This window comes from Salmonella sp. 32120201201600049SM (assembly GCF_017572835.1).
In the GTDB taxonomy this organism is placed as follows: domain Bacteria; phylum Pseudomonadota; class Gammaproteobacteria; order Enterobacterales; family Enterobacteriaceae; genus Salmonella; species Salmonella enterica.
On the sequence record NZ_JAGESA010000012.1, the window covers coordinates 57672 to 113411 of the forward strand.

Genomic DNA, 55740 nt, shown 5'->3' on the forward strand with positions numbered 1-55740 from the left:
TCGGGAAAGAAGATGCGGTGCGGAAAACCAATCTTGTCGGCCTGCTGGACGGTTATTTCCATCATGAAGCACAGGTAGAAGGCGGGCAGCATCTGAACGTCAATGTCATGAACCGTGAAATGTTGCTGGATGCGATTGAACATCCGGAAAACTACCCGAACCTGACGATCCGCGTTTCCGGCTATGCCGTGCGCTTCAATGCGCTGACGCGTGAACAGCAACAGGACGTTATTTCGCGCACCTTTACTCAGGCGATGTAACGTGAACGGGGCGATCGTGTGGATCGCCCCGCGACGGATCTTCACTGAACGGTAATCTTAGGGGGAGATATGATTAGCGCATTTGATATTTTTAAGATTGGCATTGGACCTTCAAGCTCCCATACCGTAGGGCCAATGAATGCAGGAAAATGTTTTATCGATCGGCTGATCGACAGCGGCGACCTGCCGCGAACGACGCGCATCACGGTTGATCTTTACGGATCGCTATCGCTGACGGGCAAAGGCCACGCGACCGATACCGCCGTCATTATGGGCCTGGCGGGCAATACGCCGCAGGATGTCAATATTGATAGCATTCCGGCGTTTATCCAGGAGGTTGCCCGCAGCAGCCGTTTATCGGTGGCGGGTGGCGCGCATGTGGTGGATTTTCCCGTCGCCGACAGTATTCTCTTTCACGCTGAAACCCTGGCGCGCCATGAAAACGGTATGCGTATTACCGCCTGGAACGGACAAGCGCCGCTTTTACACAAAACGTATTACTCTATTGGCGGCGGCTTTATTGTCGAAGAGGAGCGTTTTGGTCAGTCGCACGACGTAGAAAAATCGGTGCCGTATGATTTTCATTCCGCCAGCGAACTGTTGACGCTGTGTGAAAGACAGGGGCTCTCGGTTTCCGGCCTGATGATGCAAAATGAACTGGCGTTGCGGAGCAAAGAGCAGATTGACGCTGGCTTTGCCCGCATCTGGCAGGTGATGGCGACCGGAATTGAACGTGGCATGAATACTGAGGGCGTGCTGCCGGGGCCGCTGAACGTTCCACGCCGCGCGGTAGCGTTACGGCGTCTGCTGGTCTCCAGCGATAATCTCTCCCGCGATCCGATGAACGTCATCGACTGGATTAACATGTTCGCCCTGGCCGTGAGCGAAGAGAACGCGGCGGGCGGGCGAGTGGTCACCGCGCCGACCAACGGCGCGTGCGGCATTATTCCCGCGGTGCTGGCCTATTACGACAAATTCCGTCGTCCGGTCAATGCCAACTCTATCGCCCGCTATCTGCTGTCGGCGGGGGCGATTGGCATGCTGTACAAGATGAACGCCTCGATATCCGGCGCGGAAGTGGGGTGTCAGGGTGAGGTTGGCGTCGCGTGTTCGATGGCGGCGGCGGGGCTGACAGAACTGCTGGGCGGCAGCCCGGCGCAGGTCTGTATTGCGGCGGAAATTGCGATGGAGCATAACCTTGGCCTCACCTGTGACCCGGTGGCGGGTCAGGTACAAATCCCTTGTATTGAACGTAATGCGATTAACGCCGTTAAAGCGGTAAATGCGGCGCGAATGGCGCTACGCCGTACCTCTGAGCCGCGGGTTTCGCTCGATAAAGTGATCGAAACCATGTACGAAACGGGTAAAGACATGAACGACAAATATCGCGAGACGTCGCGCGGCGGTCTGGCGATTAAAGTCGTTTGTGGATAGGCCCGACAGGCGCAGAGTGAGCAGGCTATGGGACAACGCAGAAGACAGAAGCTGAGAAAAGGGCGCACCAATGTGCGCCCTTTTTTGTTGTGATGTGCGTCAAATAGAGAAAATAACAACATTAAACCAATAGTAAATAGAAAAGAATTCTTAACCCACAAGAAATGCAGGTGTTTTATTGGTAAGTTTTTCTCTTATCGTGCGCGTATGATTTTCTTATTACAAGAAAGTACCTGCACCTCACGTTCTGCATATCGCCTTGCTGCGGCACGAAAAATAAAAAAACCTCTACCTACACATTGAGCGAGAATTTTATGGAATCGGCTAGTAATACCAGCGTAATCCTCGACGCATCAGCCCCGGCGCGTCGGGCAGGGATGACAGAAAGCGAATGGCGTGAAGCCATCAAATTTGATAGTACCGACACCGGCTGGGTCATTATGAGTATCGGGATGGCGATCGGCGCAGGGATCGTTTTTCTTCCTGTCCAGGTTGGCCTGATGGGACTTTGGGTCTTTTTACTCTCTTCTATTATTGGTTATCCGGCTATGTACCTGTTCCAGCGGCTGTTTATTAATACGCTGGCGGAATCCCCGGAATGTAAAGACTACCCCAGCGTGATCAGCGGCTATCTGGGCAAAAACTGGGGTATTTTATTAGGCGCTCTGTACTTTGTAATGCTCGTCATCTGGATGTTCGTCTATTCTACGGCGATTACTAACGACAGCGCCTCTTATCTGCATACTTTCGGCGTAACGGAAGGATTACTTTCCGATAGTCCATTTTATGGTCTGGTGCTGATCTGCATCCTGGTAGCGATTTCCTCACGCGGTGAAAAATTACTGTTCAAAATCTCCACCGGCATGGTGCTGACCAAGCTACTGGTAGTGGCGGCGCTGGGCGTCTCTATGGTGGGTATGTGGCATCTGTATAACATTGGCGCGCTGCCGCCGATGGCCCTGCTGATTAAAAACGCCATTATTACCCTGCCATTTACGCTGACCTCGATTTTATTTATCCAGACGTTAAGCCCAATGGTGATCTCTTACCGTTCACGCGAAAAATCTATTGAGGTCGCACGCCATAAAGCGCTGCGTGCCATGAATATCGCGTTTGGCATCCTGTTCGTTACCGTATTTTTCTATGCGGTTTCCTTCACCCTGGCGATGGGGCATGACGAAGCGGTGAAAGCCTACGAGCAGAATATTTCCGCCCTGGCGATCGCCGCGCAATTTATTAGCGGCGATGGCGCTGGCTGGGTCAAAGTGGTTAGCGTAATTCTGAACATCTTTGCCGTCATGACCGCCTTCTTTGGCGTTTATTTAGGATTCCGCGAAGCGACGCAAGGCATTGTGATGAATATCCTGCGCCGCAAAATGCCCGCCGAGAAGATTAAGGAAAATCTGGTACAGCGCGGCATTATGATTTTCGCTATTTTGCTGGCCTGGAGCGCCATTGTGCTCAATGCGCCGGTACTGAGCTTCACCTCTATTTGTAGCCCTATCTTCGGTATGGTGGGCTGTTTAATTCCGGCATGGTTGGTCTACAAGGTTCCCGCATTGCACAAATATAAAGGCGCTTCGTTGTACCTGATTATTATTACCGGTCTGCTGCTATGCGTTTCTCCGTTCCTGGCATTCTCTTGATATACCTGAGATTAAGGTTGTTGTTATGTTTGAATCTAAAATAAATCCATTGTGGCAAAGTTTTATCCTGGCCGTACAGGAAGAAGTAAAACCGGCGCTGGGGTGTACTGAGCCAATTTCACTGGCGCTGGCAGCAGCGGCGGCGGCGGCTGAACTTGACGGCACAGTTGAACGCATTGACGCGTGGGTTTCGCCTAATCTGATGAAAAATGGTATGGGCGTTACCGTTCCAGGAACGGGAATGGTAGGGCTACCGATCGCCGCGGCGCTTGGCGCGTTGGGTGGTGATGCGAAAGCCGGGTTGGAGGTGTTAAAAGACGCTTCCGCTAAAGCCGTTGCCGATGCAAAAGCGATGCTGGCCGCCGGACATGTTGCAGTGATGTTGCAGGAGCCATGTAACGATATCCTGTTTTCACGGGCGAAAGTGTATAGCGGCGATAGCTGGGCATGTGTCACGATCGTCGGCGATCATACAAATATTGTGCGGATAGAAACCGACAAGGGCGTGGTATTTACCCAGGCCGATAATGCGCAGGAAGAAGAAAAAACCTCGCCACTGGGAGTGCTGTCTCATACCTCGCTGGAAGAGATCCTGGCGTTTGTGAATGCGGTGCCCTTTGACGCTATCCGCTTTATTCTGGATGCGGCCAGGCTAAACGGCGCGTTGTCGCAGGAGGGACTGCGTGGTTCCTGGGGGCTGCATATTGGTTCGACGCTGGCCAAACAGTGCGATCGCGGTCTGCTGGCGAAAGATCTCTCCACGGCGATTTTGATCCGTACCAGCGCGGCGTCAGACGCCAGAATGGGCGGTGCCACGTTGCCCGCGATGAGCAACTCCGGCTCCGGCAACCAAGGGATTACCGCCACGGTGCCAGTCATGGTGGTTGCTGAACATGTCGGCGCCGATGACGAGCGTCTGGCGCGCGCGCTAATGTTATCGCATTTGAGCGCTATCTATATTCACCATCAGCTTCCGCGTTTGTCGGCGCTGTGCGCGGCAACTACGGCGGCGATGGGCGCGGCAGCGGGTATGGCGTGGCTGATAGATGGTCGTTACGACACTATCGCAATGGCTATCAGCAGTATGATTGGTGATGTCAGCGGGATGATTTGCGATGGCGCGTCGAATAGCTGCGCGATGAAAGTCTCTACCAGCGCGTCGGCGGCGTGGAAAGCCGTACTGATGGCGTTGGATGATACGGCGGTGACCGGAAACGAAGGGATTGTGGCGCACAATGTCGAACAATCTATTGCGAATTTGTGTTCGCTGGCGTGTCGCTCAATGCAGCAGACAGACAAGCAGATCATCGAGATTATGGCCAGTAAAGCGCATTAATAATAACGCCCCGGCATGACGTCGGGGCAGCGTGTTGCCCGATGGCGCTGCGCTTATCGGGTCTATCTGTTATCAGCCGGAGCGGGCGCTTGCGCCGCCATCCGGCATGATTTCAGGCTGCGGCCTCTTCTTCTGCCAGCCGGGCTTCGGCGTCCGCCACGATGGCTTCCAGTTCGGTTAGCATCTCTTCATAGCCCAGCGGCACAGTGGCGCTCATCGCCTCCTGTACGGCAGGTTTTACCACGGGCTGACGTTTCTTCGCCGATTTTTTGCTCATCTTGCGACTCCTTTTCTGGCTGGCTACACCGGTAAATCTACCAGTAATGCGCGCAGCGGCGTATCGGCAACCAGCGTAATGTTAGGTTCATCACGAATAAATGCGCCATCTCCGCAGGTTAACGCCTCGCGTTCTTCGTTGTGCGTCATCGCGTGGAACGTACCGTGAATCGACTGCAAATAGGCGCGTGGCCCGTGAAGCTGGAAATTAAGCGATTCGCCTTTCTCCAGCGTAATATGATGTACCCATACCTGTTGGCGCAGTTGTAAGCTGTTTTGCTCACCGTCGGGCGAGGCAAGAAGCTGTTGTTGCGCCGCCAGGAGTGGGATTTTTTGTACCAGCGCGTTTTCCCGTTCAGGACAGGCGTCAAGCCACAGTTGCATTCGGGTTAACGGCTTAACTTTGCTGAGATTATGTTCGCTGTAGCTAATGCCCGGCTGCGCGGCGAGCAGTAACGCTTCGCCCGCTTTAGCCTGTACATGGTTGCCGTCGCTGTCGCGGTATTCCGCTTCGCCGTCCAGAATCAGGTTTAAAATATCCACCTTTGGATAAGTTCGAGGCTGAAAAGAGGCGCCCGGCGCCAGCACTTCCTGGTTCAGTACGCGCAACGACGCGTAGCCCAGCAGTGTAGGGTCGAAGTAGTGTCCAAAGGAGAAGGTATAGCGGGCCTGTAGCCATCCGTAGTCTGCCTGTCCACATTGTTTGGCGGTTCGGGTCGTAATCATCGTTATTAACCTCTCTTTACTTCCTTTTATGTTAAGGGGCTGGACGCTGCATTGTTAGCCAGATATTCTGCCCGGTATGTTCAAATTTCCTGAATGAGAACGTTATGGCTAAAGAGAGAGCGCTGACGCTTGAAGCATTGCGTGTGATGGACGCCATTGACCGCCGGGGCAGTTTTGCCGCAGCGGCTGATGAGTTGGGGCGGGTGCCCTCCGCGCTGAGTTACACCATGCAGAAGCTGGAAGAAGAGTTGGACGTTGTACTGTTCGATCGCTCCGGCCATCGTACAAAATTCACCAACGTCGGACGTATGCTGCTGGAACGCGGGCGGGTATTGCTGGAAGCGGCAGACAAGTTAACGACGGATGCTGAAGCGTTGGCCCGCGGTTGGGAAACGCATCTGACGCTGGTCACTGAAGCTCTGGTACCGACGCCTGCTTTTTTTCCGCTGATCGACCGGCTGGCCGCTAAAGCCAATACGCAGCTTTCATTGATTACCGAAGTACTGGCTGGCGCATGGGAGCGGCTTGAGCAGGGACGGGCGGATATCGTTATCGCCCCGGATATGCATTTTCGATCGTCGTCGGAAATTAACTCCCGTAAGTTGTATACGTTAATGAATGTGTATGTCGCCGCGCCTGACCACCCTATTCATCAGGAGCCGGAGCCGCTTTCGGAAGTGACGCGGGTTAAATACCGCGGCGTAGCGGTAGCGGATACCGCGCGCGAGCGGCCGGTATTAACGGTGCAACTGCTGGATAAGCAGCCACGTCTGACGGTAAGCACGATTGAAGATAAACGTCAGGCGCTGCTGGCCGGGCTTGGCGTCGCGACCATGCCATATTCGATGGTGGAACAGGATATTGCCGAAGGGCGGCTACGCGTGGTCAGCCCGGAATCGACCAGCGAAATCGATATTATTATGGCCTGGCGGCGCGACAGTATGGGGGAGGCAAAAGCCTGGTGCCTGCGGGAAATACCTAAGCTATTCGCCGGAAAATAAATAGCGCGCGGCGCTTTAAAAGCGGCGCCGCGCCGCCATCAGGAAAAACGTTTCGGATCGGGGCCGAAGCGGTTGTCGCCCGGCGTACCATTCTGGCAGTTGAACGCGATGATGATAAGCCAGCCGATAATGGGGATAAGTAGCAACAGTAGCCACCATGCGGAGCGGTCAGTGTCATGCAGACGACGGAACTGCACGGCCCACCACGGTAAAAAGATCAGAACGCCGTAAATGGTGGTCAGAACGCCTTCACCCCCGGCGCGTTGCCAGCCAAGCATGGCGTCCAGCAGGCCCAACACAAAGGTAAAGATGATATTGACCAGAATAAACATCCAGTACTCTTTGCGTCGCGCGCGGCCGCCAAATCCCAGATAATTTTTTAAAACCTTTAAATACCAATCCATTTTCGCCTCAATAATGGTTCAATCACTTGTTTTTAAAGTAATCAAACTAAGAATAGCCGCGAATGAAATGTTGGTAAATATTTGTGGTATTTATTAATAAGGCGTCCCGAAGGACGCCTGAAATTAGCCAAAGCGTACGTCGCGCCCGTGAGGTTCGAGCAGATCCTGCCACGGTCCGATAGAAATGATACCTGTGGGGTTAATCGTTTTATGGCTACGGAAATAGTGGTGACGAATATGGTCAAGATTAACGGTTTCAGCAATGCCCGGTATTTGATAGATATCGCGCAGGAAACCGTACAGATTCAGGTAGTCGCTGATTCGGTATTTGTCGCATTTGAAATGAGTCACGTAAACCGGATCAAAGCGTACCAGGGTCGTCCATAAGCGGATATCCGCCTCGGTCAACTGGTCGCCCGTCAGATAGCGGTGCTGTCCGAGAATCTGTTCCAGGCGCGCCAGCGCAGTAAATACCTTGTCTACCGCTTCATCATACGCTTGCTGGCTGGTGGCGAAGCCTGCTTTATAAACGCCGTTATTAACGTTGTCATAAATCCAGCCGTTTAACTCGTCAATTTTGCTTTGCAGCGCGGGGGGATAGTAATCCCCGGCTTTAGCGCCCAGCCCATCGAAAGCGGAGTTAAACATACGAATGATTTCGGCGGACTCGTTGCTGACGATAGTATGATTTTTTTTATCCCATAAGACCGGTACGGTGACGCGGCCGCTGTAGTGTGGATCGGCGTGCAGATACAACTGGTAGAGAAATTCATGCTGATAGAGGGTATCGCCGGTGGCCGCCGGAAAAGTATCATCAAACGTCCAGCCGTTTTCCAGCATCAATGGATTCACGACGGAAACCGGAATAAACGGCTCCAGACCTTTCAGTTTACGGAAAATGAGCGTGCGATGCGCCCAGGGGCAGGCAAGGGAAACGTACAGATGGTAACGATCTTTTTCTGCGGCGAATCCGCCTTCGCCGGAAGGTCCGGGCGCGCCGTCAGCGGTAAGCCAGTTGCGGAAAGCCGACGCTGAACGCTGAAATTTCCCCCCGGAAGATTTGGTGTCATACCAGGTGTCGTGCCAGACGCCATCGATCAGTTGTCCCATGTCTCTCTCCTTCAGATGACAAAAGCGAGGCGCTATTCCCTCGCTTTTTTAATTGAGTATAGATTGCTTACCACTTTTTATTCAGCAGACGGTCAAGGCTGAACGCGCCAGGCCCGGTTAACGCCAGTAATAAGAATCCGCCGGCAATGGTCAGGTTTTTCATAAACATCAGCGAGTTTACACCTTCTGCAAAATTGCTATGGAAGATCAATGCCGTCAGCAACGTAAAACCTGCGGTGAAAAGCGCAGTGGTGCGGGTGAGGAACCCCAGCAGAATCGCCAGACCGCCGCCGAACTCAAGCAGTATGGTGAGCGGCAGCAGGAATCCTGGTACGCCCATCGCTTCCATATACTGCTGTGTGCCCGCATAGCCGCTAATTTTTCCCCATCCTGCGGTAATAAACAGAACTGGCATTAAAATACGCGCTATCAGTACACCAACATCTTCTAATTTTTTCATTTTATTCTCCAGGAGGCCGATTCGGCTGCTGCTGCTATTTTCATGAGCAATGACGCGGTTTAGCGCGTCATTGTTATCGCTGGAGAGAATCATAAACGTGGCGTACAGGAATTGTTAGCAAGGAAAATTGCCAAATTTTTTCAAAAAATTTGAGTGATTGCTAAAGAGACGATATGCATAAAAGTATCGCGCTACCAGGTGATAACCTGATGGCGCGATGCTATAAAAGAAAAGATATTAACCGCGGAGCTGTTGTTGACGGAGGGTAGTTTTTACCAGGCGCCAGGCGCTCCAGATACCCAGGCCGCGTTTCGCCCAGCGTACCAACATATTAGGATGACGGATGGTCCAGATGGCCATTACGCTGCTACCGACCAGCGCCCAGGAGCGCAGGCTTAACACCGTATTCCAGCCGCGATCGTATGCGCCGGTGGTCTCCAGCCAGTCGCGACGGCTGGCGGACAGATCCAGCCGTTGCTGCTGGATCTGACTGAGAAGCAGCGCTTTACGTTTTTCGCGTTCGCCTTTGCTGCTCACGACTGATCGTCCTCCAGAATTTGCCGATCGTTAGCCAGTTCGTGCCGCGTATGGCGCAATAGCGTGGACTGACGCGCTTTGCGCAAAGTCCAGATGCCGCCGATTAGCGCAAGCACTAACAGCACAACTGTGGTAGCGATCATCGCGTTCAAACGGTACTGAGGATCGATAGCCCAGATGACCAGAACCATCAGGCTCATTAAGCCAAACGCCGCGAAGAGCATGGTAAGACCTACCATCAGCAAAAGCTGAAAGAGGTTCGCTTTCTCTTCTTCCAGTTCTACTACCGCCAGTCGCAGCCGGGTTTCCACCATCTCAACGATAATGGTGACAATCCGCTGCCCGATACCCAGTACGCTTTTGCCTGGTCCTTGTGCCTGTCGAGAGTCCGCCATAATTAACGACGCGTCAGCAGTACGCCCAACACCAGACCGACAGCGGCGCCAATGCCTACGCCTGTCCAGGGATTTTCGCGCACATAATCATCGGCGCGGGCGGCGGCGACGCGAGTCTGTTTGGCAATCACATCACCCGTTTCTCCCAGGCGGTAACGGCTCTCTTTCAGCGCGCGCTCGGCTTTGCTACGAATCTTACTCAACTCTTCTTTCGACTTTTCGCCCGAAGAGCTCAGCACTTCTTCGAGCGTATCGGTCAGGGATTTCAACTCAGCGCGCAGATGTTCCGTAGTGTTATCTTTCGACATAGTTTTCTCCAGGTGAGTGAGTATTTACATTCGGCGTTAATTTAGTAGTCTCTGGCCTCAAGTTTTTTTAGCTCATCCTGAGCCTCGGCCAGCTTACGTTCACGTTTGTCTATTTTATCCGCATCGCCTTTTGCTTTTGCCTCGGCTAAATCACGTTGGCGTTCGGCTACCTCTTCTTTTTGCTCAGCGATCTTTTTCTGATGCTCGGCGCGCAGCTTGCTGTCAGTACAATTGGCGCGTACTTCGCTGAGCGCCTTGTTCAGACCCTCAATACGGCGCTGATTGTTGTGCTTTTCAGCGTAGCTAATTTCCTTTTGTATATCCTGCTCTTTTTCCTGACAAAGCGAATTAGCGTAGCTGCCGGCGCTAAGCGTAAAAAGCGTGATAGCCAAAGCGATGCGGTATTTCATTCCTGAACTTTCCCTTATGTTCGGACCCGTTGTCCGGGGCGGTGATCCCGATAATAACGCGGTGGGTTAAGCACCGCTTTATTAATCATAGTCATTAAACAATGAAATCACCAAAGTGAGTGATATGATTCGGATTCCTGGAGGTTAGCCAAAGCGGTGTGAGCTTTCCCGTAAGCGGGACAACCACTGTACCGTTTCGTTGTCATCGTCCTGCTGAGCGACGACATAACCGTGTGGTAACGTTTGATCCAGTACCGTTTTTGCTGCGGCGCTTTGCGCAGGGGAATCGAAGGTAATGAGCAACATGTCATTTTTAGGCGTAATGCTTTTAAAATGAATGCCGTTCGCATCCAGATGATGCAGAACTGAGAAGCCGTCTGGCATACTGGCGCCCTGGTTAACCGCGCGAATGGCCAGCGTCGACTCTTGCTGACGCAGCGTTGACCACGCCATCATGAGTATGGTCAGCATCAGCAGAAAAGCGCTGATCCAAATGAGTTGTCGGGCAGTTATGCGTGGTTTAAGCATAAGTTATCCCCGGCTCCCATACTTCTTTTTCCACAGCATGACCAGTGAACCCGCCAGGCCAAAAAAGAGCAGCACCACGGGCAGCAGCATCAGGCATGACATTAGCTGATCTTCATACTTCATAAAGACGGGCGTTTTGCCCAGCAGATAGCCCAGCGACGTCAGGATAAGCACCCACAACAAGCCACTCATCCAGTTGAAAAACTGAAAGCGCGCGTTATTCAGGCCGGATATGCCGGCAATGGTGGGCAGCAGCGTTCTGACAAACGCGATAAAACGGCCTATCAATAATGCCGACAGGCCGTGTTTATGGAAAAGATGATGGGCGCGTTGGTGATAATGTGCGGGGAGATGAGAGAGCCAGTTTTGCACGGTGCGGGTATTCCCCAGCCAGCGGCCCTGAATATAGCTCACCCAGCAACCCAGGCTGGCCGCGACGGTAAGCAGCAAAATGGTTTGTGGAAAACCCATCGCGCCTTTGGCGATCAGCACGCCGACCAGGATCAACAGGCTGTCGCCAGGCAAAAAGGCGGCAGGGAGCAGCCCATTTTCCAGAAACAAAATCATAAATAACACAAAATATAACATGCCAATCATGGAAGGATTGGCCAGTGTTTCAAAGTCCTGAGCCCACAGGGCATTCAGCAATTGAGTCAGTAGTTCCATTCAGTATTCCTGGAGAATCGGTTAACGTCACGCCGGTGATCTGAGGTTTGCACTGCCGCAACAGAGTTGGAGTTTTTATCAGCGTTGCGGAAACGGCAAATTCGCGGCCTGAACTATTCCTTGTTAAGTTGTGAAGTAAGCAAGCACTAACACACAAAAATTCAAAATGCATCTAATTGTAACAAAGGTCAACGAAGTCCGTTATAGAAATTACGCGTCGTTGAGCTTTGATTTTGCTTATCGCAAAGGAGGGTGGCGAGAGGATTTACACAGGCTGACACTTTATACTGTACGCTGACCGAGCGCCGCGGCAGACGCCATCTACATATAACGTTACGCGAGGATGTCGCGCGTGAACATCAATTCGCTTTCCGTCACAGCCTATGGATTGGGAGATTCAGATCTATCGTTACGCCGGATGGCATACGCCATCCGGCATCAATAATCACTTAGCTACGCAAGGCGTTATTCGCCAGACGTTCGTCCTCTGCCTGGCAGGCTGCCGCAGTGAACAGAACATCGGTAGATGAGTTCAGCGCCGTTTCACACGAATCCTGCAATACGCCGATAATAAAGCCGACCGCTACTACCTGCATCGCGATATCGTTCGGGATGCCAAACATGTTGCACGCCAGCGGGATCAGCAGCAATGAACCGCCTGCCACGCCGGAGGCGCCGCAAGCACACAGCGAGGCCACCACGCTCAGCAGCAGCGCTGTAGGCAGATCCACCGGGACGCCTAACGTATGGACTGCCGCCAACGTCAGAACCGTAATGGTAATTGCCGCGCCGGCCATATTGATAGTGGCACCCAGCGGAATGGAAACGGAGTAAGTATCCTTGTCCAGATTCAGCTTTTCGCACAGCGCCATATTCACTGGAATATTGGCGGCAGAGCTGCGGGTAAAGAAGGCATAAACGCCGCTTTCACGCAGGCAGGCGAACACCAGCGGATAAGGGTTGCGACGAATTTTCCAGAATACCAACAGCGGGTTGACCACCAGCGCGACCAGCAGCATACAGCCAATCAAGACGACCAGCAGGTGCGCATAGCCCCACAGGGTGGAGAAGCCGGTGGTTGCAAGCGTTGATGAAACCAGACCAAAAATACCGACTGGCGCGAAACGGATCACCAGTTTCACCATAAAGGTCACGGCGTTAGACATATCGTTCACGAGGTTTTTGGTGGTTTCATTGCCATGACGCAGGGCAAATCCCAGACCGACGGCCCACACCAGAATCCCGATATAGTTAGCGTTCAGCAGCGCGTCGATGGGGTTCGACACCATGCTCATCAGTAGACCGCGCAAGACTTCTACAATGCCGGACGGCGGCACGATATCCTGGGCGCTACTGGACAGATGCAGCGTTGAAGGGAAGGCGAAGCTGAACACAACGGCCGCCAGCGCGGCTGAAAAGGTGCCTAGCAGGTAAAGAAAGAGAATAGGGCGAATATTGGTTTTTTGACCGTGCTGGTGGTTGGCGATCGAGGCCATTACCAGCATCAGCACCAGAACGGGGGCGACCGCTTTTAAGGCGCCGACGAACAGGGTGCCAAGCAAGCCAACCGCTTCCGCCGCAGGCTTAGAAATCCATGCCAGTAAAATCCCCAGTACCAGACCCACTAAAATTTGTTTAACCAGACTGCCTTGCGCTAAACGCTGCAGTAGCCCTGATGCTCGTTGCGTAGCCATTTCATATTCCTTGTATTGTGTTGCTGGTCATCCCCTGCACGCTCTTACGGCGCATCTTTCAGGATGTAACAAAGTGTTTGCCTGGTTGAGTATAAGGAAAGTTGAAGGTTCGGGAAGCGAAATATCCTGGATTTTTTGCTGTGATCATGTTTTATAACTTTATATTAACAGTATTGTGACATGTTAAACAAAAACGCCCGGCAGGTGTGCGCTGCCGGGCGTTTTTGATGGGGCAGGTTTACCCCGATAAAAGATTATTGCGCTCGTAGTTTCTTATCGCGCTGATGGTTAACCCAGGCGTTAATCACCAGCGTAATGGTCAGAATGCCAAACACTACGCCCAGCGAAATCGCGATAGGAATATGGTAGAAGTCGACGATCAGCATCTTAATGCCGATAAAGACCAGAATGACCGCCAGACCATATTTCAGCATCGAGAAGCGTTCCGCCACGCCGGACAGCAGGAAGTACATCGCGCGCAGTCCTAAGATGGCAAACAGGTTAGAGGTCAGTACGATGAACGGGTCGGTAGTGACCGCAAAGATCGCCGGAATACTGTCAACGGCGAAGATCACATCGCTGAACTCAACCATAATCAGCACCAGCAGCAGCGGCGTGGCATACAGCAGGCCGTTTTTACGTACGAAAAAGTGCTCGTTCTCGATCGTATCAGTCATGCGCAGATGCCCGCGCAGCCAACGCACCATCGGTTTTTCGCCAATGCCGGATTCGTCTTCCTTCGCCAGCGCCATTTTTACGCCGGTAAACAGCAGGAAGGCGCCGAACACATACAGCAGCCATTCGAACTGAGTGATAAGCCAGGTACCGGCGAAAATCATGATAGTACGCAACACGATCGCGCCAAGAACCCCATACACCAGCACCCGGCGTTGCAGAGCCGGAGGGACGGAGAAATAGCTAAACAGCATCAGCCAGACAAAGACGTTATCTACGGCCAGCGACTTTTCAATCAGATAGCCGGTAAGGAACGCTAATGCCTGCGGGTCAGCAACTTCGCGCCCTTGCGTTTCAGCCAGATACCACCAGAAAGCGGCGTTAAACAGTAGCGAGAGCGTTACCCACAGGATTGACCATCCTGCTGCTTGTTTCATCGACATAGCATGTGCGCCGCGGCGTCCCTGCAACAACAGGTCGATGGATAGCATTATCACCACAACAACCGCGAATCCACCCCATAATAATGGCGTACCAACAGTATTCATTATTTCTCCCTATGCAAAAAAAAAACGGCTAACGCCGAATGGCATTAGCCGTTGCTTTTATGCATAGACCTTGCCATTCGGCAAGGTCTCACTTACAACAATAAAGGAATACGCTGACGCATTCCTTTATGGCTGCCCGGTGACCGGATGTGGTTTTGCACACATCGTAATGACGATCGACCGGCAATGAAGTTACTCCCCTTTGCGCGTAACAAAGTATGACAGGCCACGCGTAGAGTCAATGACCTGTAACATATGATTTACATAATTTTACGCAGTAAGGGGATGAGTCAGATCGTCCGCCGGGAAGATGACCCCGGTTTGACGGCGTATTTCTGTCAGCCATTTTGCCGTGGCGCGACTTAGCGACAACCCCGGATGTTCCACGGCGTGGTTTTCAATAAGCTGGGCAAACGCCCCGGCTTCATACAGCATGGTATTAATATGCTGAGGCTGGGTCAGATCCTGCATCAGCGCGCCGCGCGGCGCAAAACACACTTTCTGGCATTCCGACAGCTTTTCAATGACCAGCGATCCCCTCTCGCCCTGAATTTCACTGGCCAGTACCGAGTCGCTGACTTTGGAATGCTGTAGCGTGACGCTAAAATCGCCGTAATCCATAACCACGACGCCGTGCGCATCTACTCCGCTTTCCAATAAATTCGCCGACGCCTGAACGCTGCGCGGCTCGCCCCATAGCGCGATCGCCGACGCCAGACAGTAATACCCGATATCCATAATCGAACCATTGGAGAAGGCCGGATTAAACGTATTCGGATTTTCACCGTTCAGATAGCGCTGATAACGTGAAGAGTACTGGCAGTAATTTAGGAATGCTTTGTGCATTCTGCCGATTTTCGGCAACGATTCCCGCAGCAGCAGGAAGTTGGGCAGGCAGGCGGTTTTAAAGGCTTCAAACAGTACCCGCTGATTATCGCGCGCGCAGGCGATAGCGGCATCAACCTCCGCCAGGTTAGAAGCCAGCGGCTTTTCGCACATGACATGTTTTTTATGCTGCAAAAAGCGCTGCGTCTGGGAGAAATGCAGGGAATTCGGGCTGGCGATATAAACCGCCTCAATCGCGTCGCTTTGCGCCATCGCTTCCAGCGAGGTAAACAGATGCTCGACGGGATAATCATTTGCGAAAGACTGCGCCTGTTCAAGACTACGGGAGTAAACGGCGGCGAGCCTGAATTTGCCGGTTTCATGGGCGGCGTCGACAAACTGGCGCGTGATCCAGTTAGTCCCAATTACAGCGAAACGTATCATAAACGTCAGCGGACTCCAGAAAGGGATTTTTCGTCAATGTAGCACGCCTTTCCGCCCTTGCCAGTGCGCTGCGACGCACTCTGGCATTTTACTGGCGAGAAGGGCACCCGTGTGCGCTATCAGCCCCAATAGTGACGCCAGCGCCCAGATATTTAGGCTGACGGTGCAAAATTTTGGCATCCAGCACCGCGCTAACCCGCGCCAGCTTTTCCCGAAGTCGTGTGTAGGTTCCGTGCCTTTTATTCAGATCCGGCGCGTTAACGCCGATAGCGTCTATGCCATATTGTTGCGCCAGCCAGATCGCCCGTTGATTATGGAATGCTTGCGAGATAATCGTAATGCGGCTTTCGCCAAACACTTTCCGGGCGCGAACCACGGAGTCCAGCGTGGAGAATCCGGCATAATCACAAAAAATGGCCGCTTCCGGCACACCTTTCGCTATCAGCGCCTGCTGCATCGCCGAAGGTTCATCGTACTCTTTTTTGCCATTATCGCCGCTGACTAACAGCCACTTCACTTTACCGGCGTGATACAACGCGGCGGCAGTATTAATCCGCCGGGTAAAATACCGATTGCCGGGTTTAGCGCCTAACACCAGCCCGACGTTGCGGGCGGGAACGGTCTGAATGTCATTCCATGTCAGATGCTGTGAGGCGTTGACGATAAGCCAGTTGGAATAGAAAAGCGCGACGCCTGCTGCGACAAGCAGAAAACACGCCACTGTTAACGCCCGGCGTGTAAAACAGAGGCGGCGGATAAAACGGGCACATTGTGAGAGCATGGTTGTTGCGCGGTTCCGTTGGCGGTGGATAAAAAATACCCTCTACAGATCGTCATCCTTGACGTGGCGGCAGGCAATGAGCGAAATGTGAACGCGTCGATTTTATGCCCACGCCGTTAAAAAGATACGGGGGAAGGGGCATTTTCAGAATTTATTGTGCCGACAGCGCCTGATGCGTCAGCCACAGGCGCGTATCAAACTCCAGTTGATGGTACTGCGGCTCCATATGGCAACAGAGCTGATAAAACGCTTTGTTATGATCTTTCTCTTTCAGGTGTGCCAGTTCGTGAACCACAATCATCCGTAAGAATGGCTCCGGGGCGTTGCGAAACACGGTGGCGACGCGGATCTCCGCCTTTGCCTTGAGCTTGCCGCCCTGAACGCGCGAGACAGCGGTATGCAGTCCCAGCGCATTTTTCAGCACATGGATCTTGCTGTCATACATCACTTTATTGATGGGCGGCGCATTGCGCAGAAACTGACTTTTCAGTTCCTGAGTATAGTGATATAGCGCTTTGTCAGTAGCGTAATCATGCGCGCCGGGATAACGTTTTTCCAGCACCGCCCCCAGGCGCTGCTCGGCGATTAAGGCGCGCACCTGGGCAAGGAGATGTTCCGGATACCCCTGAAGGTAAGTTAGTGAGGTCATCAAAGCTCCATGTTGCTGATAAAAAGTGTATACTCACGCACCCTTTTCAGGGATAACGCCGCAATTTTACCATTCAGGAGGCCTAATGAGCCACGTAGACGATGGTTTCCGTTCACTGACGCTGAAACGTTTTCCGCAAACGGATGATGTTAACCCGCTTCTGGCGTGGGAGGCGGCCGATGAGTATCTGCTGCAACAGTTGGATGAGACGGAAATTCGCGGCCCGGTGCTGATCCTGAATGATACGTTTGGCGCGCTAAGCTGTGCGCTGGCGGAGCATTCGCCATACAGTATTGGCGATTCGTATTTAAGCGAACTGGGTACGCGAGAGAATTTACGCCATAACGGCATCGCGGAGTCCAGCGTAACGTTTCTCGACAGTACCGCTGACTACCCGCAGGCGCCGGGCGTGGTATTGATTAAGGTACCGAAAACGCTGGCGTTGCTGGAACAGCAGTTACGCGCTTTGCGTAAGGTCGTTACGGCGCAAACGCGTATTATCGCCGGCGCGAAAGCGCGAGATATTCATACCTCTACGCTGGAACTGTTTGAAAAAGTGCTGGGCCCAACCACGACGACGCTGGCGTGGAAGAAAGCGCGCCTGATTAACTGTACCTTCAGTCATCCGCAACTGGCCGACGCGCCGCAAACGCTAAGCTGGAAACTGGAAGATACAGGCTGGACGATTCACAACCACGCGAATGTGTTTTCTCGTACCGGATTGGATATCGGCGCGCGCTTCTTTATGCAGCATTTGCCGGAAAACCTCGACGGGGAGATTGTCGATCTCGGCTGCGGCAATGGGGTGATTGGCCTGAGCTTACTGGCGAAAAATCCGCAGGCGAACGTGGTATTTGTCGATGAATCGCCGATGGCGGTAGATTCCAGCCGTTTGAATGTAGAAACGAACCTGCCGGAAGCGTTCGAGCGCTGCGAATTTATGATCAACAACGCGCTCTCCGGCGTGGAGCCGTTCCGTTTTAACGCTGTGTTCTGCAACCCGCCGTTCCACCAGAAACATGCGCTGACGGATAATATCGCCTGGGAGATGTTCCATCATGCCCGCCGCTGCCTGAAAATCAACGGCGAACTGTATATTGTGGCGAACCGCCATCTGGACTATTTCCACAAGCTGAAGAAGATTTTCGGTAATTGCGCGACGATAGCAACCAACAATAAATTTGTTATTTTGAAAGCGGTGAAGCAGGGACGCCGTCGATAAGGCGCTCAAGCGTCATACCGGCCTATAAAACCGGTATGACGGCGTAAGCCCGACAAGCGCAGCGCCATCAGGCAAAGTCGTTAAATCTCCAGCGCCAGTCGGGTGCCCTGGGCAATCGCCCGTCGGGCATCCAGCTCCATCGCGACATCGCATCCGCCGATAAGATGTACCGTTTTACCTGCGGCGCGTAACGGGTCCGCCAGTTCACGGCGAGGTTCCTGTCCGGCGCAGATCACCACATGATCCACTTCCAGCAACTGCGGTTCGCCGCCGATCAAGAGATGTAATCCGTCGTCGTCGATCTTCTGGTAACTGACCGCCGGGATCATCTTCACGCCGCGCGCCAGTAACGTCGCGCGATGGATCCAGCCGGTGGTTTTTCCTAATCCTTCGCCCGGCTTGCTGGCTTTGCGTTGCAGCATGACGATTTGCCGTGGACTACGTGCCAGGCGTGGGCCTTCCGGGCGCAGACCTCCTGCCTGTTGCAGGCTGGTATCAATTCCCCATTCCGTACAAAATTCAGCAATATTTTGGCTGGTGGATTCGCCGTGCTGGCTCAGATACATGGCCGTGTCAAAACCGATCCCGCCGCAGCCGATGATCGCCACTCGCTTACCAACCGGCGCTTTATCGCGCAATACCTCCAGGTAGGTCAATACTTTTGGATGATCGATACCGTCTATCGGCGGGCGGCGCGGTACTATTCCACAGGCGAGGATCGCTTCGTCAAACGGCTGAAGATCCTCTGCGTGCACCTGTTGGTTTAGTTTCAGCGTAACGCCAGTAACATCGATCATTCGACGGTAGTAGCGCAGCGTTTCGTAAAACTCCTCTTTACCCGGGATCTGCCTGGCGATAGTAAACTGACCGCCAATTTCACTCTGGGCGTCAAACAGCGTGACATGATGGCCGCGCGACGCGGCGTTAATCGCGAAAGCCAGCCCCGCCGGGCCTGCGCCGACAACGGCCAGATTCTTTTTGCGTATGGCCGGCGTTATCGGCATGTGGGTTTCGTGACAGGCGCGCGGGTTCACCAGACAGGAGGTCACTTTGCCGATGAAGATCCGATCCAGACAGGCCTGATTACAGCCGATACAGGTGTTGATCTCATCTGCGCGTCCGGATTGCGCTTTAGTCAGGAATTCAGCATCGGCAAGGAAGGGACGCGCCATCGACACCATATCGGCATCGCCGCGCGTCAGGATCGTCTCGGCGACCTGCGGATCGTTAATGCGATTGGTCGCGATCAGCGGAACCGACACATGACCTTTGAGTTTCCGTGTCACCCAGCTAAAGGCGCCACGCGGTACTGGCGTGGCGATGGTCGGGATTCGCGCCTCATGCCAGCCAATGCCGGTATTAATTAGGCTTGCGCCTGCGGCTTCAATGGCTTGCGCCAGTTGTACCGTTTCGTCGAACGTGCCGCCATTTTCCACCAGATCGAGCATCGACAGGCGATAGATAATAATAAAGTCGTTCCCTACCCGCTGGCGTACCGCGCGTACTACCTCAACCGCGAAGCGCATACGGCTGGCATAGTCGCCGCCCCATTCGTCATCACGATGGTTAGTTCGCCGGGTGAGAAATTCATTAATCAGATAGCCCTCTGATCCCATCACCTCTACGCCATCGTAGCCTGCTTCCCGCGCCAGTTGCGCGCAATGCGCGAAGTCGTCGATTAACTGCAAGATTTCATCATGCGTCAGTTCATGCGGCATAAAGCGGTTGATTGGCGCCTGAATTGCCGACGGCGCGACCAGGTGCGGCTGATAGCTGTAACGTCCGGTGTGCAGAATTTGCAGCGCGATTTTACCGCCTTGCGCATGTACGGCATCGGTCACCACGCGGTGAGACGTTAACTGGCTGGCATCGTTCAGCATCGCGCCGCCGGTCATCACGACCCCGGAGGGAACGGGCGCAATACCGCCAGTGACGATTAACGCTACGCCGTGTCGCGCGCGCTCGGCATAAAATGCCGCCAGGCGTTCAGCGCCATCAGGATGTTCTTCCAGACCCGTGTGCATCGATCCCATCAGCACACGGTTTCTGAGAGTAGTAAAGCCCAGATCGAGCGGGGCGAACAGCGACGGGTAGCTCATAAGCGTATCCAGTATGTAAAATTATTGTTATGTGGTCGGATGAGTTACTACTGTAGCCGTCGCGAGGTAAAAGGGAAAAGGGGAATGTGGTGATTGTGATGGGATTCAAAAAAGAGGCCGCGACCCGGGGAAAACAGGCCGGATAAGCATAGTGCTATCCGGCATCGTTTTTAAACCTCTTCAACGCTCACCTGCATCGCCGCCAGCGCATTACGCGCTGATTTCAATACCTGTTCGCACAGTTCAATGGTTAGCGTGAGCGGTGGCTCAATACGAATTGTTTTCGCATTATTCAGCGTACCAGCGACCAGCACGCGTTGACGGAACATCTCACTGGCAAAACGGTAGCCCGTTTCGTTATCGACAAATTCAATGGCCATCAACATACCTTTGCCGCGAGCATCGTGTACCAGATTGGGATATTCACGCGCAAGTTGTCGAAAACCATCCAGGAGCGTATCGCCTTTTTGTTCCGCCTGGGCCGGGAGATTTTGCTCCAGCAGGACGTTAATGGTCGCCAGCGCGGCAGCACAAGCCAGCGGATTACCGCCAAAAGTGGTGGTATGCAGGAAGGGGTTGTCGAACAGAACCGAAAACACCTCTTCAGTCGCGATGGTGGCGCCAACCGGCATCACGCCGCCGCCCAGGGCTTTCGCCAGACACAGAATATCAGGCTGCACATTTTCGTGCTCGCAGGCAAACATCTTGCCGGTACGCCCCATGCCGGTTTGTACTTCATCCAGAATCATCAGCGCGCCGAATTCGTCACAGAGCTTACGTACCTCTGTCAGGTATCCCTGCGGCGGCAGGATCACGCCGCCTTCACCCTGAATAGGCTCCAGAATCACGGCTGCTATCTCGTCGCCCGTTTTTTTGCCTTCGCTAAATGCCATGCTCATCGCGTCGATATTGCCAAACGGCACATGGCGGAAGCCCGGCAGTAAAGGCATAAAGGGTCTGCGGAAGGTGGATTTGGCCGTGGCGGAGAGCGCGCCCAATGATTTGCCATGAAATGCGCCGCTGGTGGCGATAAAGGTAAACTTGCCGCGCGGCGACTGATACGCTTTTGCCAGTTTTAGCGCCGCTTCGACGGATTCGGTGCCGCTGTTACAGAAAAAGCTGTACTTGAGTTTCCCCGGTGTCAGCGCCGCCAGCGTTTTTGCCAGCATCGCCCGCAAGGGATCAAGTAACTCCTGGCTGTGGAGAGGTTGTTTTGCGAGTTGATTCTGGACGGCGGATACCACAACAGGATTACGGTGCCCCACGTTAAAGATGCCAAACCCCCCAAGACAGTCGATAAACTCCTGCCCCTGGGTGTCGACAAGCGTATTCAAACTGCCCGCTTGCCACTCTACGGCTCCGTAATCCCCGCCGGCGGTAACAGATTTCCGGTATTCCAGAAATCCTGGATTTACATGCTCTTTAAAGTAGTCAATGACCTCTCGGTTTAGTGCTTTCATTTCCTCATGGTTTAGCGTTCGCTTCTCGATGAGATTCAGTGCGTGCGCGCTACAGGCCAAAGCCGATGCGCTGGAAGGTAACCTGTTCAAAATGAGCTCCAGAGGGCCGTGTATCACATGATACTGAATTAAGTATTGCAGGGATTAGCGGGGGTCTAAGCCCATAGTGAAAATCGGGATAAACACCAGTAATAATCACATTTACACAACATTTAATATTGTGTGTTAACAGTTGGATGCATTTTGAGCAGATCTTGTTTTACGGTTTACGGTGTGTTGCGTTAGCGGCGGCGTGAGAAAAAGGTGAGCCAGGGCAGATTTTAAAGAAAAAGGTTGTCCACGCTAAACAATTTCATAATGAAAATAAGGCGCAGGATGAGGTGAAAATCGTACAAATATTAAGGATTAATCGCAAATTGCGATCCAGAGCAATTTTAACAACTAAAGATAAATAGATTAGCGCCGAAATAACATCTGAGCGAAAAATTAACATCCAGATAACCTGCACAGGACGCTATCATGTCTTCTCATCCCTACGTCAGCCAGCTAAATACCCCGCTGGATGATGATACCACTCTGATGTCTACGACCGACCTGGAAAGCTATATCACTCACGCCAATGACACTTTTGTCCAGGTGAGCGGCTATCAGTTAAACGAGTTACTGGCGCAGCCACATAATCTGGTGCGTCATCCGGATATGCCGAAAGCTGCCTTCGCAGATATGTGGTACACCCTAAAACAGGGCGAACCGTGGAGCGGCATTGTGAAAAACCGGCGTAAAAACGGCGACCATTATTGGGTGCGGGCCAACGCGGTACCGATGATACGTGAAGGGCGTGTGACGGGATATATGTCGATCCGTACCCGCGCCACGGATGATGAGATTGCCGCCGTCGAGCCTTTATATCAGGCGCTAAATGAAGGGCGGTGTAGTAAACGTATTCATAAAGGCCTGGTGGTTCGTCAGGGTTTGCTGGGCAAACTGCCCGCTATGCCTGTTCGCTGGCGAGTGCGTAGCATTATGGGGCTAATGGCCGTAATGCTGGCGTTGGCGCTGTTCGGTACGGATGCCTCATGGCAGGCGTTGCTGTTGGGCGCGTTGGCGATGCTGGCAGGTACGGCGCTATTGGAATGGCAAATTGTGCGTCCCATTGAAAATGTGGCGACGCAGGCGCTGAAAGTGGCGACCGGCGAACGCAACAGCGTACAACACCTTAATCGTAGCGATGAGTTGGGGCTGACGCTGAGGGCCGTGGGGCAGCTTGGCTTGATGTGCCGCTGGCTGATCAATGACGTATCAAGTCAGGTTTCCAGCGTCAGAAACGGCAGTGAAAGGCTGGCGAAGGGTAATAATGATCTGAACGAACACACCCGTCAGACCGTGGAGAATGTTCAGGAAACGGTAACGACCATGAACCAGATGGCGGAGTCCGTGAAGCTCAATTCCGAGACGGCTTCCGCTGCGGATAAGCTTTCCATGGCGGCCAGTAGCGCGGCGACTCAGGGAGGTGAGGCGATGGATACGGTGATTAAAACGATGGATGATATCGCTCACAGTACGCAACGTATCGGGACGATCACCACGCTAATTAACGATATCGCTTTTCAGACGAATATCCTGGCGCTGAATGCGGCGGTAGAAGCGGCGAGAGCGGGCGAGCAGGGGAAAGGGTTTGCCGTGGTTGCTGGCGAGGTACGCCATCTTGCCAGCCGCAGCGCTAACGCGGCGAACGATATTCGTAAATTAATTGACGCCAGCGCAACAAAGGTGCAGTCAGGCTCCGAGCAGGTTCACGCCGCAGGCCGTACCATGGATGACATTGTAGCCCAGGTGCAAAATGTCACCCTGCTTATCGCACGGATCAGCCAGTCGACGCAGGAACAGACAGATGGGCTTTCCAGCCTGACTCGCGCCGTGGACGAGTTGAACCGCATAACCCAGAAGAATGCGGCGCTGGTGGAAGAGAGCGCACAAGTCTCCGCGATGGTAAAACACCGTGCCAGCCGGCTGGAGGATGCGGTCACGGTACTGCATTAAGTTTATTTGTAGGTAGCAACGGTAATGACATCCGCTCGGTAGCAACAAGCTTACCGGGCGGATGTGCTCTGATAGAAGGCGGTGCCTGCCATCATAGAGAGTACCAGTGGCCTGTGATGTTAAAAATAATGTGATATTTATTCCTTCTCCCTTGTCTACCTATTAATAGGTATAAACTCAGTTAATAAATAAGAAATGGTTAACCTTTTAGCGTATTTCTTTCATTATTAGTGCCAATTTATGTCACTTTTGGTTCATCTTTCTGTGAACAATAAAAATTACTTACTAATAATGTTCTGAAATAAAAAGCGATCAATATCATAAAGTTAGTAACATTATTGCCGATAAATCTTCCTGTATGAGGATATGCAATCCCAGGGAGAAAATATGTTTTTGCATAACATTAAAATACGTTCAAAATTATTTATGGCCTTTGGCTTATTCATTGTTCTCATGGTGGTGAGTTCCGCTCTGTCTTTGTTTAGCCTTGATCGGGCTAATACGGGTATGCAGGACATTATTACCAATGATTATCCCACCACGGTAAAAGCCAATCTGTTAATCGATAATTTTAATGATTTCATCATCGCGCAGCAGCTCATGTTACTGGATGAAGAGGGGCGCTGGAGCCAGAGCTCGCAGAAAGAACTCAGTGAGATAAGCCAGCGCATTTCGGCGTTACTGGATGAGCTTTCCAGGGAAAATAGTCACGATGCGGATTCACAGAAAATCATTAATGAGATCCGTGAAGCGCGCCAGCAATACCTGGAGTCCAGATTCCGTATTTTGAAAGATATTCAAAGCAATAATCGTCAGGCGGCCATTCAGGAGATGATGACCAGAACGGTGCAGGTGCAAAAAGTCTATAAGGACAAAGTCCAGGAACTTATCGCCGTTCAGGACGCGCAGATGCATGAAGCGAGCGTGCAGGTCAAAGAGGATTTTAAAAATAATCGGACGCTGTTAATCACTTTGGCGCTGATAAGCATCGCCGCCGGAGGCGTAATGGGATGGTATATTGTGCGTTCTATTACCCGGCCGCTTGATGACGCAGTACGCTTTGCCGAGGCGATTGCCGATGGCGATCTGACTCGTCATATCACCACCGACTATAAAGATGAAACAGGCGTACTACTGCAAGCGTTAATGGCGATGAAAACGCGTCTGCTGGATATCGTACAGGAAGTGCAAAACGGTTCGGAAAGTATCTCCACAGCGGCGGCGCAAATTGTCGCCGGTAACCAGGATTTGGCGGCGCGTACGGAAGAGCAGGCCAGCTCGGTTGAAGAAACGGCGGCGTCGATGGAACAGATTACCGCCACGGTTAAAAATACGGCTGACCATACCAGTGAAGCGACCAAACTCTCTGCCAGCGCCGCCAGCGTAGTGAAAAACAATGGGGAGATGATGAATCAAGTGACGCAGAAAATGCGCGTCATTAACGACACGGCAAATCGTATGTCGGATATCATCAATATCATTGATTCCATTGCCTTTCAGACCAATATTCTGGCGCTGAACGCGGCGGTTGAAGCGGCGCGCGCGGGCGAACATGGGCGTGGTTTTGCCGTTGTCGCCGGAGAGGTTCGCCAGTTGGCGCAAAAGAGCGCCTCGTCAGCCAGTGAAATCCGTAATTTGATTGAAGATTCAACCAGTCAGACTCAGGAAGGGATGCACCTGGTGGAGAAAGCCAGCGCCCTGATTAATGGCATGGTGGATAACGTCGAAGAGATGGATGTGATATTACGTGAGATTGGGCAGGCCAGCCGCGAGCAAACTGACGGTATTTCGCAGATTAACAGCGCGATTGGCCTGATTGACGCCGCCACGCAACAAAACTCCTGCCTTGTGGAAGAGTCTGTTGCCGCCGCGGCGTCGCTGAACGAACAGGCGTTACATTTAAAAGAGCTGGTTAACGTGTTCCGCGTCCGCGAAGAGGACACGCAGCCCGCTTAATCCAGTTCGGCGATTTCCAGCGCCGCGCGATCAATCACGCCGATAATGCGTTTGATTTGCGCGTCGTTGATATCGCTGTGGTTTATCCGCAGATCCAGCACGGCCTTGAAGTTATCCAGCGCCCGCTTCATCTGCGGATTTTTACGTAACTCCATGCCCACACAACGGGCTTTTAGCCGCGCCTGAATATGCGTCAGGTGTTCGCGATTTTCATCAAGCCATTGCGCGCCGTTCGCGGTAATCGCGATTTTTTTCCGCCCGCCTTCTTCGTCGCTAATCGTGATAAATTGCTGATCCTGTAAAAAATCCAGCGTAGGGTAGATCACGCCAGCGCTTGGCGTATAGCCGCCCCCCGTCAGGTTTTCTATCGCTTTAATCAGTTCATAGCCGTGGCTGGCGTCCCGGGTCAGGATATCAAGAATGACCAGCCGAAGTTCCCCGTGGCCAAAAAATCGCTGGCGTCGACCACCGCCCTGTCCATGACGACCACAGCCGTGTCCGTGACGGTGTTCGCCGCCGCAACTGGCGTTCTCATGCTGATGCGCGCTATGGCAGCCTTCATGCTGATGTTCTCGATCTTTGCAGCAACCATCGTGCTTATGATCCCGGTTTTTGCAACACCCTTCATGTTGATTTTGCATCATTGCCTCCTGCTTATTTAGATATATCTAATTTATATCTAAATAATGGGTTTTAGCAAGGGTAAAAGCCATTGTTGCGATAATCTATTAATTTATAACATTTTATTCTAAGGTTATAGTTAGCGACGCGTTGCCAGAACACTATCAAAAAACAGTTGCATTTTTATTGATTAACAATCATTATCATTTAAAACTTTAATTTAGATATATCGTATTACTTCACGAAGGCAAAAAATGACGACATCATCCGCACGCTATCCACAGCGTGTTCGTAATGAACTGCGTTTTCGCGAGCTGACCGTTCTGCGGGTAGAACGTATTAGCGCAGGATTTCAGCGGATCGTACTTGGCGGCGAGGCGCTGGACGGTTTCACCTCCCTGGGCTTTGACGATCACACGAAAGTTTTTTTCCCTGAGCCAGGCTGTCGCTTTACGCCCCCGACAGTCACTGAGGAAGGCATTATCTGGGGGGAGGGCGTTCGTCCGGTCTCCAGGGATTACACGCCGCTGTATGACGAGGCGCGTCGCGAGCTGGCGCTGGATTTCTTTATCCACGATGGCGGCGTAGCCAGCCGTTGGGCAATGGAAGCCCGTGAAGGCGATACACTGACGATTGGCGGGCCGCGCGGTTCGCTGGTGGTGCCGGAAGATTATGCTTGTCAGGTTTATGTCTGCGATGAGTCCGGTATGCCTGCGCTACGTCGTCGTCTGGAATCGCTTAGCCGTCTGCCTGCGCGCCCTGCGGTAACCGCGCTGGTGAGCATTCAGGATGCGGCATATCGCGATTATCTCGCCCATTTGACGGATATTACTGTGGAATATGTTGTTGGCGGCGATGAACAGGCATTGCAAACGCGCCTGTCGCAGCTGGCAATACCAGAATCAGACTATTTCATCTGGATTACTGGCGAAGGCAAAACGGTAAAACGTTTAAGTCAGTGCTTTGAAAAGGGGTTTGATCCACACCTGGTACGTGCGGCAGCCTATTGGCATCGTAAATAGCGGTATGGGGCGAGCCCTGTCAGAAACAAAAAAGCCACTCTTTAGAGTGGCTTAATTATATGATTTTAAAGCTAAAATTTGGTGGCCCCTGCTGGACTTGAACCAGCGACCAAGCGATTATGAGAACGATGTACTATTTAGTTAAATCAATAAGTTACAATTAAATCAAAAAGTTAGACAACGGATGCTATTGGGTGTTATTGGATGTTTGAGTTCTGAGGGGACAAAAAGGGGGCATTAAAAAGGTGGTGAATGCCCCATTATGAAGTCAATCTAAATCGTCGTCTGAAAATATAGAAGCAAGCTCATACAACTCCTGAATGTCTTGATACTCTCTCCACATAATAAAATACTTATCAAGAATTTTTAATTTTGTTTTATTTTCATCATATTCAAAGACAATCGGTTTTATACCATGCCTAGTCTGTAATTCAACGCTTTTAGAAAGGGCCTTAGCTAATTTTCTCGTTGTTACGCTGAATTTATTCGGGTGTGCTTCTTTAATAGTTTCCCTTAATACCTTTTCGTATACTCCACTTTCAAGAGTAGATTTGTCTAATTTTAATAAGGCATAAAGAATCCATTTGTATAAATTTAACTCTGTTTTACCGAACCCCTTGCTAAAATCCATTAAAAGATGTCTGAATCTTGCGTTTTGCATGTCCAGTTCTTCTTTAATTTCAGAATCAAGGGCTATATTTGTGCCTACAGTTTTTGTTACTTTCTGTTTGAAGTGAACCTGATCTAATTCGCATGCTTTTAAGCATATTTTTTGTACAAGGAAAACGTTGCCATTTGCTTTGCGAATGAGATTTTTTTTAAATTTTTCATCAAAAATGATATTAAGAAGACGTTCACTATTGACAAATAGTTCGTTGATATTTTCATCTTTCCACAAATCAGCATTAATTGATTTAACTCGTCCGGTTAGATCACCATTGGCTGATGTTATTCTATCATTCTCTAGCCAAACGCCAATAATAATGAAACATACTCTAGATAGCTCATGGTAAGCTTTTAGTGTGATTGAGAAATCTTTTTGAGTTTGAATTGGAAGATAGTGAAACTCTTCTAAGATAATATACTTCTTAAAATTAACTTTATTTATAACATCAATAATGTCGTTCACATCATTGGCATTTATTGCGTAATCATGTGTTTTTTTATCATGGGAAATACCTCCTCCTGTTTCAACTTCAGCAAGCCCTGGTATTTTGAATTTTATTTTTAAGGAACCATCAATTTTTACATTCTTTGAATCTTCGATGGTAAATCCAACTTTTTTTAATATGGCTAACTGCAAGTCTGCAATGCCCCAATTATTATCGCATGTTATTACTACAGCATCGTGCTCTTCTAAATGTCGTTTGCGAAGAGACGTTTTTCCTTGTTTCGAACTTCCATAGATAACAATATGGTTTTCTTGTAAAAGAGTTTCAATGAAAACATCATCAACATGAGTTCTTTGAACATAGTTCGCAGGAACATCTCGTGATGTCTTAAATATTTCATATACGGAATTTTCTGGTTTCATAGGTATTTTGTCGTGCTCAGAGGGTTAAATTTAATAGCTTCTTCAAGGTGATCAGGAGCGAAATGAGAATACCGCATTGTCATTTTTATATCGGTATGTCCTAATATTTGTTTTAAAACAAGTATATTTCCGCCGTTCATCATAAAATGACTTGCAAAGGTATGACGCAGAACATGTGAAAGTTGTCCATCAGGAAGGTTTAACTCAGCGCGCTCAACAGCTTTACGGAATGCGGAATAACATGATTTAAAGTAGCGCCCCGGTTTCTCTGGCTTTGGCAATGCGTCAAAGAATTCTTGGCTAATTGGCACAGTTCTGTTTCTATTTCCCTTTGTTTTGAAAAAACTAACTTTAAGATTTTTGATCTGTTTTGTAGTTATCGACTCTGCTTCATCCCACCGTGCGCCAGTTACCAGGCAAAGACAAGCTACCCAGTATGTACTGTCGTTACGGCTTTTCATGCACTCTTCTAACAGCCGCGTAATCTCTTCATGTTCAAGGTATGCCAGTTCGGCTTCCTCTGATTTGAAAGCGCGGACATTTATTAGCGGGTTATCAAGTTTCCAGTGCCCCAGTCGCTTCAGCTCATTAAACACCGCGCGGAAATAGGCCAGCTCAAGATTCATTGTCCTGGGGGAAACTTGTTTGACGCGAGTTGTCCGGGATATCTCCCCAGAAAGGCGTTTTTTCCGATACAGGGAAAACATGGTTGCATCGAATTCATGAGCAAGTGGATCGCCCATACTTTCACAGGCAAATTCCATTGTGGATTTGCGCTTTTCACCATCGTCCAACGTAACGCCGTGTTCATCAAACCACTGGTTTACAAGGTCGCGTAGCTTTCTCCGATCCTCTTTACCGTCAAGCCAGGGCTTTACATGGACGTTTTCCATAATGTGATTTTGGTAGGCTAGCGCCTCGCCTTTGGTGGAGAACGTCTTACGGATGCGTTTGCTGGCTTTTCCCTGGGGTTTCCCTTCCGGGTAAAAGTCCAGCAACCATTTCCCGTCCGGCTGTTTTCTGATGCCCATTATGCGTTTGTTATCGTCATGACCACGCGGCCGATAATTTCGATATCCTCCAGCCCACAGTCAAAAGCCATGCCGACACCACTGATGCGCACCTTTTTTACCGGGATGCGTGTCAGTGTTCTGATGCTGGTTTTTCCTTCGATATTCACCAGCCATTCTCCATCAAATACTTCAGCGTATTTTTGATCAAGGATGTATTGCGCCTTTTCATCCTGCACACAGATTGGGTCTGTCGGTAGCGGGGTTCCTGCCTTAAAGAAAACCTTGTCAAACATCACAAAGCCTGAATCATAGAGCTGGCCATCAACTAGTTTCTTTTTAGAAAACTTCATGATGTCTAACTGCTCGTCGTCAAACTTCTTGCCCTGCCCTGTGGCCAGCCATTCGAGGGACACACCAGTTTCAGCACAACACTGAACAACCATATCGGCAGGGAAATTATCGCGTCGATATCTACCTGAAAGGCTGCTTGAAGCCATATCAAAATGATCTGCTAAGGCTAATTTGGAGCTGAATCCGTAAGCATCAATGATGCGATCCAATACTTCAGCGCTGTTCCCGGATTGTGTAAAAGAAAACTTGGACATGTTCTGCTCTCTCGCTTTTTACAACATTGTTGTTGAAAGCTTCTTTTTTACGAGATAGTATTCATCCCGGTGTTGTTTTTTACGAATATTATTGAATGTTGCTGCATTCAACTGAACAAAGGAGTTTGCCTTATGCGTCCTAACATTACAATCACCATCCCTACGCCATACCTTCCTTTAAAGGAATACTGTCGCCTCACTGGAACCCCTGAGGGAACAGCGCGCGATATGGTTCGTGATGGTCGTTTGCCAATTCGAGGTAAGAAAGATGCACCTATGAGCGGCGTGCATATCAACATGGCAGCCCTGACCGTTCAGGCATTAAGCGAATGCAATATTTCGCTTAACGCGTAATTAATCCTACGGATTAGGGAGAGGCAAACAATGTTTGATTACCAGACCTCTAAACATGCGCACTTTGATGCGGCTTGCCGAGCATTTGCGGTTGAGCACAATCTGGAAGATGTGGCCGCTGCCGTTGGTATGAAACCACAAATCCTGCGTAACAAACTGAACCCAGCACAACCGCACCGCTTAACCTGTGACGAGCTTTTAGCCATTACGGATTACACCGAAGATGCACGTTTACTGGATGGGATGCTTGGGCAGATTAACTGCCTTCCATCCGTGCCGGTGAACAATGCTACAGAAGCCAACATGCAACTGTGTGCTCTTAGCGCCACCGCCAGTGTAGGCGCAATTGCTGGGGAAGCCGTATCAACTGGTCACATGACCGCCGCCCGCCGTACACAAATTCTTGATCGCGCTCGCGATGCTATCCGTAGCCTTTCCGTGTTGGCTTACACCGTTGAAAGCCGTATCCATTCTGCGCCGGTTTTAGCCGCAGCGGTGGATCTGGTCACGACGAATGCCACTGGCCTGATGTGAGGGAACATTATGAAAGCGTTTGTGACTTACCTGAAAAAAGAATCACCGGCTATGCAGTTACCCAGTGGTTCAACCGGTTGGATAGAACTGCCGAACGGCCAGCGCTGGAATCCTGGCCACACATATAAATTTAATGCACATGAGTCTGTCCAGATGAAGGGCGGTTCTGTTCTGCGTTTCCTGACGACTAAAACCCGCCGCCTGCTGGGAATGGTTGGGGGGTGTTATGGCAATTAACCAGGAACAGCAAAAGCGTGGGCTGGATCATCTAAAAAAGATTCGGCGCAAATATTTCAGTACTAGCAGTGAAGCCGCTGAATGGTGGGACAACCTGACACCAGAATGGCGCGGGGTGGTTCTTCATGCTGCTGCAATCAATTCCAGATCCGGCGTTTTTAAACGCAGCTTAAGTAATTGTTGCTGGCGCGAACTTTTTGAGCGGTTGGAGTATCGGGACATGATACAGCTGCGTCAGGGAATTTCCCGTGCTCGTTTAACTTTTAGCGGATTCGGGAGTTTACGGGACAGTGATTTCTCCAGACGAACCGCTGAACGTCCAGTAAAAATCGTCCATCCCATTAATACCAGGAACAAAGTGCAGATGATTATCGCACCTCATATTGTCCATAAATTGCAGCAGGGGAATCACTGATGAGCATTATTTCTGTAGAGGGTAAATCGTTGGGGGCTGAACTGGCTGTGTGGGGAGTCCCGCATAACTACGCGGTAGCGTTTGCAGAGAAAAGCGCCAGTAAAAATGGCCGCATTGCGTTGCATCCGTTCTTCTTCAATGACACCGAACACATGACTAACCCGCGCCACTGGCTGGCGATCAATGCCGCTTTCTGGTGCTGCGTGTACCGCGAGGCGGAGAGCAAAGAGGCACAGATTGAAGCACTGGCGGGGATTCGCGCAATTTTCTATACAGCCGGGGCGCTGGGTGTTGGCGAGATAAAGGCGCTGATCCAGGCGTGGTGGCGGACAACCTATGAGCTTCACCTTATTCCGGCACCGAATTATTCAGCCGCCACAGTACCCCCCACTTTTCACTAATTAACAGCCCGAATTTTTGGCCACGGTTTAGGTGGCCGGGGATTCTTTTGCCTTAAGGAACTGAAAATGAATAAAGAAAGAGAAATATTTGCCAGAAAACAATTCGACTATCAGATTGAGTCTGCTTTTTCCGTGTGGCAGGACATGCTCACCAAAGCCACGCAGGAAGGTAAAGCCGCTGCTGCTGATCTGTGTTCCACCCGCCTGGATAAGCTGGCCACCCATGCAACCAATGAAGGTTTAAGCGCAACGGAAATCGTTGAGTTGATCCGCGAAGAAGCCGCAGCGATTTGCAGCAAAGGCGGTGCGGCATGGCAATAAAAGCTCCGCTTAAATGGGTGGGCAGCAAAGCCCGCCTTATGCCGCAATTACGTCCCCATTTGCCGGAAGGAAAGCGCCTGGTTGAACCGTTCGCCGGTTCCTGTGCCGTCATGATGAATACGGATTATGACGAGTATCTGATTGCAGATGTGAATCCTGATCTGGTTAATCTTTATAAAGCGATGGCATATCACACAGATGCGTTGCTTAATGAGCTGGAGAGTCTGTTTACTGCCGGTTCGTTAGGTGACGAAGAAAGCCGAGCGGTTTTCTATTACGCGGTGCGTGATGCGTTCAACCTGTCAGGTAAATCCTTTGGTTCGGAATCCGTAGAAGCTGCTGCGCGTTTCCTGTACCTGAACCGGCACTGCTTTAATGGCCTGTGCCGGTACAATCGCCGCGGTCAGTTCAATGTTCCGTTCGGTAAGTACAAAAAGCCTTATTTCCCTGCTGATGAAATCTGCGCCTTTGCTGAAAAAGCAAAGCGCGCAACATTCATTACTGCCCACTATTTAGAAACGCTTGATTTGGTTCGGGACGGGAATGACGTTGTTTACTGCGATCCGCCTTATCTGACTGATAGTGATAATTTCACCGCTTACCATGAGCGTGGTTTTTCGCATATGGATCAGGGGCGGCTGGCGCGTAAGCTGCGGCGCCTGGCTGAACGTGGAATTCAGGTAGTCGCGTCAAACAGCGATCTGGAAATGGTGCATTACCTTTACGCAGGTTTTAACTCGGTAAGGGTTAATGCGCCGCGTAGTGTTGGTGCGGCAGCTGCAAGCCCGAAAATGGCGGCAGAACTGATTCTTAAATGGCCTTTACCGGCGACTCCTGAGGCCAGCGCATGACGCTGGCAATAAACGAAGATTGTTACGCCGTTGATGCCTGGCGGCGTGAAACCTTCGCGCCAGGTACACCGGCAGACGTGACAATCACGGAGCGCCGCCTGTGGGCTATAAACCCGCAGGATCATAAATGGCGTGCTCAATACCTGCATGAAATACCCGACTGGTTAGCCGGGTATTTTGGTCGTCGTTACGAAAAGCTTTTTACTGGCCCTGACGGGCGTCGCCGTGCCAATACATTCCTGCGTCAGACTATTGGAGGGAATGTATTGCCACGTCTGCGCAAAGTGGCTGCTCATTATAAGCTGGCCGCTGATGCAATAGACCTTCCTTTTGGCAAGTCGCTGGAACGCCTGCCGTCACTTGACCGCCCGGAACTTAAAAAACTGGCTGGCCAGATATCTGGCTGGATCTCCCAGTCGCTGTATGACTTCACCGAACGGTTTGATTCCGGCACTGATGACACTAAAGAGCTGCACCGCCGAACGATGGAGTCTTATCGCTATCTTTGTGCGTACAGCCTGATGCTGAATAATCAGCCGCCATACTGGGCAGAACATGAAGCTAATGCCGGGCAACTGGAAACACGTAAGGCTGAATCCGGCATTCTTCGCATGATGGCACCTGAATGGTGGTATCTGCGCCTGAAGCGAGCGCGTGACGTACAGCGTGAGCATATGGCCATAGCCGTGGGGCAGGTGCAGAAAGCGGCCAGCGCTTATGTATCCCGTAAAACCCTGGTGGAATGGATAGAACAGAAAAAGCGAAATCTGGAGTTCTTTAAAAAGTTTGATCTGCTGAATGATGAAGGGCTGCGCATTGCACTGGACAGCATGGTACACCGCAGCGTTGCAAATCCGGCGATCCGTCGCTGTGAACTAATGGTAAGAATGCGAGGATTTGAAGATATGGCCAATGAAGAAGGGCTGGCCGGTGAGTTTTACACTATCACCGCGCCATCTCGTTTCCATGCGGTACACAGCAAAGGGGGCTTTGTATCGCAATGGGATGGAAGTACGCCGCAGGATACCCAGCGCTATTTATGTGGCGTATGGGCAAAAGCCCGCGCCGCGATCTCGCGTGCGGGTATCCATGTATTTGGGTTCAGGGTTGTCGAACCTCACCATGACGGGACACCGCACTGGCATATGTTGCTGTTCATGCGCCCGCAGGACGTGGGCACGGTGCGCGATATTCTTTGTTATCACGCCAGAATTACCGATTCCGAAGAACTGCAAACGCAAAATGCGCTAAAGGCACGTTTCCATGTTGAAGCTATCGATCCCGCTAAGGGGTCAGCGACGGGCTACATCGCCAAATACATTTCCAAAAACATTGATGGATTTGCGCTGGATGGCGAGCAGGACGAAGAAACCGGCGAAAACCTGCGGGATATGGCCAAATCCGTTTCTGCATGGGCTTCACGCTGGCGTATTCGCCAGTTTCAGCAGATTGGTGGTGCGCCGGTGACGGTCTGGCGTGAGCTTCGTCGGTTGCGGGATCAGGTGCTGACCGATCGCAGAATGGATGCGGTTCTGGCTGCTGCTGATGTCGGGGACTGGGCTGCATATACCCAGGCGCAGGGCGGCGCGCTGGTTGCCCGCCGTGATCTGGTTGTTCGTCTGGCCTATAAAATTACGGAACAGGGTAACGAATATGCGGAGGACGTGCAGCGCGTACAGGGTGTTTATTCTCCTTTGGTTCCAGATTCAGAGGTCTGCACCCGTCTGGTTAAGTGGCAGAAGGTTGCGAAGTTGGCCGAAGCGTCAGCGGAGGCGGGTTTTTCTGGCGGCAACGCCGCCCCTTGGAGTTCTGTCAATAACTGTACGGAGGGTGGAACCCGCAGACGGTTAAAACTGGAATTAAGAAGCCGGGGGTTCGATGGTTCTGATGAAGAAATAGACATACTGAAACGAGGGGGAGGGCTTCGTTTCGGTCAGTCAGCACTCATTTACCGGAACGGACGACTACAGGAGAAGCAAAACGAGCCAATGCAGGAGCTTTGGCCGGGATGGTTATGACGCTGTAACTCTGTGAAACATATCTATTTGTCACCTGGTTAACAGAAAAATATGTTTCACAATTAGTGCTTAAAGGTGTACTGTATGTTTATACAGTTATTGTTTGTATGGGAGGGTAAATGGATATTCTGGAGGCGTCGGCACAGCTGGAACGCATTGAGTTGTTGGCCAAGATTGCCCATATTTACGAAAGTAACCAAAGAGAGAAAACGATAGCTTTGTATTGGATTGGAGAGATTGCAGGAGAAATGCGGGAAAAGGTTAGTAAAGCGATGAAAAGCCCCCAAAAAGGGGGATTGTCAGGCGGCGGGAGTCGCTTTCAGTAAGTCTAATGCCATCTGACGCTGATCGGGTGAAAGGGCATTCAGTATTTTTTGTACCATAGCATCACCTGTTTTAGCGCTTGGGCTGAGAGTGTGGGAGAACGTCAGATTCATGACAAACGTGTGGCCACACTCAACATCTGAACAGGCGCAGTAAATATCGGCAATCTGCCGGTGTTTCCGGTTCGTTTTACGAATAACAGCTTTTGAGCCGCATTCCGGGCATTCGATTTTCAGAACTCGCATATTCCATGCTCCAGCTGTTAAATGATGCCTGGATTTTAGCCTTTTTTGCCTCATACCGCACCCTTATCCGTTGATTCTGTGTAACTTAAATCAAAGTTCAGGTGCAGGTTTTCCGGTATTTCTGGATCATTGTTTACGGCCATCATAAACCGGCGCTGAACAGGGGCGACTTCGCTTTTTTTATAAATCCGTTCGGCCTTTTCTACGTCACCCAGTCCGGCAGTATTTTGCGGGACAATGCCGGCAAGCCCGGCAGGAAAACGGTGCGCGTTCAGAATGTCCTGGGCACTGATATTCTTGATGTTGGCAAATTCATCCTTAGCGGAAATATCCCCCATTTCAATGAATTTGATGGCGTCACCGTCTCCGCCGGGAATGTTTACCAGGATGGTGGAGAAGTTGCCGATCCCTTTGCTGTCACGCAGCTGCTGTTCAATTTCCTCTTCCATTTCATCCGTCATGCTGGGATCGCGCGTGTAGAGAATGCCGCCAGTGTGGGCGCCATTGTGGTAGTAACGGCGACGGAAAATGACCGCTTCGCTGTTGAGTAATGCAGAATGTACGCCGCCGATGTAGTCCGGCAGTCCGTAAATATGCTGTTGCGGGTCATACATTTTGATGAAGATAATATCTTCTTCAGGCCATATCTGCGGTTCGCCTTCCTGTAGCACCACGTAATCACCAGGTTGATCAGTTGCGTTGTTCCTGTCTTTCCTGCGTCGGATATAGAGGCCGGGTAAGGGTTCCAGTCCGATCACGTCTCCCCATCCGTTACGAATTTTTCCAAGCGCAATATCCCCAAATGTGATGTAGTCAAAAGCTGCGGCTTCCAGCTGGTCGTAAGTCAGGCCGCCAGACAGATAATCAGACACAATCATGTTTTTACGGGCGTGGATGATACCGCCATGTTGACCGTTAAGGTTAATCAGCTGTGCCAGTGCCAGCCGGTCAATTGGCTGGGTAAAGTGATCGGCGGCATTGTCGTACCAGATATCCCGGTAGTCGGTGCCGGTGGTCAGAACAGGTTCCGGTTTGCCGAACGTAATGATGCTCATTTTTTTTGACTTATCGCCGCGCTGGTCGCGCTTAACGAAGTGTTTCTTTTTACTCATGCTGCCTTGTTCCTTAAATTCCAGCGTGATTTAGGTTTATTTTCATAGTTCAGAGGTTCGTTATGCAGGGCGTGGGTTATCGCCCAGAACGCTTCGGCGTGTCCTGTGTCCTGGCTGCGGTCTGCAACAAAGGTCATGGCATTGCCGCTTTGTGTGGTTGTGCGGCGTACGGACATAAAGCTGGCCGGGATCTCTTTCAGGTTTTTGTCCCATTCAATTCGCTGACTTTCGACCACGTCAGCCGCCTTCAGTACCAGCTTATTTTTCGTGTTCAGGTCGTAACGAATGGCGACGGCCACACGCATGGCAAAATGCTGAATGTTGTCAAAAATGCCCTGGCCAATACCGGTAACGTCCACGCCCAGATAGGTGAAGTTGTATTTTTTAAACAGCTGCTCGATCTGCTTTGCCTGGTACCGGAAGTTCATTCCTTTCCAGTAAATCACCTTCAGAACGCGGAATTTCTCCACGGCGAACATCGGCGGCGCCACAATCACAAAACAGGACAAATCCCCGCTGCGAGCCGGATCAAAGCCGCCCCATACTGGCCTGTCACCAAATGGCCGGGCGGCGTCCGGGTTATGATCCTGCCAGGTATCCACTTCCACGCCGCAGGCTTCCAGGTCGGAAAAGCTGAAAACGGAATCTTTACTGTCCACGAACACGCACATATAGAGCATGTTGAAAGTGGCTGTGTTGTAGCGGTTGCGCAGCTTGTCGATGTTGGCCAGATTGAAGCCGCCCGCAATAGCATCCTCCATAGTAATGACGTAGCGCCACTGGCCATCCGGACAAACCCGCCCGCCGTCGCGCAATTCATCAAAGGTCGGAAACTTAATGGCAGTACGTTTTTTACTGCCCCGTTTCCATTCATCGCCTGTCCAGAACGGGTACGCCTGGTGAGTTTTAGCTGACGGTGTTGAAAAGTAGGTGGTACGCCACTTGTCATGTGTGGCCATTGCACTGGCCACTTCATTAAGTTTTGTGAAATTTGGAACCCAGAAATATTCATCACAGTACAGGTGGCCGCTGTAGGACTGGGCGGTGTTCTTGTTGGTGGACAGGAAGCGCAGCTCCGCGCCGTTGGACAAGCGGATGGGGTTGCCGGTCAGCGTGATGCCAAAATACTGCTCTGCAATGTTGACGATGTAAGACCGGAAGTATTCCGCCTGGACTTTGGAGGCAGACAGGAAGATTTGCGGATCGCCTGTCATGACCGCGTTTTCAAAGGCTTCAAATGCAAAATACCAGGTCGCACCAATCTGGCGGCTTTTGAGAATGTTTCTGACCAGCTGGCCAATGTTCCGGCGCAGGTGTTTCTGGTATTCAAACAGGTGTTCATCAGCCCAGGCGTCAAAATCCTCCTGCGTCAGCGAGGAAATATCGTTTTTCTTGTATTTCCGTTTGCGGCGGGGTTCGTCGTCATTGCTGTCCCGCGCATCTGCCTGCCCGGAATTCTGACCGCTGGCCATCTTTTCTTTATGCTTATTGCTTTGCGCACGTAGCTTTGTGGCGTGAGCAATGAGCATGTCCATTTCTTTCAGGTCGAGATCGGTTTTGTTATCCCGGCTGGCCAGTAGCTGGTAGCGGCGTTCGATAGCCTCTTCAGTGCTTTCAAAACTGAGCAAATCAGCCCAGCTGTATTTTTCAGCCCAGTAGTAAACTATCCGCGCATTCGGCAGATTTAATTCAGATGCAATTTCTTTTGGCGTATAGCGGCGCAGATAAAGTGCGCGGACAACGCCTTTTAATTCTTCAGAGTATTTAGAGTATTTAGCCATGCGGTAATTATGCCGTGGCTGTAATAAAAAAACGGTGGTGATAATTCGTCTGCATTCGGTAAAGCGTTATATCCGAACTGTTCAGAATAAAACGTAATGCAGCAATGGTTTTATTTGGCAATAATTGATTTGCAGCGTCAGGAAGTGGAACAGGGGGGATATGTCACATTTAAAAACTGACTGGCTGTGTGTTGCTACTGAAGGAGATACCGTTGACGGCAGGATAATTAAACGCCAGTGGATTATCGATATGGGGGAAACCTATGACTATAACCACTATGTCGCTTTAATCTGGCCAGAGCATGAGGACGATTACGGTAATTTTGGCGAAGTTCTGGAGGCCACATGGAATGATGGTGAAGATGGACTGGCGCGGTTGTATGTCAGTTTATGCCCGAATATACGTCTGATTTTCGCCAATCATGAAGATCAGCTTTTGTTCTTCTCCATTGAGCCGGAAGAAAACTGGCGTGGTAGCGGACGGACTTACCTGAAAGGACTGGCAGTAACAGACACGCCAGCCAGTGTTGGCACCACACGGCTGCGCTTTAGCAGTCGGCGCAAAAAATTATCTAAGCAGGGTTATTACGGCTGTGTAATTTCCCGTGATGGAAAAATAATACAGGAAGAAAGAATGAAGAACTGGCAAAAAATGTTTGGTATTAAACCGAAGTTTGAAGATGAAACGCCGCCAGATGATACCACGCAGGGTGATGATAAGTTACAGGCACTGGCAAACGCGGTAAACGAACTGGAAGGCCGTGTGGCCAAAATTGAAAATCAACTGAATGATGTTCAGGGTGATGTGGATACTATTGCGGAAGTGGTGGATACAGAAGAATTTGCCGCCATTCGTGATAATGCAAAAGATATCGTTAAGCGTTTTAACGATTTGGGAAATAAATCAGTCCGTACACCAGGCCGCAAAATTTCAGAGAAAGCTGGAAAGTTTAATTTCCTGTAATTCACTTTAGCGCTGATTAGTTTCAAATATTTTTATTATCGCTTAATCGCGAGGGAGTTTTATGCACCTTAATAACCGTGCGCGGGAATTACTGGACGGATATTCGGCGGGCATGGCGCAGCAGTTTGGGGCGCGTGATGCCAGCCGTTATTTTTCCCTGAATAACCCGCAGGAAAATGCGCTGCGTCTTGCGCTGCTGGAGTCCGTCGAATTCCTGGACATGCTTACCTGTCTGGATGTTGATCAGCTGAGTGGCCAGGTGATTTCCGTTGGTTCTTCCGTATTACACACAGGACGTAGTGAAAGTGGCCGTTTTATTCGCCAGGTTGGTGTGGACGGAAACGACTATTCACTGGTTGAAACAGACAGCTGCGCCGCGTTGCGCTGGGATCTGCTTTCGGTCTGGGCAAACGCCGGTAAGGATGAAAACGAGTTTTACAACCTTGTCCAGGCATTTACCACGCAGGCTTTTGCACTGGACATGTTGCGTATCGGCTTTAACGGTAAGAGCCGCGCAAAAACCACTGATCCCGAAGCTAACCCGAACGGTGAAGATGTGAATATCGGCTGGCATGAGCGCATGAAAACGCTGCTGGGCGGCAATCAGATTATGACCGATCCGGTGGTGCTGGATGCAGCCGGGGATTACAAATCACTGGATGCAATGGCGTCAGACCTGATTAACGCCAAAATTCCGGCGCAGTTCCGCAATGACCCGCGTCTGGTGGTTCTGGTGGGGGCTGATCTGGTTGCTGCTGAACAGTATCGTCTGTATCAGGCCGCAGACCGTCCGACTGAAAAAATCGCAGCGCAGTTGCTGGGGAATACCATTGCTGGCCGTCCGGCCATTATCCCGCCTTTTATGCCGGGAAAACGCATGGTGGTGACGCCGCTGAAAAATCTGCACATCTATACCCAGCGCAATACCCGTATGCGTAAGGCGGAGTTTGTGGAAGACCGTAAGCAGTTCGAAAACAAATACCTGCGCAATGAAGGATATGCGGTGGAAGTGCCGGAACTGTATGCGGCCATTGATGAATCCGCCGTAACTATCGGCAAGGTTTCCGAACCAGCGGAGGGCTGATAAATGGCACTTTCTCCCGCGCAGCGTCACAGCCAGCGCATTGCGATGGAACAAAAGCTGAAGCGAAGCCAGGCGCTGGAAACCACGGAAAGTATGCACCTTCTGGTCAAAGCGCTGGAAACGGATGTGGGGCACGTACGCAGCCTGCCGACAATCGCGGATCGCATTGAGTTTAAAAGGGATGTGTTGCTGCCGCGCTGGGTACCGACTGTTGAAGCGTATCTGGAAAGCAAGCAGGTGTACGCCAATCCGGTATTTGCCTGGTGTGTTATCTGGCTGTTTGACGTGGGCGAGCTGGATCAGGCGCTGGAATGGGCTGATATCGCAATCAGTCAGCAACAGGCCACACCGGATCAGTTACGCAGCAATTTTCCCACGTTTGTGGCCGATACGATGCTGGCATGGGCGCAGGAAAGCGCCGGGCGCGGAGAAAGTATTGAGCCGTATTTCTCCCGTACGTTTGAACGTGTGGCAGGGGTATGGCGACTGCATGAGCAGGTAACAGCCAAGTGGTACAAATTTGCGGGGCTGGAGCTGCTGCGCAATGAGGATGGCCAGCAAACTGCTGCGGGTGTGGATGATATTGAAACGCTGGAAAAAGCCGATCATTTACTGGCCATCGCAGAAAAACACTACTCAAAAATTGGCGTCAGAACAGCGCGGCAGACCATTGCCGCCCGTGTCCGAAAACTGACGCAGGGGTAAAGACTACCGTACGCCAGGCGGACGCGGTGGAGGGCAAAACACCTTGTGTGTCATTGCGCCGTGGAAACCGGTCAGTCCGCCTTTTTCGGGGGATTTATGTTTAGTGGAAAACCGCTGGATTATCAGGACGAGCCGCTGGCCAATAATGGTTTCTGGCCGGATCTGAATCTGAAGGATTTTCAGGCGCAGCGGTCACTACCGCCAGATATTGACGCTGACACCATCAGCCAGGCGCTGCTTGCCGCTGTCGCGGAGGTGAATGCCGAGCTGGAAAACGTGGAGGCCAGCTGGAAAGCGAAAGGCCATACGCTGGCGGCAGATGTGCCGGGTGTAAAGATGGGCGGACTTAACAGCCTGTGCGCCCAGTACATGAAAGCCGTTTTTGCCAGGGCAAAAGCGGATCTGTTGGGTGAGTTCGCCACTATCGGACGGCGTGATACCCATCCGGGGCAGGAAAGCCAGGAGACACGGGCCGGGTTACTGGCTGAGGCGTCCGTGGTGATCCGTCGCATGAAGGGGCTTAAACGGGCAACGGTGAAAAAAGTATGAGCCAGACGCAGATCCAAAGCCTGACCGCTTTTTTTCAGGAGAACGTTCCGCCGCGGGCGATGCAGTCATTTGACAGCGTACTGGATGAAATGAAGTTCATCCCCGCCGCGAAGGATTACGGGCTGGGGCAATATCGCCAGGCGGTTATTCGGTATGACGCAGTTCTGAGCTGGGCGCGTTTTCCCTATCGCCTGTGTCCGCCGCAGTTACTTATGTCCTTACTGGCGGCGTGGCTGGACGATGCAGACAGAGACCTGCTGGATGAAGTCGGGCTGAGTGAAGCCGAACCTGACTGGGATGTGTCGGTGGAAGATGAGGAAACCGCCACTGTGGTGCTGACCGTTCCGATGGTGGAAGAACTGGTGATCAGGCAGGACGAAAACGGGGCTATTCCGTGGCGTGGTGAACGCTGGTCACTGGCAGATCCTGAAATCTGGACGGCGTTAACTGCCAGCATTTTCAGTGTGGATGAAACCGGGGCGCCGGTGAGCGGGGAAATATGATAGCCGGTGGCAAGCTGAATAAAAAACAGCTGACTGAATTACGTAAGGCGCTGGCCAGTATGGAGTTGCCACCGCAGAAGCGCCAGCGGCTGATCTGGCGTCTGGCGAAATATGGCGTAATTGCTGCGGCAAAAAGACATGTTCGTAACCAGGAATCCCCGGACGGCCAGAAATGGCCGGGACGTAAGACAAAACGCAAAGGGAAGATGCTGCGTAACCTGCCAAAGCTACTTCATATCCGTGAAATGCCTGAGATTCAGGCCGTACGGATCTATTTGCAGGGCGGCGGGTACCGGAACGGGGAAACGCCGGTTCCGGCAGGAACCGTAGGTTATGCGCAACAAAACGGAATGCGGGTAAAGGTCAGCCGCAGCAGTCAGCCACGTAAGGCGGACGCCGGAAAAATGGCGACACCTGCCCAGGCTAAAAAACTGCGTGCGCTGGGGTATCGGGTGAGAACCGGAAAACGCTGGAAAAAGCCCACGCTGGGCGATATCACGCGGACGATGCCATACAGCCAGGCCGGATTACTGATTCGAAAGCTGAGTGGTAAAGCAGTGAAAACCAGCTGGACTGTGGATCTTCCTGCCCGCGTATTTCTGGGCATGAATGACGATGAATTTGATAAAGCGCTGGCGCGTCAGCTTCAGGCTATAGGCTTTGGCTGGAATGTAAAGGCGCAGGATATTAAGGGGAAAACATGACCTGGCCAACCGTGACCGTTAACCAGGTAAACCAGTTACTGGGTGAAACCAACGAGGTGGAGCGCACGTTGCTGTTTATCGGTACGGGTACCAAAAATGTGGGTAAAACGCTGGCTGTTAACGCACAGAGTGACTTTAACGCACTACTGGGCGAGGGGAACAGCCCGTTAAAAAGCGATGTACTGGCGGCAATGGCGAACGCCGGCCAGAACTGGTGGGGATTTGTTCATGTACTGGCCGCAGACAGTGAGCCGGGCGCGTGGGTGGATGCCGTCAAAGCTGCACAGGTTTCCTGCTCGGTGGAAGGCGTGGTGCTGTCGGATGATGTGGCGGCAAAAGAACAGATTAACCAGGCGGCAACGCTGCGATCTGAACTGATTGCGCAATACGGGCGCTGGGTGTGGTTCATCCTGGCGGTTCAGGGAATGCAGGAGGATGAAGCCCAGGCGGATTATCTGAAACGTCTGTCCACCCTTCAGCAGGGTATTGCAGAGAAAGCGGTTCAGCTGGTTCCGCGTCTGTGGGGGAATGAACCGGGCGTGCTGGCCGGTCGCCTGTGTAACCGGGCGGTGACGGTTGCTGACAGTCCGGCGAGGGTGAAAACCGGGGCGTTGCTTAATCTGGGCAGCGGTGAACTGCCGGAAGATGGCACCGGGAAAACACTGGAGCTGGCCACCCTTAAAGCGCTGGAAGCGCAGCGCTATAGCGTGCCGATGTGGTATCCGGATTATGACGGCTTTTACTGGGCTGACGGACGTACGCTGGATGTGGAAGGGGGTGATTATCAGTCCATTGAGACGCTACGTATTGTGGACAAGGCCGCCCGTCGTGTCCGCCTGCTGGCTATCGGTAAAATTGCCGATCGTTCGCTGAACAGTACGCCGGGCAGCATCGCGGCACACCAGACGTTGTTTGCCCGCCCACTGCGCGAAATGTCCACGGCGGCCAACATTAACGGTGTGTCGTTTCCGGGAGAGGTGAAGCCGCCGCAGGATGGAGATGTCTCTATTGTCTGGAAGAGCAAAAAGGCGGTGGATATTTACATTGTGGTACGCACGTATGAAGTGCCGCTGCAAATCACTATCAGCCTGTTACTGGATGCCAGTCTGGAGGCCGCAGCATGACCAAACGTATTTCAGGCATGTCATTTGATGCCTACATCGATGGTGAACTGATCCATATAGAAAAAATTTCGCTGGATATCACGGATAACAGCGCCGCCGCCCAGACCCGTGGTGTGCCGGACGGTCATGTTGATGGTGATGTGGCCGCAGAGGGAGAAATTGAAGTCAGTTCTAAAGTGCTTCAGGTACTGACAGCCAAAGCCCGCGCCGCAGGTTCGTGGCGAGGTATTGAACCGCTGGATTTTCTTTTCTACGCCAAAGCAGGCAGTGAAGAAGTGAAGGTCGAGACGTTCGGCAATAAATTGCAGTTAAGCAATCTGCTGGATATTGATCCAAAAGGCGGCAGCGTATCCACGCACAAAATTAAATACTTCGTGACCAGTCCGAAGTTCGTCAACATCAACGGGGTTCCGTATCTGGAAGCGGAAGCTACGGAAAATCTGATCGGGTAAGGAAAAGGGATGCAGGACTACGAAAAAGGGTTTATTGCGCTGGCAATTATGGGGGCGCTGATTGCCCTGGGCAAGATGCTGAACAGTGACGAGCCGATCACGGCACGTCTGGTTCTGGGGCGTGTCATTGTGGGCAGCGCGTTATCAGTAGCGGCAGGGGTGGCGCTTTACTTCGTACCGGATATCCATCCGCTTGCGCTTGCCGGCATTGGTTCAGCGTTGGGGATTCTTGGCCTTAATGGTGTTGAAGCCTGGCTACGTAAGAAAGGGATCGGTTTTCTGGGGAAGGGGGCTGACAAATGACACTGAGTGAAAAACAGCAGCTGTTTACCGTTATGGTGGCAAATCTGATCCACTGGGCAGAAGAACACGGCTACCGGCTGACGTTCGGGGAGGCGTACCGCACGCCGGAACAGGCGGCGCTGAACGCGAAAAAGGGCAGCGGTATTACCAACAGTCTGCATACCCGGCGTCTGGCAGTGGATTTTAACCTGTTTGTTAACGGCCAGTACCAGACCCGCACAGAGGATTACCTGCCGCTGGGCGAATACTGGGAGTCACTGGGCGGCAGCTGGGGCGGGCGCTTCAAATCCAGGCCGGATGGTAATCATTTCAGTCTGGAACATGACGGGGTTCGCTGATGGATCGTGTGGTGGCGGGCTGGCTTGTGACGGTTGTTCTGGCCTTCTGGGCAGGCTGGAAGGCGGCTAACTGGCAGCGTGACAGTATCGATCTGGCCATCAGCCGGTCAGCCAGCGCTACCGGGGAAACGCTGGCGAGCATGGCCAGTGAATCCGGGCGAAAACTGGAAGAACAACTGGAGGCTTTGAAAAATGCACCGCCGCGTGAAATTCGTACGGAGGTGGTTAAACCGGTGTTTACTAACGTGTGCCTGTCTGACGACTTTGTCCGCATGTACAACGACGCCACCGCCAGTACCGAACGTGCGTTATCAGGAAAACCTGAAAACTAAATGCGTCACGCAGCTGCCACGCCTGAAAGGGACTACGGGTAAAGATGCTGCGGAACTGTTGAATGCGTATCTTGAAATTTATGGTCAGTGCGCAGCACGCCATAATCAGTTAATAGATGAAATTAATCGTAGAGAGAGCCTTTTATATGGAAAAAATTAAACTGTGTGTCTGTGGGACTGATATTATTTTTGAACCAAATCAGACCGCCTATAATAAGTTTATTAATGAAATGGCAATGGACAATAAAGTGGCACCTGCGCATAACTACCTGATGCGTATTGTTGCAACGGAAAGCAAGGAAGCTTTAGCTGAAATATTAAAACGTCCGGGCGCTGCGCTTCAGCTTGTCAGTAAGGTTAATGATATTTACGCCCCTGAACTGGAAATTGAAGTAAAAAACTGACAAAGCGAGTCCGGGCAATTGAACAGAACGGACTCGAACAATATTTAATACTTCGCCGTCATTATTTACCACATGGTCAGGATTCCGTTGACGATATTGCCGCCGCTATCTGGCTGGATAACCGTCACTGGGAATATACAGGAATTGCTGTAGCCAATGGTGTGGCTAAAGCATTTAAAGGCACAGAATGAAACAGTTAGATTTTACATTAAGCCTGATTGATAAGTTGTCCCGCCCGTTAAAACAGGCACAGAGCAGCGTCACCGGCTTTGCGGAAAAATCAAAAGCGGCCTTTATGCAGATTGGCGGTGGTGTGCTGGCTTTAGCGGGTACAGGAATGGCCATACGGGGTGCGTTATCACCGGCAATTGAAATGTATGATGCGCTGAATGATGCAGCATCAAAAGGGATTGATGATCAGGCATTAAAAGCCGTACAGCGGGATGCGCTGCGCTTCAGTACAACTTATGGCGCCAGTGCGGTGGAATTTGTTCAGTCCACTGAAAGTATTAATTCCGCTATTGCCGGGCTGACCGGTAATGAACTGCCGAAAGTGACAAAAGTTGCTAATACCCTGGCGTTTGCCCTGAAATCCACCGCCGCAGAAACGGCGGAATTTATGGGGCAGATGTTTGGTAATTTTTCCGCCGATGCGGAGCGTCTGGGCAAGGTTCAGTTCGCTGAGCAGCTGGCCGGAAAAATGGTGTATATGCGCAAGGTCTTCGGTACCGAAATGGGCACTATCAAAGACCTGATGGAAGGGGCGCGGGGCGTCGGTACCAACTACGGCGTCGGACTGGATGAACAGCTGGCGGTACTGGGGCAGCTTAACCGCACGCTGGGAACGGAAGCCAGCAGCGCCTATGAAGGCTTTATGACGGGGGCAGTTGAAGGGGCAAAAAAACTGGGTCTGTCCTTTACTGACGCCACCGGAAAAATGCTGTCCATGCCTGAGATGCTGATTAAATTGCAGGGCAAATACGGCAAGAGCCTGGAAGGGAATCTGAAAGCCCAGGCGGAACTGGATGCGGCATTCGGTGACAGTTCGGCTGTGGTCAAACACCTTTACGGTAATGTGGCGCTTCTCCAGAGGAACATCACCGAACTGGGCGGATCTGACGGTCTGAAACGTACGCAGGAGATGGCCAGTAAACTGGTGAAACCGTGGGATCGGTTTGTACAAATCCTGAAAGCCATTCAGACCGTAATAGGGCTGACACTAATCCCGGTATTGTATCCGGTGCTGAACCGTCTGGCGGATATGGGACAGACATTTGCCAGATGGATGCAGCTATTTCCCAACATTGCCCGTGTTATCGGCTACGCCGCTATGGCGTTGCTGGGGTTTGCGGCAGTGGGCGCGGTTGCCAATATTGTGATGGGCGCTTCTAAGTTCATCATGGCAGGTTTACGCGGGATCTGGGTTGCCATTACCGCCGTCACGAAAGCATATACGGCAATGGTATGGTTGGCACAAATTGCTGTTATCGCCTGGAATGCGACGCTTAAATTTTTGCGCGGAGCGTTGCTGGCCGTTCGTATGGCGGCAATCATGGCCGGAATCGGTATTAATCTTATGAGCTGGCCGGTCTTGCTTGTGATCGGGGCGATAGCGTTGCTTGCGGCGGGTTGCTGGTTGCTGATTAAACACTGGGATACGGTGAAAGCAGCTGTTATGGAAACATCCGCGTTTCAGGCATGTGCCAGGGTGGTGGCGTGGCTGGCCGGGGTGTTTTCCACAGCATGGCAATTTATCAGTGAAGGCTGGAACAGTTTTATTGCGCTATTAACAGGGTTTTCACCCTCACAGGCATTAAGTGGACTGGCGTCGGGTATTGTATCCATGTTTGATAATGTCTGGCAGTCCGTTAAAGGTGGTTTTCTGAAATCGTGGAACTGGATTGTTGAGAAGCTGAATAAAATACCCGGCGTTGATATCTCAATGGCTAATGAAACCTCTTCGCCACCATTAACAGTAAATAATTTATCTACAGGTGGCGAGCTAAAAGGAATTGATAAAGGTGGTATCAGTAAATCTGTCAGTAATAACTCAAGGTCTGTGACGGATAACAGCCGGAAAATTAATACTGTCAATATCTATCCAAAAGAAATGATAACGCCGGGGCAGTTAATGGAGTTTCAGGAGCTGGGCGTATGAATGAAATCCTGTATGTTGATTTATTAATTCAGGGAAATGACTTTGTCCTGAATACCGGTAATGAACCTGAATTATGTAATAACCGTAAAAGTATCGGGCAGGACATTATTCATTCCATTATTGAAAGCGGTCTGGCGACGGAATTAATTGCCGAGAGAAGCCCGACCATGCGGGCAGATATTTTTACCCGTATGGAATTACTGATTGAGGATGATGAACGTATCGTTCCGGGAACAGTGGAAATCGGTGAAGAAAGCCGGACACGGTTGTGGATCACGGCCAGTACTTATGACTTCGGCGGAATATCGGTACAGGTGGATTTATGACGGAAAAGCCACAGGTTGACTTTGAAGAGGTGGTGAAAGCCAGCGGTATGCCGGTGACGGAAGAAGAGATTCGCGATCGCTTTAATGCCATTGCGACGGAGGAGGGAATTATCACGAATACCTCCCGTATGTCTCCGTTCTGGCGACTGGTCACGGCCATTGTAACCGCGCCGGTGATGTGGCTGAAGGAGGTTCTGATCTCCACCGTACTGGCCAATATGTTTGTGGCCACGGCCAGTGGAAGCATGTTACGGCTGCTGGCATGGGCGGTGAATATCACGCCGAAGCCCGCCAGCGCTGCACAGGGCGTTATCCGTTTTTACAAGGAAGACGCCAGCGCCGTGGTGACGGTGAAGGCCGGAACGGTGATACAGACAGAACGTATTAACGGCAGGGTGTATGAACTGGCCACCACGGAAGATGTGGTGATTGCCTTCGGTACCGCCAGCGCACTGCTGCCGGTAAAGGCAACGGGAACGGGCGGCGCATATAACCTTGCGCCGGGATATTACCGCATTCTGCCGGTGGCCGTGGACGGCATCAGCCATGTGGCCAGTGAAGAAAACTGGCTGACCGTACCGGGCGCGGATGAGGAAAGCGATGATGAACTGCGTGAGCGTTGCCGTAACCAGTTTAACCTGGTGGGCAACTACCACACGGACGCGGTGTACCGGTCGATGATTGCCGGTGTTGCCGGACTGAGCATTGACCGGATTTTCTTTGAGCACGAAGCACCGAGGGGGCCGGGGACGGCCAACGCCTATTTATTGCTGGACAGCGGCGTGGCTTCTGCGCCGTTTGTGGATGCCGTGAATGACTATATCAACACGCAGGGGCATCACGGCCACGGGGACGATATGCAGTGTTATGCCATGCCGGAAACCCTGCACGATCTGGCGGTCACTGTCTGGGTCAGGAACCTGAACAACATCAGTGATGATGAACAGAAGCGCCTGAAGGACGGTATTGAAAACCTGATCCGGTGCGCCTTCCGGGAAAATACGGACTATGACGTCAGAAGGACGTGGCCGTATTCACGGTTCTCCTTCTCGCAGCTGGGGCGCGAAATCCATAAAAATTTTCCGGTAACGGAATCGCTGAATTTTTCGCTGGATGACATTGCCAGTGAGCTGAATGTGCCGCGCCTGAAATCGCTTGTGGTGAGTATTGAGAATGAATGAGTTCATGAAAAAACTGGCCGGAATGGTACTTCCCTCCTGGATGGACAGGGGCGAGCCGCGAAAACTGCTGCAAACGGCGCGGCGATTCTGGGCGGAGGTGTACGGCTGGGTGACGTGGCCACTGAACCAGTTTGATCCGCTGACCTGTACACCGGCATTACTTAACCTGCTGGCGTATGACCGGGACATTTCCCGCTTTGACGGGGAGCCGCTGGAACTGTTCCGCAGGCGTGTGGCGTATGCCTTCGTGAATGCGCGTGACGCCGGTTCTGTTGAGGGATTTATCAGTATCTTTGAGCGTATGGGGATCGGGTACGTCGAACTGCTGGAGCGCCAGCCGGGAATTGACTGGGATGTGATTCAGGTTCGCGTCACGGACAGCCAGATTGCGGATAACACGCAGCTGATGATCCAGATTATCCGGCAGTACGGGCGGACATGCCGCCGTTACCAGTTTGAAGTGATCACGTCCGAACGGCTGACTATCCGGGCGGGATGGGATCAGGGGGAATATGTGGTTTATCCGGCAGCACTGAGCGGTACGGAAACCAGCAACGCGACATACAGCGCAGGGTTATAAGGGGATTATATGTCACAGACAGCAATTACACTGGCATTTGAACAGTGGAAAGCGCAGCAGGGCACCACGGGGGAGCCTGTTCTGCTGGATGAATTTGTGTTCGCTAATGTGCCGGCACTTGACCCGGATCAGCCGGTTGACCGCAATGAAACCCTGCCACCGGCTGAACAGATTGTTCACCGGCAGGCCGTCAGCCGTAAGGGCGTGGTGAATGACAACGCTGTGGTGCATTCCGTCGTACTGGGGGCTGATGTGGGGGATTTTTCCTTTAACTGGATTGGATTGCTGAATAAAGCCAGCGGTACGCTGGCAATGATTGTTCATGCGCCATTACAGCAAAAACTTAAAACAGCTGAAGGGCAACAGGGGAACGTGCTTACGCGCTCGTTTCTGATGGAATATAACGGCGCACAGGCTGAAACCGGAATTAATACGCCTGCTGAGACCTGGCAGATTGACTTTACCGCACGTATGGCCGGAATGGATGAGCGCCTGCGCCTGGAAAATATCGACATCTTCGGGGCGGCGGCGTTTTTTGGTGACGGCTATCTGGTCGGGAAAAGCGGGAATCAGTTTTATGTGACCAAAGGTACCGGCTATGTGGCAGGGCTGCGCACAACGCTTGCAGAAAACCTGAATATTACCGTGACAACCAGGCCGGTCAAAGTCTGGCTGGATGTATGCTGGACAGGAACGCTTACCAGCGTGTGGGGTGTGCAGTCCCGTATTACGGTTGCTGACAACCTGGCGGATTATGTGCAGAACGGCGTACAGCATTATGTGTTTGCGGTGGCGGGTATTGATGAAAACGGCAATATTACGGATTTACGCCCGAAAGGGACGCTGAATGAGCAGCAGGCCAGCGATGCGCTGAGAAAACATGAACAATCCCGTAACCATCCGGACGCCACAACCCGCGAAAAAGGGTTTGTGCAGTTAAGCAGTGAAACAAACAGCGATTCGGAGATGCTGGCCGCAACGCCGAAAGCGGTTAAAGCGGCTATGGATAATGCGAACGGACGACTGGAGAAAAACAGTAATGGCAGCGACATTCCTGACAAGGATTTGTTTGTACGTCGTATCGGTGCCGCGCGAGCGTTTGATGGCGCGGTGACTATCGGCGGTGATGATAATCCGTGGACGACGGCGGAATTTATCGTCTGGCTGGAGTCGCAGGGCGCATTCAATCACCCGTACTGGATGTGCCGAGGGACATGGTCTTACGCTTTAAATAAAGTTATCACCGACACGGGCTGTGGCAATATCTGTCTGGCTGGCGCAGTGATTGAGGTAATGGGAGTGCGTGGCGCGATGACTATTCGGGTGACAACGACCACCACAACGTCTGGTTACGGAATTGCCAGCGCTCAGTTTACCTATATCAATAACGGCGATGGATATTCTCCGGGCTGGCGACGTGATTTCAACACCATAAATAAACCCACTGCCGGTGATGTGGGTGCATTGCCGATTACAGGGGGGCGGATTAATGGGGCTTTAGGTATTGGTACTGACAATGCACTGGGCGGTAATTCTATTGTATTCGGCGATAACGATACAGGGTTTAAGTGGCACAGTGACGGCGTTCTGGGTATTTATGCCAATAATGCCCAGGTCGGTTATATCGACAATTCCGGGCTGCACATGCTGGCAGATATTCGCGCTACTGGTGTCGTGCGTGCCGGCAACGGAAAAACACTGACGTTATCGAGTGGTAACAATTCTGCACTGAATGCTGGTTTAAGTCTGTGGGGAGGTGGAGAACGTCCAACAGTCATTGAGCTGAGCGATGAACAGGGATGGCATTTATACAGTCAACGAAATACGGACGGAAGTATTTCATTTACTGTTAACGGTATTGTCTACTGTAACGCGTTAAATATAGGTGGCGCTATTTATCAGAATAACGGTGATATCTTTGGTTCGGTATGGGGAAATGGCTGGTTAAGTACCTGGATTCACAACAATGTAGTAAAAGCGGTCAGACTTGGCCCCGTGGCGCTTTCTGGCGGTCTGTGGCGTGATTTTCAGCTTGGCGGCGGACAGGTGGTGACGGGGTTCCATACTGACGGTAGCTGGGAAATGGAAGGTGGTGATGACAAGGTTTATTACCGTCCCATTCAGTATCTGGTTGGTGATACGTGGGTGACAGCCCCAAGTGTATAAGAAGCAATAATTATGACAACGGCAAAAAATAAAAAGAACAAGCAGTTTTTAAATATTAAAAATTTCATTCCGTATACACCGGAACCAGACGACACATTATTCGCCGGTGCGGCGCATCTACAATCAGAGGATGGTCAGGACTGGTATGCATGCCAGCAATTATTTTCAGAAGACACGCTGAAAATTACCTACGACGATAACGATGTTATTACGTGTATTACGCGCGATATTTCCGGTTTATGGCCTGCTGGCCAGAGCGTGGCGGAGCTACCTGATACGGATGAAAACCGTCGCGCTGATATTTCAGGCGGCTGGCAGTTTAAAGACAGTAAAGTCGTTCAACGGGTTTATTCGCCGGAAGAGCTGCGTAAAAAGGCGGAAGCTGAAAAAGTTCGCCGCCTTGCTGAGGCTGAATCAGCCATTGCACCACTGGCGCGGGCAGTAAAACTAAAAATTGCCACAGATGAAGAGATTAAACGGCTTGAAGCATGGGAACTCTACAGCGTAATGGTTAACCGTGTGGATACAGCTTCCCCTGACTGGCCGGAGGTACCGGATGTGGCGTGAAGCGCGTCTGGCTTTTACGGATTCACTGGCTGCGCTGGATTGTTCCGTCGTTCCGGCGCATCCGTGGATTCACGGTCTGGGGCAGCAGACAGATAACGGGGCATACCTGAGTCCGGTCAACGCAATCCATTATCTGGCGGAAAGACTGGCCGGAACGGGAGGCAATACCGATGTGGTGATCATGATGGTAACGGGACAGACCCATGAAAACTTCATGAAGGGGCTTAACAGCCTGGTGGATGTTTTCCCAGCGCCCGCATTCACCCAGGTTAGACGTCTGGCTGAGTCTGCGGCGACACTGGCTACTGAGAAAATGCAGATCCCCGCGAAAGCCGGGGCTGGACTGCCGGTTGCCATTCCGCTGTCCGTTCCGACCAGCAGGGCAGCGTTATCCGCTGCCGCTATCAGTGAGGCGCAGAAAGCGGCTGGCGCCGGATTCAGCCTGGACGGGCTGAAACAACAGCTGGGGGAATTTACGCAACTGCGTGACAGCCTGATTAACGATGTGGCCAGCGGCCTTGCTGATTTGCAGGGGAAAAGTGCCAGGGCATGGGTATTTACGGCCAGTGGCGACACCGCCGCCACCCTTCTGGCGCTGGTAAAGGACATTCCGCAGCCTTCAGCCGTTTATACTGCGGCAATCATGCTGGCCGGAAAAAATCTTGATGGAATAAGGGGCATGATTCATGACGTCGATCCCGACACTGGCGCTTAATGGTGAGGCCATACTGCTGAAAAACATGCGCGTGACCGTTTCCCAGCAGTTTCAGGATAAAGACCAGTCCGGCCAGACCAGCGCGACCACCAAATCAGAGCAGGGGGCAAAGGGCAAAGAGCTGCGTATCAGCGGCGAAATACCCTTTAAAAACCCGGAGATCCTGAAGCGTATTTTTGAACTGGCCAGCGCCACCGATGCAGACGGGAAACGCATGAAATACCGCGTTGCGCATGAGGTGGCCAGAGCGGTGAATTTTCGTGAGGCCACCTTCAGCGGAATGCTGGATGCGCCGCAGCAGGACGGGAAAATGGCATGGCTGGTCACGTTCACCCTGACGGAACATGTCAGCGTACAGGAGAAGCGGGAAGCCAGGGCAACCGGTAAAACAACGGCAAAAAAACAGACGGCCAGCAGTACGGGACAACCCGGTGGGCAGAGTGCCGGAGAGGATGAAGAAAAACTGACGTGGTTTGAACGCAGGGTACTGAAGCCCGTCAATGACGCTTTAGGTTAATGATGAAACCAGTAAAACGCCTTTACCTTTCAACGGATGAAATACACCTGGCTGACGCCAGTCTGGTGCTGGAGCTGAACAGCTGTGGACGTGGCTTTATTACGGCACAGACGACCACAGACTACACCGGCAAACTGGTACGGCTGGATGTGGGGTATTCCGGTTTACTTCTGCGCTGGTTTACCGGCTATGTGGAGCGCTCACAGCCTGCCGAAAACGGTTATCAGCGTCTGTTCGTCCGCGAGCTGGCTGGCGTATTTGAACGGATGTGGCCATGCTCATTCCAGCATCCCACACTGCGCGATGTGGCCGGATGGCTGGAGGAAAACAGCGGGATCAGCATTGCGGTACCGGATGTGCCGTACAGTGATAAACCGATCCCCCATTTCACCCATAACGGGACGGGATACCAGCTGCTGAATAATCTGGGCAGGGCATTCAGTATCACGGATTACATCTGGTATCCATTGCCGGATGGTTCGCTGTATGTCGGCGGCGCAGAAAAGGCGCTGTTTGCCGGACGTCCGGTAGAAATCCCGGCAGAGTTCAGCCAGGAAACGGCGGGCGGTAATTCCATGACATTGCCGGTGATCCAGAGTCTTCGTCCGGGCGTGGACGTGAACGGGGAACGCGTGACCAAAGTTCATCTGACGAATGACACAATGACCATCACGTGGACACCACGGAACCGCGCCACAGGTCAGCCATTACAGAAAACACCGGCGCAGCGTCAGATAGAAAGCCATTACCCGGAACTGGCTTCAGGTCTTCACTTGCCCAAACTGGCCAG

At 51.7% G+C, this 55740-nt stretch carries 64 protein-coding genes and 2 pseudogenes (2 of these 66 running past the window's edge); 41 read left to right on the plus strand and 25 right to left on the minus strand.

Going from position 1 to position 55740, the window contains the following annotated elements:
- The 4 genes from pflB to J4650_RS19295 form a co-directional block, all read left to right on the plus strand.
- On the plus strand, positions 1-260 hold the end of the coding sequence (pflB, locus tag J4650_RS19280) for a formate C-acetyltransferase (RefSeq protein WP_000867321.1). Its footprint begins 2035 nt before the window's first position; only the last 260 of its 2295 coding nucleotides appear in the window; the start codon falls outside the window, past its left edge; the stop codon is at positions 258-260.
- A gap of 69 nt (positions 261-329) precedes the next feature.
- Positions 330-1694, plus strand: coding sequence for an L-serine ammonia-lyase (tdcG, locus tag J4650_RS19285; protein ID WP_000622084.1), 1365 nt, complete (start codon positions 330-332; stop codon positions 1692-1694).
- Positions 1695-2008: 314 nt separating this feature from the next.
- The gene (locus J4650_RS19290) at positions 2009-3340 is read left to right on the plus strand and encodes an amino acid permease (RefSeq protein ID WP_000443187.1); all 1332 of its coding nucleotides are present in this window, start codon (positions 2009-2011) and stop codon (positions 3338-3340) included.
- A gap of 25 nt (positions 3341-3365) precedes the next feature.
- Positions 3366-4676, plus strand: a complete 1311-nt coding sequence (locus J4650_RS19295) for a serine dehydratase subunit alpha family protein (protein ID WP_000463070.1) — start codon at positions 3366-3368, stop codon at positions 4674-4676.
- 112 nt (positions 4677-4788) lie between these two features.
- Here J4650_RS19295 and J4650_RS19300 read toward each other — a convergent pair whose 3' ends face one another.
- Together J4650_RS19300 and J4650_RS19305 are read right to left on the minus strand one after the other, a co-directional pair.
- Positions 4789-4953 carry a hypothetical protein gene (locus J4650_RS19300; protein ID WP_000039326.1) on the minus strand — a complete coding sequence of 55 codons (165 nt, stop codon included), beginning with the start codon at positions 4951-4953 and terminating at the stop codon, positions 4789-4791.
- Between the two features lie 23 nt (positions 4954-4976).
- On the minus strand, positions 4977-5678 hold the full coding sequence (locus J4650_RS19305; protein ID WP_000633549.1) for a pirin family protein: 702 nt from the start codon (positions 5676-5678) through the stop codon (positions 4977-4979).
- A 104-nt stretch (positions 5679-5782) separates the two neighbouring features.
- Here J4650_RS19305 and yhaJ point away from each other — a divergent pair, with 104 nt between their 5' ends.
- A complete protein-coding gene (gene yhaJ, locus J4650_RS19310; protein WP_001041026.1) occupies positions 5783-6679 on the plus strand; it encodes a DNA-binding transcriptional regulator YhaJ in 897 nt (298 codons plus the stop codon).
- 38 nt (positions 6680-6717) lie between these two features.
- On the opposite strand, the gene J4650_RS19315 is transcribed toward yhaJ, so the two are convergent.
- The 14 genes from J4650_RS19315 to J4650_RS19380 all read right to left on the minus strand — a co-directional run bounded on the left by J4650_RS19315 (position 6718) and on the right by J4650_RS19380 (position 17113).
- On the minus strand, positions 6718-7083 hold the full coding sequence (locus J4650_RS19315; RefSeq protein WP_000384139.1) for a DUF805 domain-containing protein: 366 nt from the start codon (positions 7081-7083) through the stop codon (positions 6718-6720).
- Between the two features lie 123 nt (positions 7084-7206).
- The gene (locus J4650_RS19320) at positions 7207-8193 is read right to left on the minus strand and encodes a glutathione S-transferase family protein (RefSeq protein WP_000531159.1); all 987 of its coding nucleotides are present in this window, start codon (positions 8191-8193) and stop codon (positions 7207-7209) included.
- Positions 8194-8260: 67 nt separating this feature from the next.
- Positions 8261-8653, minus strand: a complete 393-nt coding sequence (locus tag J4650_RS19325; RefSeq protein ID WP_001592732.1) for a DoxX family protein — start codon at positions 8651-8653, stop codon at positions 8261-8263.
- A 237-nt stretch (positions 8654-8890) separates the two neighbouring features.
- Positions 8891-9190 (minus strand): YqjK family protein, encoded by a 300-nt coding sequence (locus J4650_RS19330; RefSeq protein WP_000095496.1) that lies wholly within the window; start codon positions 9188-9190, stop codon positions 8891-8893.
- A complete protein-coding gene (locus J4650_RS19335; protein ID WP_000785626.1) occupies positions 9187-9585 on the minus strand; it encodes a phage holin family protein in 399 nt (132 codons plus the stop codon). Before J4650_RS19335 ends, J4650_RS19330 begins: the two co-directional genes overlap by 4 nt.
- A gap of 2 nt (positions 9586-9587) precedes the next feature.
- Positions 9588-9893, minus strand: coding sequence for a YqjD family protein (locus J4650_RS19340; protein ID WP_000031219.1), 306 nt, complete (start codon positions 9891-9893; stop codon positions 9588-9590).
- A 41-nt stretch (positions 9894-9934) separates the two neighbouring features.
- Complete coding sequence (locus J4650_RS19345) at positions 9935-10303, minus strand: DUF1090 domain-containing protein (RefSeq protein ID WP_000877297.1); 369 nt, start codon at positions 10301-10303, stop codon at positions 9935-9937.
- Positions 10304-10447: 144 nt separating this feature from the next.
- Positions 10448-10831, minus strand: a complete 384-nt coding sequence (mzrA, locus tag J4650_RS19350; protein WP_000917512.1) for an EnvZ/OmpR regulon moderator MzrA — start codon at positions 10829-10831, stop codon at positions 10448-10450.
- A gap of 3 nt (positions 10832-10834) precedes the next feature.
- Complete coding sequence (gene yqjA, locus J4650_RS19355; protein ID WP_000422141.1) at positions 10835-11497, minus strand: DedA family general envelope maintenance protein YqjA; 663 nt, start codon at positions 11495-11497, stop codon at positions 10835-10837.
- 449 nt (positions 11498-11946) lie between these two features.
- Positions 11947-13191 (minus strand): serine/threonine transporter SstT, encoded by a 1245-nt coding sequence (gene sstT / locus J4650_RS19360; protein WP_023993925.1) that lies wholly within the window; start codon positions 13189-13191, stop codon positions 11947-11949.
- A 254-nt stretch (positions 13192-13445) separates the two neighbouring features.
- Positions 13446-14414, minus strand: coding sequence for a TerC family protein (locus tag J4650_RS19365; RefSeq protein ID WP_001098833.1), 969 nt, complete (start codon positions 14412-14414; stop codon positions 13446-13448).
- A 270-nt stretch (positions 14415-14684) separates the two neighbouring features.
- Entirely contained in the window at positions 14685-15683 is a 999-nt protein-coding gene (locus J4650_RS19370; RefSeq protein WP_000617682.1) for a Gfo/Idh/MocA family oxidoreductase, read from the minus strand.
- An 88-nt stretch (positions 15684-15771) separates the two neighbouring features.
- Positions 15772-16464 (minus strand): vancomycin high temperature exclusion protein, encoded by a 693-nt coding sequence (locus J4650_RS19375; RefSeq protein ID WP_000951045.1) that lies wholly within the window; start codon positions 16462-16464, stop codon positions 15772-15774.
- Between the two features lie 151 nt (positions 16465-16615).
- Positions 16616-17113, minus strand: coding sequence for a M48 family metallopeptidase (locus J4650_RS19380; protein WP_000202966.1), 498 nt, complete (start codon positions 17111-17113; stop codon positions 16616-16618).
- An 85-nt stretch (positions 17114-17198) separates the two neighbouring features.
- Here J4650_RS19380 and rlmG point away from each other — a divergent pair, with 85 nt between their 5' ends.
- Positions 17199-18335, plus strand: coding sequence for a 23S rRNA (guanine(1835)-N(2))-methyltransferase RlmG (gene rlmG / locus J4650_RS19385; RefSeq protein WP_000019989.1), 1137 nt, complete (start codon positions 17199-17201; stop codon positions 18333-18335).
- An 80-nt stretch (positions 18336-18415) separates the two neighbouring features.
- Here rlmG and J4650_RS19390 read toward each other — a convergent pair whose 3' ends face one another.
- Together J4650_RS19390 and ygjG are read right to left on the minus strand one after the other, a co-directional pair.
- On the minus strand, positions 18416-20434 hold the full coding sequence (locus J4650_RS19390; protein WP_023993924.1) for an NADPH-dependent 2,4-dienoyl-CoA reductase: 2019 nt from the start codon (positions 20432-20434) through the stop codon (positions 18416-18418).
- A gap of 170 nt (positions 20435-20604) precedes the next feature.
- On the minus strand, positions 20605-21984 hold the full coding sequence (gene ygjG, locus J4650_RS19395; RefSeq protein ID WP_072100844.1) for a putrescine aminotransferase: 1380 nt from the start codon (positions 21982-21984) through the stop codon (positions 20605-20607).
- Between the two features lie 429 nt (positions 21985-22413).
- On the opposite strand from ygjG, the gene J4650_RS19400 reads away from it, so the two are divergent.
- Positions 22414-23934: a PAS domain-containing methyl-accepting chemotaxis protein gene (locus tag J4650_RS19400; protein WP_001582503.1), complete on the plus strand. Its 1521-nt coding sequence runs from the start codon at positions 22414-22416 to the stop codon at positions 23932-23934.
- Positions 23935-24321: 387 nt separating this feature from the next.
- Entirely contained in the window at positions 24322-25890 is a 1569-nt protein-coding gene (locus J4650_RS19405; protein ID WP_023993922.1) for a methyl-accepting chemotaxis protein, read from the plus strand.
- Here the strand turns inward: J4650_RS19405 and J4650_RS19410 are convergent.
- The gene (locus J4650_RS19410) at positions 25887-26534 is read right to left on the minus strand and encodes a PadR family transcriptional regulator (protein ID WP_000983434.1); all 648 of its coding nucleotides are present in this window, start codon (positions 26532-26534) and stop codon (positions 25887-25889) included. The genes J4650_RS19405 and J4650_RS19410 overlap by 4 nt on opposite strands.
- 231 nt (positions 26535-26765) lie before the next feature.
- Here J4650_RS19410 and J4650_RS19415 point away from each other — a divergent pair, with 231 nt between their 5' ends.
- The gene (locus J4650_RS19415) at positions 26766-27533 is read left to right on the plus strand and encodes a siderophore-interacting protein (protein WP_023993921.1); all 768 of its coding nucleotides are present in this window, start codon (positions 26766-26768) and stop codon (positions 27531-27533) included.
- A 268-nt stretch (positions 27534-27801) separates the two neighbouring features.
- On the opposite strand, the gene J4650_RS19420 is transcribed toward J4650_RS19415, so the two are convergent.
- From J4650_RS19420 to J4650_RS19430, 3 genes are read right to left on the minus strand one after another with little or no spacing between them, the layout of a single operon-like run.
- Positions 27802-29067 carry a hypothetical protein gene (locus J4650_RS19420; RefSeq protein ID WP_079948304.1) on the minus strand — a complete coding sequence of 422 codons (1266 nt, stop codon included), beginning with the start codon at positions 29065-29067 and terminating at the stop codon, positions 27802-27804.
- Positions 29064-30098, minus strand: a complete 1035-nt coding sequence (locus J4650_RS19425; RefSeq protein WP_079948305.1) for a tyrosine-type recombinase/integrase — start codon at positions 30096-30098, stop codon at positions 29064-29066. The genes J4650_RS19420 and J4650_RS19425 overlap by 4 nt, the downstream gene beginning before the upstream one ends.
- Entirely contained in the window at positions 30098-30685 is a 588-nt protein-coding gene (locus J4650_RS19430; protein WP_079948306.1) for a phage repressor protein CI, read from the minus strand. The genes J4650_RS19425 and J4650_RS19430 overlap by 1 nt, the downstream gene beginning before the upstream one ends.
- Before the next feature lie 132 nt (positions 30686-30817).
- On the opposite strand from J4650_RS19430, the gene J4650_RS19435 reads away from it, so the two are divergent.
- From J4650_RS19435 to J4650_RS19475, 9 genes are all read left to right on the plus strand, one after another.
- A complete protein-coding gene (locus J4650_RS19435; protein ID WP_060683173.1) occupies positions 30818-31039 on the plus strand; it encodes a hypothetical protein in 222 nt (73 codons plus the stop codon).
- A gap of 30 nt (positions 31040-31069) precedes the next feature.
- Positions 31070-31573 carry a phage regulatory CII family protein gene (locus J4650_RS19440; protein WP_079948307.1) on the plus strand — a complete coding sequence of 168 codons (504 nt, stop codon included), beginning with the start codon at positions 31070-31072 and terminating at the stop codon, positions 31571-31573.
- A 9-nt stretch (positions 31574-31582) separates the two neighbouring features.
- A complete protein-coding gene (locus tag J4650_RS19445) occupies positions 31583-31810 on the plus strand; it encodes a phage filamentation protein Fil family protein (RefSeq protein ID WP_079948308.1) in 228 nt (75 codons plus the stop codon).
- Complete coding sequence (locus tag J4650_RS19450) at positions 31800-32225, plus strand: hypothetical protein (protein ID WP_000996837.1); 426 nt, start codon at positions 31800-31802, stop codon at positions 32223-32225. Before J4650_RS19445 ends, J4650_RS19450 begins: the two co-directional genes overlap by 11 nt.
- Entirely contained in the window at positions 32225-32626 is a 402-nt protein-coding gene (locus tag J4650_RS19455) for a hypothetical protein (protein WP_079948309.1), read from the plus strand. Before J4650_RS19450 ends, J4650_RS19455 begins: the two co-directional genes overlap by 1 nt.
- Before the next feature lie 144 nt (positions 32627-32770).
- On the plus strand, positions 32771-32947 hold the full coding sequence (locus J4650_RS19460) for a DUF2732 family protein (protein ID WP_079948321.1): 177 nt from the start codon (positions 32771-32773) through the stop codon (positions 32945-32947).
- On the plus strand, positions 32938-33798 hold the full coding sequence (locus J4650_RS19465) for a DNA adenine methylase (RefSeq protein WP_079948310.1): 861 nt from the start codon (positions 32938-32940) through the stop codon (positions 33796-33798). Before J4650_RS19460 ends, J4650_RS19465 begins: the two co-directional genes overlap by 10 nt.
- Entirely contained in the window at positions 33795-35816 is a 2022-nt protein-coding gene (locus tag J4650_RS19470; RefSeq protein ID WP_079948311.1) for a replication endonuclease, read from the plus strand. Before J4650_RS19465 ends, J4650_RS19470 begins: the two co-directional genes overlap by 4 nt.
- A 119-nt stretch (positions 35817-35935) precedes the next feature.
- A complete protein-coding gene (locus J4650_RS19475) occupies positions 35936-36142 on the plus strand; it encodes a hypothetical protein (RefSeq protein ID WP_000353141.1) in 207 nt (68 codons plus the stop codon).
- Here the strand turns inward: J4650_RS19475 and J4650_RS19480 are convergent.
- Genes J4650_RS19480 through J4650_RS19490 form a run of 3 tightly spaced genes read right to left on the minus strand, consistent with a single transcriptional unit; the run spans position 36116 to position 39278 of the window.
- The gene (locus J4650_RS19480; RefSeq protein ID WP_001552031.1) at positions 36116-36439 is read right to left on the minus strand and encodes an ogr/Delta-like zinc finger family protein; all 324 of its coding nucleotides are present in this window, start codon (positions 36437-36439) and stop codon (positions 36116-36118) included. The genes J4650_RS19475 and J4650_RS19480 overlap by 27 nt on opposite strands.
- Positions 36436-37497 carry a phage portal protein gene (locus tag J4650_RS19485; RefSeq protein ID WP_000038208.1) on the minus strand — a complete coding sequence of 354 codons (1062 nt, stop codon included), beginning with the start codon at positions 37495-37497 and terminating at the stop codon, positions 36436-36438. The genes J4650_RS19480 and J4650_RS19485 overlap by 4 nt, the downstream gene beginning before the upstream one ends.
- Entirely contained in the window at positions 37494-39278 is a 1785-nt protein-coding gene (locus J4650_RS19490) for a terminase family protein (protein ID WP_033567004.1), read from the minus strand. Before J4650_RS19490 ends, J4650_RS19485 begins: the two co-directional genes overlap by 4 nt.
- Before the next feature lie 160 nt (positions 39279-39438).
- Here J4650_RS19490 and J4650_RS19495 point away from each other — a divergent pair, with 160 nt between their 5' ends.
- The 23 genes and pseudogenes from J4650_RS19495 to J4650_RS19595 all read left to right on the plus strand — a co-directional run.
- On the plus strand, positions 39439-40242 hold the full coding sequence (locus J4650_RS19495; RefSeq protein ID WP_033567003.1) for a GPO family capsid scaffolding protein: 804 nt from the start codon (positions 39439-39441) through the stop codon (positions 40240-40242).
- A gap of 61 nt (positions 40243-40303) precedes the next feature.
- On the plus strand, positions 40304-41326 hold the full coding sequence (locus J4650_RS19500) for a phage major capsid protein, P2 family (RefSeq protein ID WP_000550496.1): 1023 nt from the start codon (positions 40304-40306) through the stop codon (positions 41324-41326).
- A gap of 3 nt (positions 41327-41329) precedes the next feature.
- The gene (gpM, locus tag J4650_RS19505) at positions 41330-42031 is read left to right on the plus strand and encodes a phage terminase small subunit (protein WP_001218537.1); all 702 of its coding nucleotides are present in this window, start codon (positions 41330-41332) and stop codon (positions 42029-42031) included.
- A 96-nt stretch (positions 42032-42127) separates the two neighbouring features.
- Positions 42128-42580: a head completion/stabilization protein gene (locus J4650_RS19510; protein WP_001680743.1), complete on the plus strand. Its 453-nt coding sequence runs from the start codon at positions 42128-42130 to the stop codon at positions 42578-42580.
- On the plus strand, positions 42577-43083 hold the full coding sequence (locus J4650_RS19515) for a phage tail protein (RefSeq protein ID WP_000084220.1): 507 nt from the start codon (positions 42577-42579) through the stop codon (positions 43081-43083). Before J4650_RS19510 ends, J4650_RS19515 begins: the two co-directional genes overlap by 4 nt.
- Complete coding sequence (locus J4650_RS19520; RefSeq protein ID WP_033567002.1) at positions 43080-43787, plus strand: hypothetical protein; 708 nt, start codon at positions 43080-43082, stop codon at positions 43785-43787. Before J4650_RS19515 ends, J4650_RS19520 begins: the two co-directional genes overlap by 4 nt.
- On the plus strand, positions 43784-44911 hold the full coding sequence (locus J4650_RS19525; protein WP_033567001.1) for a DUF2586 domain-containing protein: 1128 nt from the start codon (positions 43784-43786) through the stop codon (positions 44909-44911). Before J4650_RS19520 ends, J4650_RS19525 begins: the two co-directional genes overlap by 4 nt.
- Entirely contained in the window at positions 44908-45363 is a 456-nt protein-coding gene (locus J4650_RS19530; RefSeq protein WP_000166743.1) for a phage protein, read from the plus strand. The genes J4650_RS19525 and J4650_RS19530 overlap by 4 nt, the downstream gene beginning before the upstream one ends.
- A 9-nt stretch (positions 45364-45372) precedes the next feature.
- Positions 45373-45666 (plus strand): phage holin family protein, encoded by a 294-nt coding sequence (locus J4650_RS19535; RefSeq protein WP_001154425.1) that lies wholly within the window; start codon positions 45373-45375, stop codon positions 45664-45666.
- A complete protein-coding gene (locus tag J4650_RS19540; protein ID WP_000175560.1) occupies positions 45663-46004 on the plus strand; it encodes a M15 family metallopeptidase in 342 nt (113 codons plus the stop codon). Before J4650_RS19535 ends, J4650_RS19540 begins: the two co-directional genes overlap by 4 nt.
- Positions 46004-46336: a hypothetical protein gene (locus J4650_RS19545; RefSeq protein ID WP_033567000.1), complete on the plus strand. Its 333-nt coding sequence runs from the start codon at positions 46004-46006 to the stop codon at positions 46334-46336. Before J4650_RS19540 ends, J4650_RS19545 begins: the two co-directional genes overlap by 1 nt.
- Positions 46308-46496, plus strand: coding sequence for a hypothetical protein (locus J4650_RS22890; protein ID WP_001270303.1), 189 nt, complete (start codon positions 46308-46310; stop codon positions 46494-46496). The genes J4650_RS19545 and J4650_RS22890 overlap by 29 nt, the downstream gene beginning before the upstream one ends.
- A complete protein-coding gene (locus tag J4650_RS19550; RefSeq protein ID WP_000411337.1) occupies positions 46483-46740 on the plus strand; it encodes a putative phage tail assembly chaperone in 258 nt (85 codons plus the stop codon). Before J4650_RS22890 ends, J4650_RS19550 begins: the two co-directional genes overlap by 14 nt.
- Before the next feature lie 187 nt (positions 46741-46927).
- Positions 46928-48898, plus strand: coding sequence for a phage tail tape measure protein (locus tag J4650_RS19555; protein WP_045160255.1), 1971 nt, complete (start codon positions 46928-46930; stop codon positions 48896-48898).
- Positions 48895-49224 (plus strand): DUF2590 family protein, encoded by a 330-nt coding sequence (locus J4650_RS19560; protein ID WP_001002797.1) that lies wholly within the window; start codon positions 48895-48897, stop codon positions 49222-49224. Before J4650_RS19555 ends, J4650_RS19560 begins: the two co-directional genes overlap by 4 nt.
- Complete coding sequence (locus tag J4650_RS19565; RefSeq protein ID WP_045160253.1) at positions 49221-50405, plus strand: baseplate J/gp47 family protein; 1185 nt, start codon at positions 49221-49223, stop codon at positions 50403-50405. Before J4650_RS19560 ends, J4650_RS19565 begins: the two co-directional genes overlap by 4 nt.
- Positions 50398-50985: a phage tail protein gene (locus J4650_RS19570; protein ID WP_079948312.1), complete on the plus strand. Its 588-nt coding sequence runs from the start codon at positions 50398-50400 to the stop codon at positions 50983-50985. The genes J4650_RS19565 and J4650_RS19570 overlap by 8 nt, the downstream gene beginning before the upstream one ends.
- 9 nt (positions 50986-50994) lie before the next feature.
- A pseudogene (locus tag J4650_RS22895) lies at positions 50995-51959 on the plus strand (phage tail protein); the annotation flags it as partial.
- 49 nt (positions 51960-52008) lie between these two features.
- Positions 52009-52338: pseudogene (locus J4650_RS22900) on the plus strand (phage tail protein); the annotation flags it as partial.
- Between the two features lie 825 nt (positions 52339-53163).
- The gene (locus J4650_RS19580; RefSeq protein WP_045160249.1) at positions 53164-53718 is read left to right on the plus strand and encodes a tail fiber assembly protein; all 555 of its coding nucleotides are present in this window, start codon (positions 53164-53166) and stop codon (positions 53716-53718) included.
- A complete protein-coding gene (locus J4650_RS19585; protein ID WP_000267951.1) occupies positions 53708-54433 on the plus strand; it encodes a hypothetical protein in 726 nt (241 codons plus the stop codon). Before J4650_RS19580 ends, J4650_RS19585 begins: the two co-directional genes overlap by 11 nt.
- A complete protein-coding gene (locus J4650_RS19590) occupies positions 54405-54950 on the plus strand; it encodes a hypothetical protein (RefSeq protein ID WP_045160248.1) in 546 nt (181 codons plus the stop codon). The genes J4650_RS19585 and J4650_RS19590 overlap by 29 nt, the downstream gene beginning before the upstream one ends.
- Positions 54950-55740, plus strand: partial view of a hypothetical protein gene (locus tag J4650_RS19595; protein WP_088493120.1) — the 5' end (the start) only. 913 nt of this gene lie beyond the right edge of the window; only the first 791 of its 1704 coding nucleotides appear in the window; its start codon is at positions 54950-54952; its stop codon lies off the right edge, out of view. Before J4650_RS19590 ends, J4650_RS19595 begins: the two co-directional genes overlap by 1 nt.

Coding starts and splice junctions, on each gene's coding strand:
- tdcG (WP_000622084.1), top strand. CDS start 330: ATGATTAGCGCATTTGATATTTTTAAGATTGGCATTGGACCTTCAAGC.
- J4650_RS19290 (WP_000443187.1), top strand. CDS start 2,009: ATGGAATCGGCTAGTAATACCAGCGTAATCCTCGACGCATCAGCCCCG.
- J4650_RS19295 (WP_000463070.1), top strand. CDS start 3,366: ATGTTTGAATCTAAAATAAATCCATTGTGGCAAAGTTTTATCCTGGCC.
- J4650_RS19300 (WP_000039326.1), bottom strand. CDS start 4,953: ATGAGCAAAAAATCGGCGAAGAAACGTCAGCCCGTGGTAAAACCTGCC.
- J4650_RS19305 (WP_000633549.1), bottom strand. CDS start 5,678: ATGATTACGACCCGAACCGCCAAACAATGTGGACAGGCAGACTACGGA.
- yhaJ (WP_001041026.1), top strand. CDS start 5,783: ATGGCTAAAGAGAGAGCGCTGACGCTTGAAGCATTGCGTGTGATGGAC.
- J4650_RS19315 (WP_000384139.1), bottom strand. CDS start 7,083: ATGGATTGGTATTTAAAGGTTTTAAAAAATTATCTGGGATTTGGCGGC.
- J4650_RS19320 (WP_000531159.1), bottom strand. CDS start 8,193: ATGGGACAACTGATCGATGGCGTCTGGCACGACACCTGGTATGACACC.
- J4650_RS19325 (WP_001592732.1), bottom strand. CDS start 8,653: ATGAAAAAATTAGAAGATGTTGGTGTACTGATAGCGCGTATTTTAATG.
- J4650_RS19335 (WP_000785626.1), bottom strand. CDS start 9,585: ATGGCGGACTCTCGACAGGCACAAGGACCAGGCAAAAGCGTACTGGGT.
- J4650_RS19340 (WP_000031219.1), bottom strand. CDS start 9,893: ATGTCGAAAGATAACACTACGGAACATCTGCGCGCTGAGTTGAAATCC.
- J4650_RS19345 (WP_000877297.1), bottom strand. CDS start 10,303: ATGAAATACCGCATCGCTTTGGCTATCACGCTTTTTACGCTTAGCGCC.
- mzrA (WP_000917512.1), bottom strand. CDS start 10,831: ATGCTTAAACCACGCATAACTGCCCGACAACTCATTTGGATCAGCGCT.
- yqjA (WP_000422141.1), bottom strand. CDS start 11,497: ATGGAACTACTGACTCAATTGCTGAATGCCCTGTGGGCTCAGGACTTT.
- sstT (WP_023993925.1), bottom strand. CDS start 13,191: ATGGCTACGCAACGAGCATCAGGGCTACTGCAGCGTTTAGCGCAAGGC.
- J4650_RS19365 (WP_001098833.1), bottom strand. CDS start 14,414: ATGAATACTGTTGGTACGCCATTATTATGGGGTGGATTCGCGGTTGTT.
- J4650_RS19370 (WP_000617682.1), bottom strand. CDS start 15,683: ATGATACGTTTCGCTGTAATTGGGACTAACTGGATCACGCGCCAGTTT.
- J4650_RS19375 (WP_000951045.1), bottom strand. CDS start 16,464: ATGCTCTCACAATGTGCCCGTTTTATCCGCCGCCTCTGTTTTACACGC.
- J4650_RS19380 (WP_000202966.1), bottom strand. CDS start 17,113: ATGACCTCACTAACTTACCTTCAGGGGTATCCGGAACATCTCCTTGCC.
- rlmG (WP_000019989.1), top strand. CDS start 17,199: ATGAGCCACGTAGACGATGGTTTCCGTTCACTGACGCTGAAACGTTTT.
- J4650_RS19390 (WP_023993924.1), bottom strand. CDS start 20,434: ATGAGCTACCCGTCGCTGTTCGCCCCGCTCGATCTGGGCTTTACTACT.
- J4650_RS19400 (WP_001582503.1), top strand. CDS start 22,414: ATGTCTTCTCATCCCTACGTCAGCCAGCTAAATACCCCGCTGGATGAT.
- J4650_RS19405 (WP_023993922.1), top strand. CDS start 24,322: ATGTTTTTGCATAACATTAAAATACGTTCAAAATTATTTATGGCCTTT.
- J4650_RS19410 (WP_000983434.1), bottom strand. CDS start 26,534: ATGATGCAAAATCAACATGAAGGGTGTTGCAAAAACCGGGATCATAAG.
- J4650_RS19415 (WP_023993921.1), top strand. CDS start 26,766: ATGACGACATCATCCGCACGCTATCCACAGCGTGTTCGTAATGAACTG.
- J4650_RS19420 (WP_079948304.1), bottom strand. CDS start 29,067: ATGAAACCAGAAAATTCCGTATATGAAATATTTAAGACATCACGAGAT.
- J4650_RS19425 (WP_079948305.1), bottom strand. CDS start 30,098: ATGGGCATCAGAAAACAGCCGGACGGGAAATGGTTGCTGGACTTTTAC.
- J4650_RS19430 (WP_079948306.1), bottom strand. CDS start 30,685: ATGTCCAAGTTTTCTTTTACACAATCCGGGAACAGCGCTGAAGTATTG.
- J4650_RS19435 (WP_060683173.1), top strand. CDS start 30,818: ATGCGTCCTAACATTACAATCACCATCCCTACGCCATACCTTCCTTTA.
- J4650_RS19440 (WP_079948307.1), top strand. CDS start 31,070: ATGTTTGATTACCAGACCTCTAAACATGCGCACTTTGATGCGGCTTGC.
- J4650_RS19445 (WP_079948308.1), top strand. CDS start 31,583: ATGAAAGCGTTTGTGACTTACCTGAAAAAAGAATCACCGGCTATGCAG.
- J4650_RS19450 (WP_000996837.1), top strand. CDS start 31,800: ATGGCAATTAACCAGGAACAGCAAAAGCGTGGGCTGGATCATCTAAAA.
- J4650_RS19455 (WP_079948309.1), top strand. CDS start 32,225: ATGAGCATTATTTCTGTAGAGGGTAAATCGTTGGGGGCTGAACTGGCT.
- J4650_RS19460 (WP_079948321.1), top strand. CDS start 32,771: ATGCTCACCAAAGCCACGCAGGAAGGTAAAGCCGCTGCTGCTGATCTG.
- J4650_RS19465 (WP_079948310.1), top strand. CDS start 32,938: ATGGCAATAAAAGCTCCGCTTAAATGGGTGGGCAGCAAAGCCCGCCTT.
- J4650_RS19470 (WP_079948311.1), top strand. CDS start 33,795: ATGACGCTGGCAATAAACGAAGATTGTTACGCCGTTGATGCCTGGCGG.
- J4650_RS19475 (WP_000353141.1), top strand. CDS start 35,936: ATGGATATTCTGGAGGCGTCGGCACAGCTGGAACGCATTGAGTTGTTG.
- J4650_RS19480 (WP_001552031.1), bottom strand. CDS start 36,439: ATGAGGCAAAAAAGGCTAAAATCCAGGCATCATTTAACAGCTGGAGCA.
- J4650_RS19485 (WP_000038208.1), bottom strand. CDS start 37,497: ATGAGTAAAAAGAAACACTTCGTTAAGCGCGACCAGCGCGGCGATAAG.
- J4650_RS19490 (WP_033567004.1), bottom strand. CDS start 39,278: ATGGCTAAATACTCTAAATACTCTGAAGAATTAAAAGGCGTTGTCCGC.
- J4650_RS19495 (WP_033567003.1), top strand. CDS start 39,439: ATGTCACATTTAAAAACTGACTGGCTGTGTGTTGCTACTGAAGGAGAT.
- J4650_RS19500 (WP_000550496.1), top strand. CDS start 40,304: ATGCACCTTAATAACCGTGCGCGGGAATTACTGGACGGATATTCGGCG.
- gpM (WP_001218537.1), top strand. CDS start 41,330: ATGGCACTTTCTCCCGCGCAGCGTCACAGCCAGCGCATTGCGATGGAA.
- J4650_RS19510 (WP_001680743.1), top strand. CDS start 42,128: ATGTTTAGTGGAAAACCGCTGGATTATCAGGACGAGCCGCTGGCCAAT.
- J4650_RS19515 (WP_000084220.1), top strand. CDS start 42,577: ATGAGCCAGACGCAGATCCAAAGCCTGACCGCTTTTTTTCAGGAGAAC.
- J4650_RS19520 (WP_033567002.1), top strand. CDS start 43,080: ATGATAGCCGGTGGCAAGCTGAATAAAAAACAGCTGACTGAATTACGT.
- J4650_RS19525 (WP_033567001.1), top strand. CDS start 43,784: ATGACCTGGCCAACCGTGACCGTTAACCAGGTAAACCAGTTACTGGGT.
- J4650_RS19530 (WP_000166743.1), top strand. CDS start 44,908: ATGACCAAACGTATTTCAGGCATGTCATTTGATGCCTACATCGATGGT.
- J4650_RS19535 (WP_001154425.1), top strand. CDS start 45,373: ATGCAGGACTACGAAAAAGGGTTTATTGCGCTGGCAATTATGGGGGCG.
- J4650_RS19540 (WP_000175560.1), top strand. CDS start 45,663: ATGACACTGAGTGAAAAACAGCAGCTGTTTACCGTTATGGTGGCAAAT.
- J4650_RS19545 (WP_033567000.1), top strand. CDS start 46,004: ATGGATCGTGTGGTGGCGGGCTGGCTTGTGACGGTTGTTCTGGCCTTC.
- J4650_RS19550 (WP_000411337.1), top strand. CDS start 46,483: ATGGAAAAAATTAAACTGTGTGTCTGTGGGACTGATATTATTTTTGAA.
- J4650_RS19555 (WP_045160255.1), top strand. CDS start 46,928: ATGAAACAGTTAGATTTTACATTAAGCCTGATTGATAAGTTGTCCCGC.
- J4650_RS19560 (WP_001002797.1), top strand. CDS start 48,895: ATGAATGAAATCCTGTATGTTGATTTATTAATTCAGGGAAATGACTTT.
- J4650_RS19565 (WP_045160253.1), top strand. CDS start 49,221: ATGACGGAAAAGCCACAGGTTGACTTTGAAGAGGTGGTGAAAGCCAGC.
- J4650_RS19570 (WP_079948312.1), top strand. CDS start 50,398: ATGAATGAGTTCATGAAAAAACTGGCCGGAATGGTACTTCCCTCCTGG.
- J4650_RS19580 (WP_045160249.1), top strand. CDS start 53,164: ATGACAACGGCAAAAAATAAAAAGAACAAGCAGTTTTTAAATATTAAA.
- J4650_RS19585 (WP_000267951.1), top strand. CDS start 53,708: ATGTGGCGTGAAGCGCGTCTGGCTTTTACGGATTCACTGGCTGCGCTG.
- J4650_RS19590 (WP_045160248.1), top strand. CDS start 54,405: ATGACGTCGATCCCGACACTGGCGCTTAATGGTGAGGCCATACTGCTG.